We start from the raw sequence: 55,172 nt of genomic DNA, 5'->3' as shown, positions 1-55,172 counted from the left end.
GCACCGGGAGGAACGGTCATGGTGGCGGAATCGCCTAGCTCCATCAAGAATGAAGTTGTCGGCGGTCGCTATCGTTTGGGTGACGTAATAGGCCGTGGGGGGATGTCCTCGGTTTACTCTGCCCGGGATGAAAACCTGGGCCGCGACGTCGCGCTGAAGCTATTCGCGCCGCAGGCTCCGGATGCGGACGAACTGAAGCGGCAGGAAGCGGAGATCCAGCTCCTGGCCACCCTGAACCACCCCGGCCTGGTGACGCTCTTCGACGCCGGCATCGATGACCGCCTTCCGGATGAACCCCGTCCCTTCCTCACCATGGAACTCGTGGAGGGCCAGGACCTGCGCAGCCGTATTCGCCACAGCCGCGTGCCCTATGAAGAGCTGTCAGTGATCGGTGCAGGGATCGCCGACGCCCTGGCTTACGTCCACGGCCTCGGCATCATCCACCGCGACATCAAGCCGGGCAACATCCTCCTGGTGCAGATCCGGCCGGGCGAGCCGCTGCGGCCCAAACTCACGGACTTCGGCATCGCCAGGATCGTCGATTCCACCCGACTCACGGCCACGGGCACCATGGTGGGCACGGCTGCCTACCTCAGCCCCGAGCAGGCCCTCGGCAAACCCCTCTCATCGGCCACGGACATCTATTCCCTTGGCCTGGTGCTGCTGGAGTGCATCAAGGGCACGGTGGAGTACCCGGGCAGTGCCGTGGAATCAGCTGTTGCCCGGCTTCACCGCGCTCCGGAGATCCCCGACGACGTCCCCGCCGAATGGGCAGACCTCATCCGTTCCATGACGGCCATCGAGCCGCTGGAGCGGCCGACGGCTGCGGACATTGAGACGGCGCTGCGCCAGGCCCTGGTTTCCCCGGCGTCAACGCCCGGAGAACTGGCCCCCGAAACCACCCGGGTGCTTCCCGCGATGCCCTTCCACCCGCCCACCATCACTGCCGAAGAATCAGTGGACGAAGTCCGGGAGGCGGCAGGGGCCACCGGGGCTATTTCTCCCCGCTCATCCTCGCAGCCGTCTGAGCGGACCCCCGCCCCGCAAGCCACGACACCGTCTGCTTCCGGTGCGGCGGCAACCAGCCCAGCCGCCGCCAAGGCCTCCAGGAAGCCGCGCTTGTCCCGGACGCAGCGCATCTGGCTGGCCGTCGTACTCGGTATCCTGGTGATCGCCGCGGCCGCCGCAGCGGTGATGATGAGCATTTCCGCCCGACCGGCCGACGTCGTGCCCTACCCCACGGTGACCGGCGTCCTGGGTGACCATCTCCAGGAACTTCAAAAGAGCGTGGAACCGTGACCCTGCTGCAGGCACCTCCGAACCGGCTGTTGCTGGCGTGCTCAGCGGCACTGGTCGCGGCGGGCTTCCTTAGCGCGTGCGCGGCTCCCGGGAACGGTCTGCAGCGCGAAGCCGCCACCCAACTCCAGGCTCGGGTCCTGGAAGTGACCCAGGCGTCGTCCCAGAACAATCCCGAGTCCGCACTGCAGGCACTCGCGGGTCTTGAGGCGGACCTCTCGGCGGCCCAGGCAAAGGGCCAGGTTTCCGAGGAGCGGCGCCGCAGCATCACCACGGTGGCTACCGCTGTCCGCGCAGACCTCAACGACATCCTCGCGGCACAGAAAGCGGCGGCTGCGAAGGCAGCCGAAGATGCTCGCAATGCCGCCAGCCAGGGGACGCAAGCCCCCTCCCCCACGGCGGAAGCGCCCGCGTCACAGCCCGCACCTGCTCCGGCCCCCGCCGCGCCTGCAGACCAGGGCAACACGTCAAGCAACAGCGGAAACGCCAACAAGAACAACAACGACAAAGGCAAAGGCAAGAACTAAGCCCCTGCCGGACAGTAAGGCATTAACACTCCACAGAAAAAAGCGGGGCTCCGGAAGATTATCCGGAGCCCCGCTTCTTTATACGCACAGCTGCTGCAGCAGCCCGCCGCTAGCTCAGGCTGGCGATGACCTTGTTAAGGGTGGCGGAAGGACGCATAACTGCGGAAGCCTTGGCGTCCTCCGGGTGGTAGTAGCCTCCGATGTCCACGGGTGAGCCCTGGACCTCGGCCAGCTCGCCCACGATGGTTTCCTCCTTGGAGGAAAGCTCACTGGCGACCGTGCTGAACGCGGCGGCCAGCTCGGCGTCGTCCGTCTGCTTGGCCAGCTCTTCAGCCCAGTAGCGGGCCAGGAAGTAGTGGCTGCCTCGGTTGTCCAGCTCGCCCGCGCGGCGGCTCGGGGACTTGTTCTCCAGCAGGAACGTGCCGGTGGCGCGGTCCAGGGTGTCGGCCAGGACCTGGGCGCGGGCGTTGCCCGTGGTGGTGGCCAGGTGCTCGAAGCTGACGGCCAGGGCCAAGAACTCGCCCAGGCTGTCCCAGCGGAGGTGGTTTTCCTTCAGCAGCTGCTGGACGTGCTTGGGGGCGGAGCCGCCTGCACCGGTCTCGAACAGCCCGCCGCCGTTCATCAGCGGAACAACGGAGAGCATCTTGGCGCTGGTGCCCAGTTCCAGGATGGGGAACAGGTCCGTGAGGTAGTCGCGGAGCACGTTGCCCGTGACGGAGATGGTGTCCTCGCCCTTCCGGATACGCTCCAGGGTGAAGGCGATGGCCTTGACGGGGGCCATGATCTGGATGTCCAGGCCCTCGGTGTCGTGCTCCTTTAGGTACTCGTTGACCTTGGTGATGAGGTTGGCGTCGTGGGCGCGGTCCTCGTCCAGCCAGAACACGGCGGGGGTCTGGGAGGCGCGTGCCCGGGTGACGGCCAGCTTCACCCAGTCGCGGATGGGGAGGTCCTTGGTCTGGCAGGCGCGCCAGATGTCGCCCTCGGAAACTTCGTGTTCGATCAGGACGTTGCCGGAGCCGTCCACCACCTGCACCTTGCCGGCTTCCTGGATTTCGAAGGTCTTGTCGTGGCTGCCGTATTCCTCGGCTGCCTGCGCCATGAGGCCAACGTTGGGCACCGTGCCCATCGTGGTGGGATCGTAGGCGCCGTTGGCGCGGCAGTCGTCGATAACCACCTGGTAGATGCCGGCGTAGGAGCTGTCCGGCAGGACAGCCAGGGTGTCGGCTTCCTTGCCGTCCGGGCCCCACATGTGGCCGGAGCTGCGGATCATGGCAGGCATGGAGGCGTCCACGATGACGTCGCTGGGGACGTTCAGGGTGGTGATGCCCTTGTCCGAGTCCACCATGGCCAGGGCGGGGCCGTCTTCGAGGCCCTTCTTGATCAGGTTCTGGACGCCTTCGCGGACATCCGCGGGCAGGTCCTCGAGGCTGCTCAGGATGGCGGCAAGGCCGTTGTTGGGGCTGATGCCGGCGGCGGAGAGCTGCTTGCCGTAGGTCGCGAACAGTTCGGAGAAGTAGGCCTTCACCACGTGGCCGAAGATGATGGGGTCGGAGACCTTCATCATGGTGGCCTTCAGGTGGGCTGAGAACAGCACGCCTTCTTCCTTGGCGCGGGCCACCTGGGCCTTCAGGAACTCGTCCAGGGCGGCAGCGCGCATGACCGTGCCGTCGATGACCTCGCCGGCCAGGACCGGGAAGGCCTTCTTCAGGACCTTGACGGAGCCGTCCTCGCGGACCAGCTGGATGGAGATGGTGCCCTCATTCTCGATGACCACGGACTTCTCGTTGGAGCGGAAGTCGTCCTGGCCCATCGTGGCCACGTTGGTCTTGGAGTCCGGGGTCCAGGCACCCATGGAGTGCGGGTTCTGGCGGGCGTAGTTCTTGACGGACAACGGTGCACGGCGGTCCGAGTTGCCTTCACGCAGGACCGGGTTCACGGCGGAGCCCTTGATCTTGTCGTAGCGCGAGCGGATGGCAGTTTCCTCATCCGAAGACGGGTTGTCCGGGTAATCCGGCAGTGCGTAGCCCTGGCCCTGCAGCTCTGCAATGGCGGCCTTCAGCTGCGGGATGGAGGCGCTGATGTTGGGCAGCTTGATGATGTTGGCTTCCGGCGTCTTCGCCAGCTCACCGAGTTCAGCAAGGGCGTCACCGATCTGCTGCTCGGGGGTCAGGTAGTCACCGAAGACGGCGATGATGCGGCCGGCGAGCGAAATGTCGCGGGTCTCCACCTCCACACCTGCTGTCGAAGCGAATGCCTCGATGATGGGCAGGAACGAATAGGTAGCCAGCATCGGCGCTTCGTCGGTGTGGGTGTAGATAATCTTGGACATGCGCGGGCGTCTCCCTGTGGGTCGGCTTGGTTGTGAAAAATTCGGTCTATTTCACCATGTACAACTTACCCGAGGACGCCACTTCAAACCTTAACAGGGCCCCCGCATTACCCCGGTGAGAGCAGGATTACAGCGATAGAGAACGCACGACGGCGGGCTGGGCACCCGGGTGCCCAGCCCGCCGTCGGCCCTTCCCACCATCAGGAGCCGCCGGAAGGGCCCTAAGTCGCTTTTCTGATATCTCACTACTGTGTACAAAATTGTCTGGTAACGATAAGTTCGCTGAGTCACTCCCGATCCCGGGCCCAACCCCGTTCAGACAGGACATCAATGACACGCACCCGGTCTCTGGCCTCCGGCCTCCTCACTCTCTCGGCGGCCGCCGTACTGGCTCTCGCTTCCGCCGGCGGGGCCTCAGCCGCGCCGGCCCCCTCCGACGGGAAGGCAAACCCGTCCGTCGCCAGCGTCACTGTCGACGCTGGGGGCTCTGCAGACTACTGGACTCCCGAGCGCATGCGGAGTGCCGTCACCGGCGACACGCTGGCCGGCAAGGCACTTGAACGAGGCAACCGCTCCAGCGCGCTCCTCGTGGAAAAGGGCAAGCCCGCCACCACCAAGGGAACCAAGGGCAAGCCCACCATCGCCAAGAGCGAGGACCCCGTCTCGCACACCGGCAAGGTGTTCTTCACCCTGGGGGGCGCCAACTACGTGTGCTCCGGCAACGCCGTTACGTCAGCGAACAGAAGTACAGTGGCCACCGCCGGGCACTGCGTCAACGAAGGCCCTGGGGCTTACGCCACCAACTTCATCTTCGTCCCCGAATACGAGAACGGCAACGCGCCGTATGGCAAGTGGGCCGCCAAGGCCCTGTACGCCCCCACCCAGTGGGTCAACAACGGCGACATGACCTATGACACGGGCTTCGCCGTCGTAGCCCCGGACAGCAACGGCGACCTGCTGACCGACGTCGTCGGCGGCTCGGGCACCGCCTTCAACCAGGCCCGCGGCCTCACCTACACGTCCTACGGCTACCCCGCCGCCGCACCCTTCAACGGCGAAACGCTGTGGAGCTGCACCGGCAAGGCCACGGCTGACCCCAACAACCCGCAGTTCGCCACCCAGGGGATCCCCTGCGACATGACCGGCGGTTCCTCGGGCGGCCCGTGGTTCATCGGCGTCGGTTCCGATGGCGTCCAGAACTCCATCAACAGCTACGGCTACAACGGCTCCCCCGTGATGTACGGCCCCTACTGGGGCTCGGTTATCCAGGACACCTTCAAACGTGCAGCAAAATCCTAGGACGCCGGACGCGGACAAGGATCCCGTCAGCCACGTCGACCTGACCCAGTCGCCTGAGGAAGTCCTCGAGTACTGGACCAAGGAGCGGATGGCGGAAGCCAAGCCCCGGGAGATCCGCCTTCCCAAGCCCGCCCCACGCCCGGCTGACCAGGACTAAGCAGCAACAACCAAGACGACGGCGCCCGTCCCCTTCTGAAGGGGGCGGGCGCCGTCGTCTGTTTAATCACCATCCACTGCTCCGTAGTTGTCGTTTTCACGAGGGAAAACGACAACTACTCAGCAACCGATGGGTGGGTGGGCCCACGCCGCCCGGGTTCCCTGGCCGAGCGCCAGCGACGCTAGGGCGGCGGTGGGGATCAGTGGAAGAAGTGGCGGGCTCCGGTGAAGTACATGGTGATGCCGGCCGCGTTGGCGGCGGCGATTACCTCGTCGTCACGCACGGATCCGCCGGGCTGCACTACTGCCCGGACGCCGGCGTCGATCAGGATCTGCAGTCCGTCAGCGAACGGGAAGAACGCGTCCGAAGCTGCCACGGCGCCTCGGGCACGCTCCGGTGCGCCGGCAGCGTCGGCGTTGGAGGCACCGCCTGCACCGTCGACATCGGACTCCACCTTCACGCCCAGGGTGTTGGCCCGCTCCACGGCCAGCCGGCAGGAATCCAGGCGGTTGACCTGGCCCATGCCGATACCCACCGCGGCACCGTTCTCGGCGAGGAGGATCGCGTTCGACTTGGCTGCCCGGCAGGCGGTCCAGGCGAAGGCGAGGTCCGCGAGGGTCTTCTCATCCGCGGCCTCACCGGCGGCGAGGGTCCAGTTGGCGGGGTTGTCGCCCTCCGCGTCCACCTTGTCGGTGACCTGGACCAGCATGCCGCCGGAGACCTGGCGGAACTCCGTGGGGTAGCGGCCGTAGCCCTCGGGCAGGGCGAGGAGGCGGATGTTCTTCTTCTTGGACAGGATCTCCACGGCTTCGGGCTCGAAGCCTGGCGCGATGACCACTTCGGTGAAGATGTCCTTGACGGTGTCGGCCATGCCGGCGGTGACGGTGCGGTTGGCGGCGATGACGCCGCCGTATGCGGAGACGGGGTCGCAGGCGTGGGCCTTGGCATGTGCGTCGGCGATGGGGTCGGCGGCGTCGGCGGAGCCAACTGCCACGCCACACGGGTTGGCGTGCTTGATGATGGCGACGGCCGGCCCGCTGAAGTCGAAGGCGGCGCGCAGGGCGGCGTCAGCGTCAACGAAGTTGTTGTAGCTCATGGCCTTGCCGTGCAGCTGGTCTGCCTGCGCGATGCCCATCGGCGCAGCCTTGTCCACGTACAGTGCGGCCTGCTGGTGCGGGTTCTCGCCGTAGCGCAGCACCTCTGAGCGTTCCAGCGACAGCCCGGCGTAGGCGGGCCAGTCGATGACGCCGTCGCCGTCCTCGTCCAGGAACTGGCTGGCGGTCCAGGTGGCCACCGCGTTGTCGTAGGCGGCGGTATGCGCGAACGCCTTGGCGGCGAGGCGGCGGCGGGTCTTCAGGTCGAAGCCGCCGGCGGCAGCGGCCTCCACGACCTGGCCGTAGAAGGAGGGGTCGACCACAATGGCGACGGCGGCGTGGTTCTTGGCTGCCGAGCGCACCATGGCGGGGCCTCCGATGTCGATCTGCTCCACCACGTCGTCCTGGGCGGCGCCGGACTTGACCGTCTCGACGAACGGGTAGAGGTTCACCACCACCAGGTCGAAAGCCTCGATCTCCATGCTGGCGAGGGTTTCCATGTGGGCCGGGACGCGGCGGTCCGCCAGGATACCGCCGTGGACGCGCGGGTGCAGCGTCTTGACGCGGCCGTCCAGCATTTCGGGTGAACCGGTGACCTCCTCCACCTCCTGCACGGGAATGCCCGCGGCGGCGATCTTCTTGGCCGTGGAGCCGGTGGAGACGAGCTTTACACCGGCGGCGTGCAGGCCCTTGGCGAGCTCCTCCAGACCGGTTTTGTCGTAGACCGAGATCAGGGCCCGGCGGATGGGTACACGGTCAATGGATACGCGTTCATGCTGCGTGAAGCTCACAAATGTCTCCGTCTTATCTCGCGGAACAAGGCCGCGGTTGGTGGGGATAGGGCCAGTTTATCGCGATGGGCGCGGTTGCCCCGCGTGTCAGCCGGAGTGTGAACGCGCTGGGGCCGGGCTAAAGTTTTCAGCAGGAGGCGGCGATGAATACTTACACCACTGTGCCCAGCGGCGAACAGGTGGTACAGGAACTGCCCTGGCGATGGAAAGTCCAGGGCAGGATCTTCCTTGTGGGCGGCCTCGGCTTCATGTTCGATGCCTGGGATGTGACCCTGAACGGCATCCTGATTCCGTTGCTTTCGAAGCACTGGTCCCTCTCCGCCGGCGAGACCGCGTGGGTGGGCACGTCCAACCTGATCGGCATGGCCCTGGGCGCGTTCGTCTGGGGAACCATCGCGGACACGGTGGGGCGGAAGAAGGCCTTCACGGCCACGCTGCTGCTGTTCTCGGTGTTTACGGTGCTGGGCGCGTTCGCCCCCGACTTCATCTGGTTCTGCGTCTTCCGGTTCATGGCAGGCTTTGGCCTGGGCGGTTGCATTCCAGTGGATTACGCCCTGGTGGGTGAGTTCACCCCGCGGAAGCAGCGCGGGAAGGTGCTGACCGCAATGGATGGCTGGTGGCCGGTAGGTGCTGCCCTGGCCGGCTTCGTCTCGGCAGGGCTGGTGGCCCTCGCCGGCGACTGGCGCCTGACCATGCTGGTGATGGTCCTGCCTGCACTCCTGGTGTTCTGGGTCCGGAGGAGTGTGCCGGAGTCCCCGCTGTTCCTCATCCGGAAAGGCCGCCGGGAGGAAGCGGCCCGGATCATCGACGGGCTGGTGGAAGCCACCGGCGCCGAACCCCGGGCGTACAGCCTCCCCGATGCCAAAGACGTGCCACGGCTCTCCGCCGGCAGCGCCTGGACCCAACTGCGCTCTGTGTGGCAGTTCAATTGGAAGATCACCACGGCCGCCTGGGCCCTGTTCTTCAGCATCCTGCTGGTCTACTACCTGTCCCTGACGTGGATGCCCCGGATTCTGATCGGCGCCGGCTTCGCCGAGTACAAGGCCTTCGTCACCACTGCCTCCATGGCCGCCGTCGGATTCCTGGGCGTGGTGGTGGCCGCCCTCCTGGTGGAGCGGGTGGGCCGCAAATGGATCCTTGCCATCACGGGTCCCCTCTCGGCGCTGACCCTGGTGATCGTGGCGTTCGTGGTGGACATCCCCACCGCCGCGGTGTTCTGGCTGCTGGTGTTCGGGTTCGTGGTGCAGGTGGCCATCCCGGTCCTGTACGCGTACGTCTCTGAGCTCTACCCCACCGAACTGCGGGGCACCGGCTTCGGCTGGGCCTCCACGTTCTCCCGGCTGGGCGCAGGCTTTGGGCCGCTGATTTTCGCCAACTACTTTTGGCCCGAACTCGGGTTGGCCACGTCCTTTGCGCTGGCAGGGGCCCTGGTCCTGGCAGCAGTGCTGTGGATGGCGTTCTTCTCCCCCGAAACCCGCCAGCGCCGCCTGCAGTAGCGGCTTCCCTTCCCAACTGACTCGCAGTTGTTGTCGTTTAGGACCCCGAAAACGACAACAAATGCGAGCTACTTGGTCAACTGTCCTGGAGCTAGTCGGGCGACCAGCCTCTGCTGAGAAGCGCGCGGCGTACTTTGGAGACGGCCGCCCTGCCCGCGTCTTCCATATGCCGTTTGGAGATCCTGACTAGGAGCCAGCCCGCCCTCAGGAAGTCCTCCTCACGGGCGATGTCACGGACGACCTGTTCCGGGGAAGAATGCACTTCTCCGTCATACTCCACAGCAACGCGGTGACGCGGGTAGCCCAGGTCAGGCTGGCGCACGACGCCGCCGCCCAGCTCTGTGAGCACGTTCAGTTGCGGTTCGGGAAGGCCTGCGAATTCCAACGCCAGCCTCAAGCGCGTCTCAGGTGCAGAGTCGGCGCCAACCCGCGCCTGCTCCAGTGCCAACCGGGCCTTCCTGATCCCAGGCGTACCCTTGTGCCGGTCCAGCATGTCAGCCAGCTCCTCCATTGTGCAGTGCGGCTCTGCCCGTGTTTCAAACACAGCCCGTGGAACCCGCAGGAGGTGGTCAGCAACGACCGTCAACTCCTCGATGCTCATCTTCCGGGCATTGTCCAGCCAAGTCCTCGGCCTACTGGTTACCAGCACCCCCGCTACGCACACGATCTCGTCGTCGAAGAACTGTCCCACGTGCCCCACGACCCCCCTCCGCCGGGGAATAGCCATCGTGTCCGGACGGGAAATGTGGACGAGCGGGTCCCTTTGACCGGGTAGAAAACCCGGAAAATCCCAGAAGCTGAAGGCTGTGGCATGGGAAGCAGCCGAGAACGCAGTAATCGTCGTAAACGGCCTCAAAGCCTCAGGCCCGAGTGTTTCCATTGGCCCGGGCGAGGAGCCGCAATGCGGCACCCTGATTCCGCGGCTGGGTGAGTCCAGCGCTGCGTGACGGAGGCGCCTAAGGGTTACTCCGGCGTCGACCGCTTCCTGAAACGTAAAGGGTGTCCGGGCAATCTCGGCGGGAAGGGGACGAGGCGTCTTCACGCGACCATAATCGCAAACCCTCTCGCGTGCCGCCGCGGTTATCCACAGGCAGCAACACCGAAGACCAAGTGGCTGGCAGTTGTTGTCGTTTTGAGTGCTCAAAACGACAACAACTGCGAGCTAGTTGGGAGAGGACGCGGAGTAGGCGGGGTCCGCTGCGAGCGCGGCCAGGGTGGAGACCAGGAGCCGGCGCTCCACCACCTTGATGCGCTCGTGCAGGGTCTCCTCGGTGTCGGAGTCCTCAACAGCCACCGCTTCCTGGGCGATGATGGGGCCAGTGTCTACGCCGGCGTCGGCCCAATGCACGGTGCAGCCGGTGACTTTCACCCCATACGCCATCGCGTCGCGCACGCCGTGGGCCCCGGGGAATGCCGGGAGCAGTGCGGGGTGGGTGTTGAGGTACCTGCCGTTGAAGGCGTCGATGAAGCTTGGGCTGACGATCCGCATGAACCCGGAGGAGACCACGACGTCCGGCTTGTAAGCGGCCACGGCGTCGGTGAGCGCTGCGTTCCAGTCGGCGCGTTCCGGGTAGGCCTTGAAGTCCACCACAAAGGTGGGGATGCCGGCGGCAGCAGAGCGTTCGACGCCGAGAGTCCCCTCACGGTCGGCGCCCACCGCTGCGATTTCCACGTCGAGCTCCCCCGCCTTGACGGCGTCAATAACGGCCTGGAGGTTGGACCCGGTTCCGGAAACGAGGACGACGATACGCATTGGTCCAGCTTAGGTGCACGCTCGCGTACGCTGGAAAACATGAACAGCGAACCGGGCCGGGGCGGGCAGCAGGTCAAACCCCCGCTCAGCGAGGCAGCCAAGGCCTCCCTCGCCAAGACCCGCACCCTGTTCCGGATGTTTGTCGTCTCGGTCCTGGGCGCCTTCTTCGTGTACCAGTTGGATGTCGGCTACCTATGGCTGACAACAGTGCTCACCGCCGTTGGCCTGGTCCTGGGCGTTGTCCTGCTGGTGCGGGCCATCCGGTTGAGGGAATCCAAGTTGGTCCTCTTTGGGACCATTTCCGGCCTGGTGGTTGCAGCTGTCATGGTGCTGCTGATTGTCACCACCTTGGTCCTGTACGACCAGGTGCGCGAATACCAGGCCTGCCTTGGCCGGGCGCTGACGGACCGGGCCACCCATGCCTGCATGGTCCAGTTCCAGGACGTCCTGCCGACAAAGATGCGCTAGCGGGGCCAGGGTCCTAGTGGACCAACTCCGCGTCCCGTTCCGCGGTGCTGCCCTTCTCCCGCTCCAGCCACGGTCCGGCCGCATAGCCAATAACGACGCCGATGCCCACCTCGGCGGCCACCCAAAGTCCCGTCCACAGCGGGTCGGGCCCGATGGCGGTCAGCCGGCCGAGGCCGGCTGAGCCCCTGGCGATCCACGCCAAGCCCGCGGTCAGCACTCCGGCGCCCAGCCCGGCCAGGACTGCGAGCACCAGGGTGGAAGCGCTGGCTGTGAACCAGCGGGCGTGGATCTTGATGGCGAGCCATTCGTCGAAGTGGTTTTCGCCCTCCCGCAGGAACCACCATCCGGCCATGACTCCTGCCAGCACCGGAACCACCAGGGCCACCAAAGCGTAGTCCAGGGGTCCTGAGGGGATGGCGGCCAGGACGGGGATGGAAGGGAGCGGTCCGACGGCGGTGGCCAGCGGACCCACCTGGGAGCCGGCTCCCATGGCGAAACCGGCGCCGGACGTCCAGGCGAGGGCAAAGACGACGAGGTTGGGCAGGAAGCCAAGCTGTGCGACGGTGAGGGCCGCGCCTCCCACCGGGCCGGCGTCGAGCGCTTCGTAGACGGAGACCACGAGGTTCCAGTGGATGAACAGGTCGATTGCCAGGAGCGCGGCCGCCAGGGTGAGGGCGGACATCACAGCCACGAATCCGGCTTTCGCCACAGATGCGAAGTACGAGCCGGCCCAGCGGGAATGCTGGCTGGTGCGCGAAATCCAGTCCACGGCATCGACGCCGATGAGCCGGCTCCATGAACCCGCTTCCCGCCGTGCACCGATCACCATGCCCAGTGCGTATGGAATCAGGGGAATCAGCAGGGCGTACCAAAGATTGATGATGACGTCGGCAGTGCGGCAAACAAACCCGGTGGCCGCGCCGAAGGCCGCATAGACCAACCATGACCCCAACAGCGCCTGCCACAGCTGGTCCGTGTAGGAGGCGCGGGCCAGCCTGCGGCCGGCGCGCCACGCCAGCAGGAACGGGATAAGGGTCAGGCCCAGGGGAACCAGGCTCAGCGTGCCGGACCCGCCGTGGGTGGCTGCCTCGGGACCGGCGCCGGCAAGCCCCAACGGCACGCCGTGGACCAGGAGCCAGGACTGTCCGGCAAGCCTGGCCAGGACCTCGAACTGTCCGTTCTGGAAGCCGGCGGTGGCCCACACGGCAACGATGGGCGCCACCACCACCAGCGCGGAGATTATCGCCGCCTGCGCCGTTTCAAGGGCACCTTGCAGCCACAACGGCATGGGAAGGCCACGGTTTCCGGTCTGATCAGCGCGCAGTTTCATCGTGTTCCATGGTGTCACGGAGGGCGTGCCGTGCCGGCGAACGACAGGCTCGCCGGCAGCACTGATCATCCGGCAAATGCGACGCGGGGCGGCGCTTTTTAGGGGGCGCGGCCGTAAAATTGGTAGAAACCAACACCTGCCGCCCTGCCGAGGGGGTACTGCGATTTCTGCTGGCCGCCGCGCTTGGTAGTGCCGGCAATGGACCCGGATTGTCGTAAGCCGGGAAAACAGGAGCCGCGAATGAGAGATGAACCGTAAGTTCTGAAGATATTCGTCCTACTGGCTGGTGCAGTCAACGCTAGCAGCGCGGCTGCACCAGCACCTTAAAACGATACGGCGCCGGGAGCCTCCAAGTAGGCTCCCGGCGCCGTTCACCGTGTCAGGGCTGCTGCTCAATGAGCCTGCCCAGGGGAACAAGGGACCAGGTCCCCCGCTTTTATCAGCGGCGGTTGTCGCCGTCGGTGTCGATGTGTTCCTTGCGGACTTCCTCGTTCACCGTGACGTCGTCGCGGACGGTTTCCTTGTCCAGCCGGACGCGCTCCACGGGGACGGCTTCCTTCTCCACCACCGGGCGCTCCTCGTGGAGGACCACTTCGTGCTCTTCTTCGCTGATGGCAGGGCCGTCGAGGGCGGCACCCCGGTTGGCGTCCGTGATGGGCTCACGCTCGATCCGGACCTCTTCGCGCTCCACCGGGATGGTCTTGGTGACGTTCTCGGTGGTGACGTACTTCCGCAGCCGTGCCCGGCCCGTGGCTTCACGTTCCGTGCCCACGTGCAGCTGTTCCTCGGACCGCGTCATGGCGTCGTCCGTTGTGGGGCCCGAGGTGTCGTGGCCAACGGCTCCGCGGGACTCGGTATCGCGCTCGGAGCGGATGCCTGCCGTGGGGGTGCCTGCGTTCAGGTCGGCATCGCCCTGCAGGTCGGCGTCGGTCCTGGTTCCGGAGCTGGCAACGTCGGAAGCCGAGTAACCGGAGGTTGCCTCGGTGTAGGTCCGTGCACCGTTGCGGTCGTAGTAGGTGTAGAGCCGGTCCTCTTCCTCGGGGCTGAGGTGGCCGTCGGCGTCCACGCGGGGAGCATCCTTGACGTGTTCCTTGCTGTAGGGAACCACCAGGTCCTCACCCTGTTCGTGTGCGCCCTCAACCGGCACGAAGGACTCGGACGTGCCGAAAAGGCCCGTCTTCACAGTGACCCATGTGGGCTCACCCGTGTCGTCATCTGCGTACAGCTGGCCGAGCGATCCGATTTTCGAACCGTCGGAACCGACGACGTTGCCGCCCTTAGTGAGCAGGTTTTCAAGGTTTTCCCTGTTAAGCATGACGTCTCCTTGGATTGTCGTTGCACTGGGTCTGCCAGCAGTGGATATCCCGGACCGGGGCAATCTCCCGACGTCTGGCTTCCGGCCCCGGCTGCTTGAGGCTCTGCGCTGACTGCCCCACTACCGTAAGCATGCTTAGCATCAAATGCCAAGCCTACTTAGTAATTTTTTTAGGACCCGGGTGTATCTGTTCACCCGTCCTTCTCCTCCGGGTCATGCTTTCTCCCCCGTCATTTCAAGGGAGGAGCCCACGGTTGAGGGGTGAGGATCGCAATCGTCGCCGAATCATTTTTGCCGTTGATGAACGGTGTCACGCACTCAATTTTGCGGGTCCTGGACCATCTGCAGGAGCGGGGTGACGATGTCCTGGTCATCGCCCCGTCCGCCCATGACGGTGGGGCAGCCAGCCATGTCAATGGTGCTGAGGTGCACAGGCTTCCGGCGGTTCCGCTGGCCGGCTACACGAATGTCAGGGTGGCGTTGGGTGGTGTGTACCGGGTCAAGCGAATCCTTGCCGAGTACGCGCCTGACGTTGTGCATCTTGCCTCTCCCTTCGTGCTGGGATGGCGTGCGGCACAGGCTGCGAGCCAGTTGGGGATTCCCACTGTGGCCGTGTACCAGACAGAGGTCCCCGGCTACGCCGCGCGCTACGGCGTCCCCTTCCTCGAGAACTGGGCCTGGGCCAGGGTGGAGCACATCCACCTGCTGGCCACGCGCACCCTGGCGCCCTCCACGTTCGCGCTGAACCAGTTGCGCGGGCGGGGCATCCCGCGGGTGCGGATGTGGCGCCGTGGTGTGGATACCGCGCGGTTCTCGCCCGAAAAGCGCGACGACGGCTGGCGGGCTTCGGTGGCCCCCAACGGTGAACGGATCATCGGGTACGTGGGCAGGCTTGCCGCGGAAAAGCAGGTGGAAGACCTCGCGGCCCTCGCCGGCATGTCCAATACACGGCTGGTGATTGTAGGGGACGGACCCCAGCGCAACGCTCTTGAAGCGGCACTGCCCGACGCACTGTTCACCGGCTTCCTGGGCGGTGAGGAACTGGCCCGGGCGGTGGCATCCTTCGACCTGTTCGTCCATCCGGGCGAGTTTGAGACCTTCTGCCAGACCATCCAGGAGGCCATGGCATCGGGCGTGCCGGTGGTGGCCACGGGCCGGGGCGGCCCGCTGGACCTGGTGGAAAATTCCCGGACAGGGTGGCTCTATGAACCGGGTGACCTCTCAGGCATGCGCGCCCGGGTGCAGGACCTGGTGGGCGATGACGCCAAGCGCCGGGCCTTTGCCACAGCCGCACACGCCTCAGTGCAGGACAGGACCTGGCCGGCCCTGTGCTCAGAACTGATCCACCACTACGAAGAGGCCATCGCTGCCGTTCCAATGGCGGCAAGCTCGATCAACTCCAAGGGAGCCAACTGGTGAAGATATCTGTGATCGGCTGCGGCTACCTGGGCGCGGTCCACGCGGCAACACTGGCATCCATGGGCCACACTGTGGTGGGCATCGACGTGGATCCCGGCAAAGTGCGCCAGCTGGCGCAGGGCAGCGCGCCGTTCCACGAGCCCGGGCTGGACGAACTCCTCGAGGACGGCCGCACCACCGGGAGGCTGCGGTTCTCCACCGACCCGGCGGACGCCAAGGATGCACAGGTGCACTTCCTCTGCGTGGGGACGCCGCAGGAAAAGACGTCCGACGCCGCCGACCTCACCTTCCTGGTCTCCGCAACGGAAGCACTGCTGCCGCACCTGGCCGCGGGCGCCGTCGTCGTGGGCAAATCCACTGTCCCCGTTGGCACGGTGGGCCTGCTGGGCGCCATCCTGGCGCCGCGGCCGGACGTGCTGCTCGGGTGGAACCCGGAATTCCTGCGGCAGGGCACGGCCGTGAAGGACTCGTTGGTGCCGGACCGGCTGGTGTACGGCGTCGAGGGCGGCCGGTCCGGCGCCTTCAATCCCGCCACCGGTAGCCCGATGGGGGTGACGGCTGTACTGGATGCCGTCTACGAACCGCTGCTGGCCGCCGGAATCCCCCGCCTGGTGTGCAGTTCCGCCACGGCCGAACTCATCAAGTCCGCCGCCAACGCGTACCTGGCCACCAAAGTCAGCTTCATCAACGCGGTGGCGGAACTGTGCGATGCCGTCGGCGCGGACGTGGGCGAACTCAGCGCAGCTATGGGGCTGGACCCCAGGATCGGGGGCCGGTACCTGCATGCCGGCCTGGGCTTCGGCGGTGGCTGCCTGCCCAAGGACATCCGCAGCTTCCGCACACAGGCGGCAACGCTGGGCGTATCCGCCGTGGAGGAGTGGATGCGCCTGGTGGACAACGTGAACCTTGGCCAGCGGGAGCGGACGGTCAGGCTCGCGGCGGAGCTGTGCGGCGGAGCGTTATCTGGCCGCTCAGTCACCGTCCTGGGCGCCTCCTTCAAGCCCGACACCGATGACATCCGCGACTCCCCCGCCCTGGACGTGGCGGACCGGCTGGCCGCTGCCGGGGCCCACGTGACGGTCACGGACCCCAAAGCGGTGAACCTTGCATGGCGGCGCTACCCGCGCCTCCGTTTCGAGGCCTCCACCGAGAAGGCGCTCCAGGACGCCGAGTTGGTGCTGCTGCTCACCGAATGGGACGAATACCGGCGGCTGAGCCCCGCCCTCGCCGGGCAGCTGGTACGACGGCGGGTGGTCCTGGACGCGCGGAACGTGCTGGATGCAGGGGCCTGGCAGGAGGAGGGCTGGATGGTGCGCGGCCTGGGCACCTCCGTTGGAGCCCTGGGCACTGTGGCCACGGGCGCCCTGGGCGCGGGCACTGTGGGCACCGGTACGTTGAACTCCGCGCCCGGGGGACGCTGAGGGCTAGCCCAGGAGCCCCAACTCCGCGAAGGCCAGCGCCACACCGTTGCCGGCAGGCGGCGCGGTGACCCTGTCCGCCACTGCCAGAACGGCCGGGTGGCCGCCCTCCACGGCAATGCCCACGCCCGCGTATTCCAGCATTTCGATGTCGTTGGCGCTGTCGCCGATGGCAACGATGTCCGCTCGGTCCAACCTGAGCCGGGCCTGCACTACCTGGATGCCTACGGCCTTGTGCGTGCCGGCCATGAAGATCTCCCCCGCCCGCTCGCCCAGTGCCGATAGGGAGCTGGGAATCAGCCCCACTTCCGGGCCAAAGGTTTCCAGCAGGCGGGTCAGCGGGACCGGTGAGTCGAAGCACGAAATTTTGGCGTAGGACGTGGCCCGGAGATCGTCGCTGTACCGCATCGGGCCCAAGATGTCCTCAAGTGGATCCACGTCGGTACTGAGGACCCCGTCGTGCTGTGGACGTCCGGCGAAGATGGGGCCGAGCACCTCCCGCAGCCGCCGGTCCACTCCCGTGCGGCCGTGCAGGGCCTCTGGAGCTTCCAGGATGTACGCGGCGTTGTGGGAGTCCAGAATTTCCACAATGCGCGCGGCGAGATCCGGCTCGAACCGCGCGTCCTTGAGGACTTCACCGTTGACCTCCACCCTGGCGCCGGCACCAGTGATGGTGCCGTCAAAGCCGGCATCCAGGATGTGGCCCGGGACCATCGACAAGGGGCGCCCGGTGCAGACAAAGACCAGATGGCCCAGTTTCCGCGCCGCCCGCACGGCGTCCACATGCGCTTCCGGCGCGAGACCGTGGTCTGCATAGGTGCCGTCGATGTCGAGGAAAATGGCACGGGGCCTGGCGGTGGGGCTGGACATGCCTGCGCTCCTTGGTCTGTTGCGGGACTTGCCATCTTATCGGCGGCTACAGAGCAGGCAGCACGTCCCACCATCGCCGGACGGCAACGGAAATGTGCGTCTCATGGGCCTCGGCGGCAGACCCGGGGAGTGCAGGAGCAGGACCTGCACGGGCGTCTCCGCAGGTAAGGTGCGCATTTCCGCCGGAAACTGACAGCCATCCTGTGATATTCAAAGCCTTGCAGAATAGTAAGCCTGCTGATTGAATGTTCACACCGGAAATGGGGGCCCGGCACAATTCACTGACAAGGAGTGGCAACATGGGCATTATCGGTTTTCTCATTTTGGGCCTGATTGCTGGAGCCATTGCAAAGGCCATCCTGCCGGGCCGCCAAGGTGGCGGCTGGCTTGTGACCATGGTCCTGGGCGTTGTCGGGGCCATCCTGGGCGGCTGGATCGGCTCGCTGATCTTTGGCGGCGGCCTGGCGGAATTCTTCGACATCAGGACCTGGCTGCTGGCCATTCTCGGCTCGATCATCGTGCTGCTGATCTACGGCGCCGTCACCAACCGCAGCGGCCGCCGGGCGTAGCCGCTTCACCAGAATCCATTAGAAAAGAAGCGCCGGACTCCTAAAGGGAGTCCGGCGCTTCTCACGTCCCCCGCCGGGCCGGGTGCAGAACCAATTTTGCGCAGCGCCAATTTGCAGTCCCGCTTTCACGCCTCATTTCCGCCTTGGCCTTTATGATGGCGAAGGGGTGGTGTAATGGCCGGTTTTCCAAACCGTGGCAACAATGTGGCATTACAAACTTTCGGCGTGGTCATGGACGCGAGTCCGGACGCGCTGCTGGCTTTGAGCGCGGACGGCACTGTCCTGGCGGCCAACGTTGCGGCAGCAAGGCTGTTTGGCCTTCAGCAGGAATCCTTCACGGGCCTGGACCACCGGATGCTTTTCGCGGCCGGCTCCCGGGACCAGGTTGCCCACCTTTTGCACCAGATCCTCACACAGCCAGGGGAACAAGCACCGCCCAGGGAAATCGCCGGGCTGCGCGGAGACGGGACAGAATTTCCCCTGGAACTGGCCGCGGCACTCCTTCCCGGACAGGAAACGACTGCCGCCGATGCCAACCCAGGCGGGGCAGATGCCGGACGGGCGCAGTGCACACGACTCCTGCTGTCAGCACGCGGAACAGCACACCGCAAAGCAGCGGATGCAAACCTGCGCGATGCGATGTCGCTGCTGACCGCCACCCTTGAGTCAACCGCCGACGGCATCCTGGTTATGGGCATCGACGGGCGGGTGGCCGGCTTCAACGAGCAGTTCCTGTCCATGTGGAGCCTTCCGCCGGAAATTATGGAAGCGGACAGCGAGGCGCCTGCGCTGCGGCTGGTCATGGAGCAGGTGGCAGATCCCGTGCCGTTCACCGCGCGGCTGGGCGAACTCCAGGACAATCCGGCCGCTGAGAGCCACGACGTGGTGGAACTGCGTGACGGGCGTACCTTCGAACGCTATTCCCGCCCTCAGCGGGTGGGCGAAAAGATCGTGGGCCGGGTGTGGAGCTTCCGCGATGTGACGCCTCGCCGGAAAGCGCAGGAGCAGGCACACCGGGCCATGATGGACCTCGCAGTCCAGGCCGAGAAGCTCCGGGCCATGGCGTTCCAGGATCCGCTGACGGGGCTCGCGAACAGGGCTGTGTTCAACGACGCCCTGGCCGAGGCGCTGCAGGAACCCCGGTTGAAAACAGTGGATGTCCTGCTCCTTGACCTGGACGATTTCAAGGAAGTCAATGACATCCTTGGCCACCAGGCCGGGGACGACATGCTTATCGAAGTGGCCCGCCGGCTCCGCGGCTGCGTCCCCACAGCGGATGTGGTGGCCAGGCTGGGCGGCGACGAATTCGTGGTGCTCCTGACCGCCTGTCCCGATGCGGATGCGATCGCCGCCTGCATCGTGCGCTGCCTGCATGTCCCCGTTACGATCGGCGGCACCGTCCTCCGGCCCAGCCTCAGTTTGGGGATCGCCTCGCTGGGGCAGGACAGCGTGGGGCCCTCTGAACTGCTGCGGCACGCCGACATTGCCATGTACGCGGCCAAAGCTGCAGGCAAGAACCGGTTCCTGCGCTTCCATCCGGACATGATGCAGGCGCTGGTGCAGCGCACGCACATGGAGAGCGGGCTGCAGCTCGCCGTGCCGCGCGGCGAGATCACTGTGGACTTCCAGCCGATCGTTTCCCCTCGCATGGGGCAGGTGGTCCAGCTGGAGGCCCTGGCCAGGTGGGACCGCGGCGGCGAGCGGGTGCCGCCGTCGATCTTCATTCCACTGGCCGAGCGCGCCGGGCTGATCGGGGAGATCGGGGCCGAAGTGATGGCAACCGGCATGGTGCAACTGGCACGGTGGCTCAGCGAAGATCCCTCGCGCTCCCTTGCCGTCAACGTATCAGGCGTCCAGTTGCAGGAACAGGACTTCGCCGAAACTGTGCTGCGGCTGGCGGAGGCGAGCGGCGTGGCGCCGTACCAGCTGGTCATGGAAGTCACCGAGAGTGTCTTTTTCGACGCCGACTGCAACCTGATCCAGCAGCTGAGCACCCTGCGGGACGCCGGCGCCCGGGTGGCGCTGGACGATTTCGGCACCGGCTATTCCTCCCTGGGCCGGCTGCAGGACCTGCCCGTGGACACGGTCAAGATCGACAAGACGTTCGTGTCCATGGTCCGGACGGGCAACGAACGGCTGCCCATCCTCAGCTCCATGATCAACATGGCGCACAGCCTGGGCTTGACCGTCACCGCCGAAGGAATAGAGACGCCGGTGCAGGCTGACTACCTGACGGCGCTGGAATGCGATTCGCTGCAGGGCTACCTGTTTTCCCTACCGGAACCGGGCGAACGGCTGGGCCAGGCGCTCCATCATGCCGAAGAGGCCCTCAACGCCCTGAAGGGGCGGTAAAGCAGGACTGCTCCGGGGACTGCTGGGGAGTTAGGCTGCTTCCTTGCGGCCGGGCCGCCGCTTGGTGGGCGCAGGTGCGGAAGCCTTGGGCTGTGCCGGTTCAACGGGTTCGGGAGCACCGGAAGTGACAGGGTCCGATGGCAGCGCGTCGTCAAGGTGGTCCGCGGCAGGTTCGGTGCTGCCTGCCGCATAAGCCACGGGCACCGTGGCGGCGGCGCGGTTCCGGCGCCAGCGGCGGATGAGGTCGGCGGCGGCGAACAGCCCCGCGAGAGGGGTCAGCACGGCGGACGCGTAGACGAAGAGCATCCAGGTCAGCGTGGTCAGCGGCGGCTGGTTGTTGTTGAGCAGGGACAGTCCGCCAAGCAGACCGACGATCCAGAACAGCAGGACCGCTGTCAGTACGGCACCGGCGGGGAAATACTGGTTGGTCACGACTTTTTTCAGGGTTTCCATGCACTTCCTCCTGCCTGGCCGGGGGGATCGGCAAAAGCCGCTCAAAAACAAGTATGGGGCCCAGCCGGCGCGAAACCGGGTAAGACGACACGGCGAGTGATGAACCTAACGCAGCCACCCGCCGTCGTGCTGATCCCTGGTCCGAAAAGGCGGGCCGGAACCCCTTCCCCGGGACGAAACCGCCGAATACCGTAATGCCTGTCAACTCAATTTTTGGAGGCTTCATGCGCAATGTCACTGCCGGCCTGTTCCACTCAGTGGACGGTGTGGTGTCCGAACCGTTCAAGTTCCAGTTCGACAGCTTCGATGACGAGCTGGGCGAAGGATTGACCCGGATGATGAACAACGTGGACACCGTGGTGCTGGGCCGCGTCAGCTACCAGGAGTGGGCCGAGTACTGGCCGAACGCCTCAGTGGACCAGGACTTTGCGGCGTTCATCAACCCCGTGGAGAAGTTCGTTGCGTCGCGCACCCTAACGGAACCGCTGGAGTGGCAGAACTCCCGGCTGATGGATGCTCCGCTTGAGGAGTTCGTGGCTGGTTTGAAGGAGCGCGACGGCGGGGAAATCGCCGTGTGCGGAAGCATCTCCGTGGTGCGTCAGCTGCTGTTCGCCGGGCTGTTGGACTCGCTGCAGCTAATGACCCACCCGGTCATCGCCGGCAGCGGCCGCCGGCTTTTCGAGGACGGCGACCCGCTCACCCGCCTGGTGCTGCAGGACCAGAAGACCACCAGCAAGGGCAACGTGCTCAGCACCTACGGCGTACGCGGCGACTAGCCGGGCAGGCCTAGGCGGCCAGCGGCGACCCGAACAGTTCCTCGGCGAGCCGGGCCAGGTGCTCCGGGATGTCCGCTTCCGCCCCGTGTTCACCACGGCCAAGGAAGACGGCGGTGCCGCGGATGCCGTCAAGGTCCAGGCCGCATTCATGCATCAATTGCCCGGCGCGGAAGTTGACCGGCAAGAGCATGGTGACGCTTTCGGCGTTCAGGTAAACGTGCCAGTCGCCGCGGATCACCGACTCCAGCGGTCCGCCCACCAAGGCTTCCAGGGCCTGCAGGTCCGCTGCCACCTGCTCGATGCGCATGGGTTCTGAATTGCCGGCCGGTACTACAAGTGCTGTGTAAGTTCTGTTGTCCATCGTTCTGTCTCCAATGGGTTTAACACTTGACGGGACGGCAGTGTTCCCGGACGGTCCGGCACCCCTCAGTAAGGTACGACGACGGCGCTCCCCCGGCACCGTCGTCGTACCTTCACCGTGGGGCGCGTAAAATGGACCAGTCATGCACTGTTCCTACTTTGATGCCGGTACCTGCCGCTCCTGCACCCAGATGGGCAGGCCCTACGGCGAACAGCTGGCCGGCAAGCAGCTGCACTGCCAAACCCTCCTCTCCGACCACACCGGACTTGAATGGCTCCCGCCCGTCGCCAGCCAGGAGTCAGGCTTCCGCAACAAGGCCAAGATGGTGATCGGCGGGACAGCGCAGAACCCCACCATCGGGATCCTGGACGCCGACGGGCACGGCGTGGACCTGCGCAAATGCGGCGTCTGCTCCCCCGGCCTGCGGGCCGTGTTCCCGGTCCTTGCCGGCTTCATCCGCCGGCTGCGCCTCACCCCTTATGACGTTCCGAAGCGCACCGGCGAGCTCAAGCACGTCATCCTCACCGAATCCCCGGACGGCGGGGTCATGCTCCGGCTGGTGCTGCGCTCCGAACAGGTGGTGCCACGGATCCGGAAGCACCTCCCGGAGCTGCTGGAAGCCCTGCCACAGGTGAAGGTGGTCTCGGTCAATCTGCTCCCCGAGCACAAGGCAGTCCTGGAGGGCGAACGCGAAATCCTGCTGACGGAGCAGTCCACCCTGAACATGCGGGTCAACGACATCAACCTGCATCTCCGCCCGCAAAGCTTCTTCCAGACCAACACGGAGATGGCCGGAGCGCTGTACCGGCAGGGGCGTGAATGGGTCAACGAACTGGCACCAGCCTCGGTATGGGACCTCTACTGCGGCGTGGGCGGTTTCGCCCTGCACAGCGCCGCTCCGTCCCGTACGGTCACCGGGATTGAGGCCAGCAGCGAGGCGATAGTTTCCGCCCGGCTCAGCAGCGGTGAAGCCGGGCTGGAGGGAATGGAGTTCCAGGCCGGTGATGCCACCGCGTTCGCCCTCGCGGCGGAGCAGTCGCCGGAGCTGGTGATCGTGAACCCGCCCCGGCGCGGCATCGGCAAGGAGCTGTGCGGCTGGCTGGAATCATCGGACGTGCAGCACGTGGTGTACTCCAGCTGCAACGCCCAGTCCCTGGCCCGCGACCTTGCCACCCTCCCCTCCTTTACCGCCCGGCGGGCCCGGGTGCTGGACATGTTCCCGCAGACCACGCACTACGAAGTGATGGTGCTGCTGGAACGGACAGCTTAGGCAGCGTCAGGGTCACCGGCCGGCTCAGGGGCGGACGCGTTCGACGGCGGCCGCGCTGGCTTCCCGTCCGGCGGCACGGAGCCCGGCCGCCACCCCTTCAGCGTCGGCGGCCGAGCGGTTTTGGCTCAGTTTCTCCTTCGCGTCGATCCGGGTAATCACCAGCTCCACGCCCACAATGGCCCGCAGCTGCCCGGCGATGTACTTCTCAGGGGCATCGTCCACAGCCCACGGATCCTCCCGCCCGCCCTCGTGCAGCCCGGTCAGGTGCCGGACGTGCCGTCCCAGCCAGGCGGCGTCGTCATGGACCACCAGTTCGCCGTACACGTGCGCGGTGCTGTAGTTCCAGGTGGGCACCACCCGGCCGTTCCCGGCCTTCGAGGCGTACCAGGACGGCGAGATGTAGTCGTCCGGCCCCTGAAGGATGGCGAGCGCCTCGCCCACTGGCGCGAGGGACCATTGCGGGTTGTTCCGCGCCATGTGGGCCTGCAGCGCCCCGTACTTCCCTACCGCGGGGTTGAAGGCGAAGGGCAGCAGCGTTGCGAGCAGGCCCTGGTCCGTCATGGTCACCAAGTTGGCTGCGCCGGGACTTGCCAGGAGATTCTGGACGGTTTGCGGCTTGCGGCAAAGTGGGCAGGAATGTACACGTCTAAGTCCTTTCGGTGGTCAGGAGATCGGTTTGAGCCGGACGCGGACGGCTGCGGCCGCGCAGAGGATGACGGCAACGGCGCCGATGATAGTGGTCCAGGTAAGGGCCTCGCCCAGCAGGAGGGCCGCCCAGCAGATGCTCATCACGGGCTGGAGCAGCTGGATCTGGCTCACCTGCGCCATGGGGCCGATGGCCAGTCCGCGGTACCACGCGAAGAAGCCCAGGAACATGCTCACCACGGCCAGATAGCCGAAGGCGGCCCACTGCACGGGAGTGGCCGATGGCGGTTGGTCCAGGGCCGAGACCACGGCCAGCACGATCATGGCTGGCGCGGCGAGGACCAGCGCCCACGCGATGGTCTGCCATGATCCCAGTTCGCGGGCCAGCAAGCCGCCTTCCGCATACCCCAGCGACGCACAGGCCACGGCGCCGAGCAGCAGGAGATCGGCCCAGTGCAGGTGCCCCACACCGCCGGACTGCAGGAACGCGAAGGACACCGCTGCCAGCGAGCCGAGCAGCATCACCGCCCAGAAGGCCGGTCGCGGTCGCTCACCGGTGCGCAGGATGGCCGCCGTTGCAGTGGCGGCCGGCAAGAGGGCGATGACCACCGCCCCGTGACCCGCAGGGACGGCGGTAAGTGCATAGGAGGTGAGCAGCGGGAAGCCGACGACGACGCCCGCGGCCACGAGCGCGAGGCGCAGCCAGGTGCGGGGTTGCGGCAGCCGTTGGCGGGTGATGGCCAGGGCTGCGGCGGCGAGGATTGCGGCCACCACGGCACGGCCGGAACCGATGAACAGCGGCGGGATTCCGGCGACCGCTACCCGTGTGAAGGGAATGGTGAAGGAGAAGGCCGCAACACCCAGGAGGCCCCACCAGATTCCGGGGGCTCTGCGGACTGCAGCGGAACTGTTGAGTCCACCGCTGTCGAGCGGCAGTACCACTGGGTCATTCAGGGCAGTAGCGCTACTATGTTCTTTCATGAATAACGATAGCAGCTCGCGGATCGTTGCGGCACTCCGCGGCTGGATCTCGAACGCCGCCCCGGGAGCCCGGCTGCCGTCCACGCGGCAACTGGTGGCCGAGTACCAGGTCAGCCCCGTAACGGTGCAAAAGGCGCTCCAAGCGCTGACCACGCAGGGGCTGATCGACAGTCGGCCGGGGGTGGGAACGTTCGTCCGGGCCGTGCGCACCGCAAGGCCGTCGGACTATGGCTGGCAAACCGCTGCGCTGCGGCCGCCGTCGGCCCCGCTGCCGTCGTCGTCAAGCACCATGCGCAACGTTCCCGGCGACGCCATCTGGTTCCACTCCGGCTACCCGGACCGCGAACTGCTGCCGGAACGGCTGGTCCGCTCCGCCCTGGCCCGGGCCGCGCGCGGCGACGCTGCCCTGTCCAGGCCGCCTGCCGCCGGCATGCCCGAACTGCAGCAATGGTTCGCCCAGGAACTGGGATCGGCAACCCCGGTGGGCATCACTCCCCCGACACCGAATGACGTCATTGTGCTGCCGGGAAGCCAAAGCGGGCTCAGTTCCATCTTCCGCGCGCTGGTGGGTGCCGGCCAGCCGCTGCTCATCGAGTCACCGTCCTACTGGGGTGCCATCCTGGCTGCGGCCCAGACCGGGGTGCGGCTGGTTCCGGTGCCCAGCGGACCGGAGGGGCCGGACCCGGCGGACGTGGAGCGCGCCTTTGCCGAGACCGGAGCGCGGGCCTTCTACGTGCAGCCCAACTATTCGAATCCCGCCGGTACCCAGTGGTCCCGGGGCCGTGGCGACGAGGTGCTGGAGGTGGCACGCCGGCACGGCGCGTTCCTGGTGGAGGACGACTGGGCGCACGACTTCGGCATTACCTCGGACCCGATGCCGCTGGCCATCAGGGATGATGCCGGCCATGTGGTGTACATCCGGTCCCTGACCAAGAGCGTTTCCCCGGCCATCCGCGTTGCTGCGGTGATCGCGCGCGGACCGGCCCGGGAACGGATCCTGGGCCACCGGGCCGCAGAGTCAATGTACGTGAGCGGGTTGCTGCAGGCGGCGGCGTTGGATGTGGTGACCCAGCCCGGCTGGCAAACACACCTGCGCAGCCTCCGCCAGCAGCTCCAGTCGCGCCGGGACCTGCTGGCCACCAGCCTCCGCGAGCACGTGCCGCAGGCCCACATCGACAACCTGCCCAAGGGTGGGCTCAATTTGTGGGTGCGCCTGCCGGACGGCACGGATCTTCCCCGGCTGGTGCGGGACTGCGACGACGCGGGGGTGATTATCGCCGCCGGCACTGAGTGGTTCCCTGCCGAACCGGCGGGAGCCTTCATCCGGCTCAACTACTCTGGCCCGAACCCTGGCGCCTACCCGGAGGGAGCCCGGATCATCGGCGAGGCACTGGCACGGCAGGGCTGAGTTGGTGCGTTTCGGCCCGGTGCATCCATGGCCGGTGCATCCATGGCGGAAGGGACTACTGTCTTTGGTAAAGGTACCCGGGGGAAGGCGTGCGGCTCCAGCCTGTCTTAGGAAGACAGCGGCCAACACATGCGGCAGCCCCGCTACCGGGAACAGCAAAGGTGACTGACGATGGACAACTCCCAACCGCTGGCCAGATTAACTGGACAGGCGGCCGGCGGCTTTCTCACTGAGGAGAATGCGTCCAAGGCCGCACAGTCCCTGTCCTACGTGCTCCGGGACTCCATCCCGAGCGCTGCTGGAGCCGGCGCTTCCATCATCAACGCGCGCGGGCGGAGGGAAAGCGCCGGGGCCACCGATCCCGTGGTGCTCCGGGCCGACAGGCTGCAGTACGAGCTGGGCCAGGGTCCGTGCCTGAGTGCATGGGCCGAACAGCGCGCCATCATCATCCAGGACACCAGGCAGGAGACCCGCTGGCCCAAATGGATAGCAGCCATCGCGGACCTCCCGCTGCGGTCGGTCCTCAGCGTCCCGCTGACGACAGAGGGAAGGCGCATCGGCGCCATCAAGGTGTATTCGCCGTCGCCGCTGGTGTTCGACGACCATTCGGTTTTCCTGATCGAACGGCTCGCAAACCCGGCCGCCGTCCTGCTCGGAAATGTGCGTGACCGTGAAGCAACGCAGCGGCTGGGTTTGCAGCTCGGCGAGGCCCTGGCGAACAGGGACATGATCTCCCAAGCACAGGGAATCCTGATCGAACGGATGCACCTGGGCTCCCGCGCAGCCCTGGACGTGATGCTGGCTTCGTCCCGCGAAGAGGGCAAGCCGTTGCAGGAGGTAGCACGCGGCATCGTTAACGGGCTGGCCGACGGGTAGGAGCCTTTTGTGGACGAATTCGCTCAGCCCCTGGAACAGGCGCAGGCGACGCGGGAAGCAATGGAAGAAGCCGGGATTACGCTCAGTGCCGTGTGGATGCGCTACTTCAGCTTCACCGGTGCCGCCGGTGAGTACGAGATTGACGCCTACCTGAATGGTTCACTCGAACTGCCGACCCACGAACGGGACCTCGTGTCACACGCGGTCAACGAGCTCATCAAAGAGCTCCCTCCGCGGCGGATGGACCCCTACAGCCCCAACGGCAAGAGCCGCGGGTCTGTCCCGAACCCGAGGCATGACGGGGCGCGCGGCGGGTCGCAGGACGGCAAGTGACCTTGACGTCCCTCCCTAGGGTTCCCCAAGGAATAAATCAAGATTTGCGCTTAACCCGTTCTCCCCCGGCGGACGAGGCTACGCTGGCCGTGCCAACGCATCCAGCACACGCATTTGGGGGACAACTATGCCCGGCTTCCACAACTTTTCCCTGCCATATTCCCGCCGTCACCCACACCGATTCGTAGCCGGCTCCTCGCTGCGGAAGGTCCCCAACAAGGCGCTGGGCGCCGGGGCTGCTGCCGCCGTCGTGCTTCTCCTGGCTGGCTGCGGCGCACCCCAGGCCTCGCTGACCTCCGCTGCCGGGCCGGCCAGCGACGCTGCCTCCGCAACTCCCACGGCAACACCCACCCATACCCCCGTTGCCAATACACCGTGCACGGCTGTCAATGCCCAGCAGGTCAGTGCAAGCACCAGCTATGTGTGCACAAGGGACGAGACCGGCGTGCTCGTGTGGCTTGAGGCCGAGGAGTCGAAGCGCATCACCGACAAAATCGCCGCTGCGGAGGCGGCGAAGAAGGCCGCAGCGGAGAAGGCCGCGGCAGACAAAGCGGCCGCCGACAAAGCTGCCGCTGATAAAGCCGCGGCGGACAAGGCCGCTGCCGACGCCGCAGCTGCAGCAGCCCAGCAGGCCGCCGAGGCGAAGGCGGCCCAGGAGGCGGCAGCAAAGGCAGCCGCGGAGGCGGCTGCGAAGGCCGCCACCCCTCCGGCTCCCGTGGCACCAGCCGTTCCGGGGACCAATCCGGGCTGCGACCCGAACTATTCAGGTTGCGTCCCCATTGCCTCGGACGTGGACTGCGCCGGCGGAGGCGGCAACGGACCAGCCTACGTCCGCGGTCCGGTCCAGGTCATCGGCCAGGATATCTACGGGCTGGACAGGGACCACGACGGTGTGGGCTGCGAATAAAAGCCTGCTCAGGCGAACGCCTTGACCAGTTCCTCGCTCTTCTCCCACAGCCCGCGCGCCAGCACGGCGTCGTACGCCTGGGGGTTGGCCTTGGCCAGGGCACGCTTGGCGTAGTAGGCGCCGGAGATCCAGTCGGTTCCGGCGGTGCCGTTGATGAGCCACAGCATCGTGTCGGCACCCTGGTCAGGGCTGAGCATGAAGCGGTTCAGGAGCGTGGTGTACACGTGCCGGAAGGGGCTTGAAGACTCCGCCGCGAAGTTGGTGCGGACCACGCCGGGGTGGAACGCCGCCGTCGTTATCCCCTCTTCGTGGAAGCGGCGGTGCAGCTCGGAGGTGAACAGGATGTTGGCCAGCTTGCCGGTGCCGTAGGCCCGGTTGGTGCTGTAGCCGTGTTCGGCCGTGAGGTCGAAGAGGTCCAGCTTACCGAAGTTGTTGGCGGCGCTGGAGGTGTTGATCACCTTCGCGTTGCTGGCAGTGAGCGTGTCCATGAGGAGGCTGGTGAGCAGGAACGGCGCCAGGTGGTTGACCTGGAACGTGGACTCGTTGCCGTCCACGGTGAGGGTCCGCTTGCCCATGATGCCGCCGGCGTTGTTGGCCAGGACGTCGATGCGCGGGTAGTTGGCCTTCAGCTTCTCCGCGAGGTCGCGCACCTGTGCGAGGTCGGAAAAGTCGGCCAGGTAATGGTCCGCGCCGATGTCTCCGGCCAGGGCCCGGGTCTTCTCTGCGGAACGGCCCACGACGACCACTTGTTCCCCTGCCTTGGCCAGCGTCCGTGCGGCTGCCGCTCCGATGCCGTCGCTGGCGCCGGTGATCACGATGGTGCGAGGAGTCAAGGGGTGTCCTTTGGTCGGCGTGCGGCGCACCGGCGTGGCGCACCAACGGGCATAACGACGGCGGGGCGGCCGGTGTTCCCACCAGCCGCCCCGCCGTCGCTTTGCTTTGTCGGGGTCAGCCCGCCGCGCCGGCCACCAGGAAGATGACTGCGGCAACCGCGAAGCCCATCACGCCGATCAGGGTTTCCATCACGGTCCAGGTCTTCAGGGTGGTCTTGACGTCCATGCCGAAGAAGCGGCCCACCAGCCAGAAGCCGGAGTCGTTGACGTGGGACACCACCACGGAGCCGGCGGCCACGGCGATGACCATGGCGGCGACCTGCATTCCGTTCAGGCCACCGGCAGCAACCGCCGGGGCAATCAGGCCGGCAGTGGTGGTCAGTGCGACGGTTGCCGAGCCCTGGGCGATGCGCAGGATGGCGGAGATCAGGAAGCCGGCCAGGATCAGCGGGATGCCCACGTTGCCCAGCACGTCCGCCAGGGCCTTGCCGATGCCCGAGGTGCGCAGGACGCCGCCGAACATGCCGCCGGCGCCGGTGATCAGGATGACGGAGCAGACCGGGCCCAAAGAGGATTCGAGCAGCTTCTCCATGCTGGCGGTGTCGCGTCCGCGGCGCGTGCCCAGCACCACCAGCGCAGCGAGCACTGCGATCAGCAGCGCCACCGGGGTCTCGCCAAGGGTCCGCAGGACCTGGAACCACTGTTGCTTCTTGACGGACTCGTCCAGGACACCGGAGGAAGCAAGGGTGTTCAGGCCGGTGTTGAGGAAGATCAGCACCAGCGGCAGGAGCAGCAGGCCGATGATGGTGCGGAACTTCGGCGGGTGGGCCTCGGCCTCGGCACTGGCGTGGCCCAGGATCTCAGGGACCGGAAGGACCAGCTTCCTGCCGGTGTACAGGCCGTAGAGATAGGCGGTGACGTACCAGGTGGGGATGGCGGTGATGAGGCCGGCGATGAGGACCAGGCCGATGTTGGCGTCGAAGAAGGCAGCGGCGGAGACCGGGCCCGGATGCGGCGGCAGGAAGATGTGCATCACCGAGAAGGCGCCGGCGGCGGGCAGGCCGTACCGCAGCACTCCCCCGCCCAGGCGGTGGGCGACGGCGAAGACCACGGGCAGCATGACCACCAGGCCGGCGTCGAAGAAGATGGGGAAGCCGAAGATCAGCGAGGCCAGGCCCAGTGCGAACGGTGCACGCTTTTCGCCGAAGACGCCAATAAGGTAATCCGCCAGGACCTTGGCACCGCCGCTGGTCTCCACGATCCGGCCGAGCATCGCGCCCAGGCCCACCAGCAGCGCCACCGTCCCCAGGGTGGTGCCGAAGCCGTCCACCAGCACCGGGACCACCTTGTTGGCGGGGATCCCGGTGGCGAAGGCCGTGGCGAGGCTGATGAGGATCAGGGCGATCAGGGCGTGCATCCGCAGCCGGATGATCAGGAACAGCAGCACAAGAATCGCTGCCGCGGCGATGAGCAGCAGCGGACCTGCGCCCAGCGTCTGGGTCCATCCTTCGATGGTCATGGTTCTCCTTTGAAACAGGGTTGGGGATTGGGGGGGGTCAGGACGCCTGGGGCGCCTGGCCGGAAGGGAGATTGAGGGCGTTGACGACGGCGGCGACCAGCTCTTCGGGTGAGCGTGCGATGTCGAGGCGGAGGCTGCCTGACTCGAGCTCTTCCTGGGTGAGCGGCTCAAGGGTGGCCAGCTGGCTGGGCAGGAGCGTGGGCGGCATGAAGTGCCCTTCCCTGCCCTGCATGCGCTGGCTGATCAGGTCGGCACCGCCGTCGAGGTGGAGGAAGACAACGCGGCCTTCGGCCTGGGACAGCAGGTGCCGGTAGCTCCGTTTGAGGGCGGAGCAAGTGAGGACCGTGCTCGTGCCGGCGGCAGCCTGGGCGGACATCCAGTCGCGGATCTCCTGCAGCCAGGGCCAGCGGTCCTCGTCCTGGAGGGGAATGCCCTGCGTCATTTTGGCGATGTTCGATTCCGGGTGGAACTCGTCCGCTTCGGCGCAGGCCCAGCCCAACTGCTGGGACAGCGCTGCCGCCAGGGTGGATTTGCCGGATCCGGCAACGCCCATGACCACAAGATGCGTGGCTGGATACTGCATGTCATACCTCCGGAGAAGACGTCTTTGGCTTTCGAAGAAGCTCGCTGCTGGCCTGCTTTGAACAAGGCCAAGCGATAAGGTATCACCTTTTCTTCCAATAGATAGTATCTATTCGTGTCACAAGTCATACCTTTACTCCTTCGGCGGGTACTCTTGGAGGGCGCAGTGGCGCGTGACGAGAGCGGGGAAGAATGTCGACGGCGACAATCCAGGACGGCGATGGGATGCACGACGGCGGGCCCGTGCCTGCCGCGCAGGGCCGGGTTATCGAGGCAGTCGGTGTGGCCATCGCCTCCGGGGACCTTGCCCCCGGCAGCCGGCTTACCCTTGAGGGGCTGCAGCAGGAGTACGGGATCTCCCGGACTGTTGCACGGGACACGATGAAGGTTCTGGAATCGATAAACCTGGTCTACTCGCGGCGGCGCGTGGGCATCGTGGTGCAGGAGCCGTCGCTGTGGAATGTGTTCGATCCCAAGCTGGTCCGCTGGCGCCTGGCTTCGGACCGGCGGGACCTGCAGTACAGCAGCCTGACCGAGCTGCGCATCGCCGTCGAACCCATCGCCGCCGCCGGAGCGGCGCGCCGGGCCAGCGCGGCCGAGCGCGCCCAGCTGGTATCACTGGCGGCCGACCTCCGCCGGCTGGGTGAAGCTGGCGACCTGCAGTCCTTCCTGGCCGCCGACATCGCCTTCCATCAACTGCTGCTGCGCAGCTGTGGCAACGAGATGTTCCGCGCGCTCGAGGGCATGGTGGCCGAGGTACTGACCAGCCGTACCAAGCAGGGCCTCATGCCGTTCAAGCCACGGAGCGAAGCACTGAAGGCCCACGAGGATGTTGCCGCGGCCGTGGCAGGCGGGGACACTGCGGCGGCGGAACAGGCCATGCACCACATCCTCGACGAGGTCCGCGAGGCGATGGGGCTGCGCTGACGCGCCACTACTCCCTGGCCAAACAAATCCCTGGCTAAACAAAAAATGGCCCGCCCAGGACAACCGCCCGGGCGGGCCGCAGTAATACCAGGCGTCAGTCGACGACTTTCACCTTGCCCACCATGCCCATGTAGTCATGGAGTGCGCAGATGTACTTAAAGGTGCCCTTCGCCTGGAACTTCACGGTGAATTCACCACCGGGCGGGATGATCCCGGAGTTCAGGTCCCCACCCGTGAAATTCGCCGGGGTTCCTGAAGGCGCAAAAACATTCGCCGGTTCAGTGCCAAAGGTCACGGTATGGGGAGCTCCCATTCCTGTATTGGCGAACACGACCGTATCGCCAACGTGCACCGTCACGATGGGCCGAACAAAGCGCATGACCATGGCCACGCCGTCGTCACTGCCTGCCAGCACGCGATGGTTGCTGGCTTGGTCCGCCAGCTCCTGGTCGAGTTCGTGTCCGTCCCGGAGGATGGACCGCGCCTCCGCCCGTGAAGAGCGGTTGTAGTCAGCCTGGCTGTACGGGTACTCCGTGCCCTGTTCACGGACGTGGACGGTCCCCTTCATCACGTCGCCGTGGACCAGGCAGTAGTAGGTGAAGTCGCCTTCACGCGGGAACGCCAAGCTGTAGCTGGTGGCGTCAGGGAAGCCGGGCACGTCCACATTGGCCAGGATGCCGGAGTTGTAGTAGGAATGCCCGTCGTAGCTGTCGCCTCCGCGCTTCAGCAGCTCATTTTCGTCGAACGGGTTAAATGGTTCCAGCGGCTGTCCCGACGCAAGGAATGTCACCGTGTGGATTTCTGCGGCGTTAGCCTCCCATTTGATGGTGTCCCCCTCATTGATGAAGATCTCGGAGGGAAGGAAAGCCATGCCCTGGATCTCCTGGTCATGGGACTCAGAGCCCACCAGGACCTCCCAGGTTCTGTGCCCCCATCCGCTGGCAGACGCCGGGCCTGCGGCAGCCATCGATGCCAGCAGGGCAACGGCGAACGCGACAATAAACGCCAGTTTCTTGAATCTCGGATTGTTTCCCCGAATGTGCTTCATAGCGACGCTCTCTTGAACGGCAATCAGCCAAAGGCCGATGTGCAAGTGCAGCCGATCCAATCCATCGCATGACTGGCCGAACCGGCCACTGATTGTGAAGTGAAGGTGCCGGGTGCCAACGCCGGGGAGCGCGGGCAGCCGGTGCCGGCCGACTTTCGTGCCGGACATGCACCACCCCAACTGGTGCCGCGCAGGTTGGATTTTTCTCCGGACGCCGCGGGCGTGGGTTTGGCACGCTGCAAACGTACGCACTTACAAGATTGCTCCTTCAACTGAATTATGTCGAGAGCGTCGAAAGGGGCACCGCCTTGCCATAAGCGGCCGTCGACCGCACAACCGTTGTTGCCCAGCGCCGCTTATGCGGTCACGGGCCGGTCAGGCAGTACTGGACCGGGCAGAACTGCCACACGTGGGTTAACAAAAAGCAGGGCCTGCCGATGAACGGCAAGCCCTGCTCGGAAACCTAACGGTCCCGGATCCCTAGGAAATTAGAGAGCCTGGATGTTGGTGGCCTGGGGACCCTTGGGGCCCTGCTCGGTGTCGAAGGAAACCTTCTGGTTCTCTTCGAGGGAGCGGAAGCCGGAGGAGTTGATCGCGGAGTAGTGCGCGAACACGTCCTGCGAGGAGTCGTCCGGGGAGATGAAGCCGAAGCCCTTTTCAGCGTTAAACCATTTGACGGTACCAGTAGCCATTTATTTTGTCCTTCGTGAAGGTGGAGGGAAAGTCCCGACTTTCGGGCCCTCCGGCGTGGGGTGTTCAAAAACCGCTACTTCAGAAGAACACGGACTTTCGACCGCGCGTACTGCCTGAACTACCAACTGCATAAACACAACAACAGGTTCAACACTACAGGAATTTGGGCCCATACCTAATCGCTCCCCTGTTCAGGCCCGGATTACGCCTGCTCGCCGCCCTCCAGGGCAGTGCTGTAACGGGTGAACCCCGGACGGAGGCGGACGGAGCGGGCGCCCACCATGGCGATGTCCTCCCACAGCACCAGGAACGATCCGCGGTGCCGCCACCGAAGGATCCGGGCAATGGTGCGCGGCTGGGTGAGGCCGTTGCGTTCGTACCCCAGGAAGGAAGCCGCGCTGTGCGGGCCGACCACCAGCCCCAGCAGCCGCGGTTCGGCCATCAGCTGGTGCGGCGTCCCGTCCAGCACGAACCGGACGTCGGCCACCCGGCCCAGCCGCCCGCCGTCGGCGTCCAGGACGGGCGTGCCCAGCAGGTCACCGAGGATCATGGCGGCCTCCCGGGATGCGCGCGATGATCTTGTCCCGCACCCACCGTTCCACCCAGCTGGCGTCCAGCGGCTCACCCTTGACGCCAAGCCGCACCACCACGCCGACTTCAGCCACGTCCTTCCACGGGATGCGGACCAGGCGGGACGACGGCGGCCTGCCGCCAAAGATGCGCGTCCCCAGCACCGACCCCGTCAGCAGCGCAGTGATGACCGGCGCCGGGGTCCCCGCCGGGATGTCCTCGTCCAAAGCAGGCCCGCTCACCTCGAGGTCATCGACGGTGGTGACCGGGACGCCGTCGTAGTCCAGCACCTGCCGGTCCATGAGGTGCAGCTGGGCATCCAGGATGCGCCCGGCGACCTGGGGGGCGGGAGTCAGCGGGCCGGGAGTGGATGTCATGAGCCGGCTCCTGTGGCGATCATGAGGGGAATGGCGGCAATGGAGGCGACCAGGATAATCACCAGGTAGACCATGCCCAGCGCGTTCACCACCCGCCCGTTCACATGCTCGTGCATGTACTGGGGGTCATTGGCCACGATGAGGATGGGCAGGTACGTCAGGGGCAGGGCAATCGCGGAGAACACCACCGAGTATTCGGTCACCAGCACGGGGTCCACGCCGGTGGCCAGCACGGCCATCCCCACCAGCAGGCACACAATCATGGCCAGGTGGAAGCGGGCGGCCTCGGCCGGGCGGCGGAACTTGCCCCAGGACCAGCCGAAGAACTGCGCCAGTGTGTACCCACTGGAAAGGGTGGTTTCCAGGGCGGCACCGAAGGTTGCCGCGACGATCCCCACCAGGACGAACGCCAGTCCAAGCTTCCCGGCCCCTTCGGCGACGGGCAGGATGACCTGGGACAGCGACGTCACCGAGATGCCGGCCGGAAGGAGGACCACAGTGGCGCACGCGGCGATGGCCACGGACAGCAAACCACCCAGCGGGAACCCCACCAGGACGTTGATCCGCTCCTGCATCAGATCCTTAACCGTCCATCCTTCCTCCACGGCACCGGAGGAGAAGAAAAAGACCTCGTACGGGGTCATGGCCGCACCGAAGAGGGCGATGGCGTAGTAGCTGTACGTCCACACCGTTTCCTGCTGCGGCACGGCCGGCGCCAGCTGCCCGGCAAGGGACGCCCAGTCGGGCTTGAGCAGGAACAGTGCCACCGCGAACACCATCAGGGTCAGCCCCAGCAGGCCTGTGACGTTTTCCATGATGGAGAACCGGACCCGCCAGATCACCAGCCACACCGCCACGGCGGCCACGGGAATCCACAGCAGGTAGTAGACGCTGCTGGCCAGCTGCAGGGCCAGGGCCACGCCGCCGATCTCCGCGGTGACGGTCATCAGGTTGATCAGGAACGACGCCGAGAGATTGGCCAGCCCGGCCCGTGGCCCCAGCCGCTCGCGGATCACCTCGAAGGTGGCCCGGCCTGACACCGCTGCAACCCTGCCGGACATGTTCGCGAACAGGATGATTCCCACGACGCCCACAGCCACCACCCACACCAGGGACAGGCCAAAGCGGGAACCGACGACGGCGTTGGTCACCAGGTCCCCGATGTCCACGAACCCGCCAATGGCGGTCAGGATCCCGAGCGCGACGCCGAGCAGCCGTTTCACTTGTCCCCCACCTTGCCTTCGAGCTGCTTGAGGGCGTCCTGCGCGTCCGCAAGCGCCTTGTCACCGTCGGGGAGGGAGGGGGTGCCGCCGTCGTTTGCTGCCAATGCGGCGCGGGCGGTGGCGAACCCCGCCGCGCACTTGTCCAGCACCTCCAATGCCTGCTTCTGCGTTTCGCGGTCTCCCTGGGTGGCCGGGGAGAGCTTCAGGATTGCGCTCCGGCTGGTCTGGATCTCCTTGAGCTCATCGTCAAGGGTGGTCGATGCTGCTGCGCGGGTCAGTTTGCCGTCCATGTCCTGCCGCAGGGCGATCCCGGCGGTGGCAACGGCGGAGGAGCTGTCCTTCACTGCGCCGGAGACCGTCTGGCTGGTGCCGCCGCTGCAGCCGGCGACGAAAGCGAGGCTGAGGACGGCGAGCGCGGCGAGGGCCAGGAGCCCAGGCTTTTCGCCGCGCCGGACCGGAATGTCTGCGGCCGGGGCCCGGGCCGGCGTGTTCAGCACTCTTGCCTCCAGCCCCCCGGGGACGTCCCGGATCCTAGCCAATCCGCCCTGCGCAGGCAGCCAAAAGATTTAGTTGCCTACGGTCAGGTATAGCACTCGCTGGGGAAGTTTGACCTGCTCAAAGGCCGATCAATTACCGACTGCGCCCTGGCACCGGCCGACCCTATCCCCCGCCGGCAAACAGGCATATCCTGCATCGAGATCCTGCGGAACAGACCCCTGCCACCGGAAGGTGAAGCCATGGAAATGCCCAAGGCAACAGAGGAAGAGAAAGAGCGGTTCCGGCGCGTGGTCCCCGACCACCCGGGCGTGGTGGTGAAGCCGATGTTCGGCAACCTGGGGGCGTTCGTCAACGGCAACATGTTCGCCGGGCTGTTCGGCGCCACCATCGGGGTCAAGCTCTCCCGGGAGGACAAGGAGCTGCTGGAGTCCTCTGAGCGGACCGTGCCGTTCGGCCCTGCGGACCGGCCGATGGGCGGGTACACCGGGCTGCCGGAAGTGTGGAATGAAGAGGGCGACGGCGACGAGACCCGGGCGCGGGCATGGGCTGAGAAGGCACTGGCCTACGTCGCGTCCCTGCCGCCAAAAGAGCCCAAGGAGCCCAGGGGGCGCAAGGTCCTGCCGTGACGCCATTCCGCGTGATCCTGCTACCGGGTGGCATTACCCGCGCAAGGACCTTCTCCTCTTTTTCCGCACCTGCCCCCGGGACTGGACTGGAAGGCAGGGCAGGACCCAGGCTCCTGCCGGAAAAGGAGACAGGACATGACCAGGAACGTTATTCGGAGCACCAGGATCAACGCCCCGGTGGACAGGGTGTTCTCATTTCTCAGTGACCCTACGAACTGGATGAAGGCTTTCCCCGGGGACAGCGACGTCACCCAACTGGACCTCAAACCCGGGGGCGAAGGCACCTCCGCGCGCTGGTCGCCAAGACATGGGGCATTCCCATGCACGTGACCCACCAGTACCGGGAAGTGGTTCCCAACAAGCGCATTGTTTCCGGCACATCGGTAGGGCCCACGCTCACCTTCACGCTGGAGCCGGTGGAGGCCGGGACCGAGTTGACCGTCGAGGAAACCCTGGACATCCCCGCACCCCTGGTCCGGGTACCCGCTCAGGCCCTGTTCGCACGGTGGGCGGAAACGGATATCCAAGGCATGGTTGCCAACGTCAAGAGCCTGGTGGAGGCCGGGATGAAGGCGTCACCCGAAAGCGAAGCGAAGTTTACGCAGAACCTGACATGGTCCGGCTCCGTCACCATCGACGCCCCGCTGCCGCAGGTCTTCGACCTGGTCAGGGATCCCCGCGTCTGGCTGGGCCCGGACGTGCAGATCTCGGAGTTGAAGACCACCCCCGAAGGTGTGGGCACCACCTTTCAGGCCGCGTGGAAAGTCCTGGGGATCCCGCTGAAGACAACGCACGAGTACACCGAGTTCACCCGAAATGAGCGCTTCACCTCCAAGGCGGCCCTTGGCCCGGTGTTCACGGTGGAAGTGGCACCGGCGAACGGCTGGACCAGGCTGAGCATGCGCTCGGACGTCGTACCCCGGAACATGGCAGAGGCCGCGGTTGACGCGCTGGTCATGAAAATCTCCGAGCGCAGCCAGACCGAGCTCCTGGCCAGCATCAAGGCGACAGCGGAGGCACAGGCCCGCTGAGGGCCCGCTCGCGAGAGGGCATGTGAGGGCAATGCCCCACCGGCGAACTGCCGGGAAGTGCCATCTCGCGGCGGTGGTTCGGAGTGCCGGTCCTAAGCTTGGTCCATGGACACCGCCAGCCACGCCCGGCATTCCTTCGGCTCACGGGCCCTGGAGGCGGTGCGGACGCTCACCCCTGGCTACTTCGCCATCACCATGGCCAGCGGCATCATCTCCGTGGGGCTTGAGCTGGAAGGATTCCATGCACTGTCGCTGGCCCTGCTGGTGGTGTGTGCGCTCTCCTACCTGGTGATCCTTGGGCTCAGCCTGCTCCGCCTGGCCAGATTCGCCGCCGACATCCGGGGCGACTTCCTGGATCCCGCCCGGGCCTTCGGTTTCTTCACGTTCATCGCCGGAACCAACGTGCTGGGCACCCGCCTTGGGATGGCCGGGTGGCAAGGCACGACGGCGGCACTCCTGGCGGTTGCGGTGCTCGCCTGGGTGGTGCTCGGCTACGTCGTGCCATGGACGGCAGTGCTGGGCAGGTCCGAGCGGCCGGTGGTCAAGGATGCCAACGGCTCGTGGTTCATCTGGTGCGTTGCCAGCCAGTCCGTGGCAGTAGCTGCGGCCTCGATCGAGCCCCTCGCCGCACCGGACTGGCGCGCCGCCCTGGCACTCGTCGCCGTCGTGGCCTGGTCGGTGGGGCTCATCCTGTATGCCGCAGTGGGAATCTTCGTCTCACTCCGGCTGATGACCTACCCCATCCGGCCGCAGGACCTGCGCCCACAGTACTTCGTTGCCATGGGCGCCATGGCCATCAGCGTCCTGGCGGGGGCCCGGATCGTTGAGATGGCCGGCGCACCGATGGTGGATGCAACCCGCGGGCTGGTGGCCGGAGCCTCCGTGGTGTTCTGGTCCTTCGCCTCATGGCTCTTCCCCGTGCTGCTCGCCGCCGGCTGGTGGCGGCACGTGGTCCACCGGGTGCCGCTGTCCTACGAGCCGGGCCTGTGGAGCGTCATATTTCCGCTTGGCATGTATGCCGTGGCCGGGATCTACCTTGGCCGCGCCGACGGGCTGCCGCTGGTGGCCGCGATTGGCCGGGCCGAACTGTGGCTGGCGTTTGCGGCGTTCCTGGCCACGCTCGCCGGCATGCTCTGGCACTTGTGGGCGACGCTGCTCGCTCCATCTGGGCCGCGAACTGGCACTTAACGGCAATACCTCCGCCGGGCATTGCCGTTATCTGCCACTTCGCGGGAGGTGAGGGCTAGCCTGCCCGGGGTCCGGGCCCGTGCGTCTTTTGCCGCCCGTCGCGGTGGGCGAGGTAGGCGTACACCACCAGGGCCGCGCCAGCGACGATCATCACGGCCGGGAAGGCGAAGTCCGCCGGGATCAGGAGGGCCGTGGCCTGGAGAACGAAGATCAGTCCCATCACGGTCAGGATCGCGGCCGGGATTAAGGGCCACTTCATCCGTTCCGTGTGGTCGCTGGCCTCATCGATGCGGACGGGGATCAGGGATAGCACCCCAAAGGTGGCCGCCAGGCCCAGGAAGAGGATGGCAGCGGTGGGCGTGCCCTGAAGCTCCGGCGGGAGGGCGACGATGACCGTCAGGGTGAACATGACACCGGACGGGATCAGGGCCCACCAGTTACCCGGCTCCCGCAGGTAGACAGCGGCAAATCCAGCGCCCATGAAGAGGAACAGGAAGGCTGCCCCCCAGGCGCCGCCCGTGAGCTGCGTGGTAGTGATGACTGCCGCCAGGCCCAGGAACACGGACCCGGGGATGGCCGCCCACCAGTTCTCCCGGCGCCGGACATAAAGGGACAGGAACAAAACCCCGACGGCCGCGAAGATCAGCGGCGCCACGAAGGCCGCAGTATCCATGACGCCAAGTCTGTCCAGCAGCAACAGCACGCCCAACGCAATGAGGACGATGCCTGCGGTGATGCTAGCGTTTGCCGATTTCACCCTGTGCCTCCCGGGTCCGGCACGCGGCCGTACGCCGCGCTCTCCTGTTCAGGCTAGGACGGGGGTCCGGACCGGAAACAGGGCCCAAAGCCCCCGCCTCTCCATAGGCTACGCAGGGCCTGGTTCGAGGACAGGACTTTCAGCCCTATAGCCGGCCCCGGGGCGCTTGGCATTCTGTTAAAGGCGCCGTCCGGGTCCTCACATTGCGAGGCCGGAGCGGCATTCCCCATGAACCCAGTGACATTGCGCCGGAGGCACCGTCAAGGATGCCGCCGGCGTGCAGGCGCACCCTGCAGACTGGCTGGATTTTGAAAGGACCGGCATGTCCGCTGATATCCTCACGCTTCGCCCCGCCCAAGTATCGCAGGCGGAAGCGGCGCGCCGAAGGGCGATGCTGCTTCATCCTTCCAACTTCACCCCGACACCGTCAGCCGCGGGTGAAACGGATGAAACAGCGAAAAAAGTCGAAGAGCTTGCGAACCGGTTTGGCTGCCTCCAGAAGGAACTCATGGAGGGCGGAATGCCTGCCGACCAGGCACGGACCGAGGTGGCGCGGTCGGCGGCCCGGGACATTTGGGACGGGTTCGCGTCCCAGCTCCGCCGGCACCGGGCCGCCGGGCAGCAGATGGATGCCAACGTCCTGGCAGTCGCGCTGGCCTCGATCCAGTGCATGACCCAGGCCCTGCCCCGGCATCCGGGTGACCTGGGCTACGCCTTCCGCACGGTCAGCACCGCCCGGCGCCGCCTCCAGTACAACGGCGGGCTGCTGCACCGCCTGCACCCGCACCGCAATCCGGCCTTCCACGACGCCGTCGTCACCCTTCAGTCCCTGGAGCTCTTCCTCACCGGCCCGCAGCAGAAGGCTGCCTGAACGGGCGGGGAGATGACGACCATGGCCACAGCCGATGAGTACAAGGCAGTACACGGCGGTGATGAGCCGCCGGGCTGGCAGGACAGGGATCACGAGCTGGGGGACGGCGGGTGCAATGTCATCTCGAAGGACAAAGGCGGGGTGGTCGGCCGCTGGAGTTCGTGGGAAACTGCCAGCGTGGCGCTGAACCGGCTGCAGGAGCTTGGCGGGCGGTATGAGTACCGGCTGGAAGAGTCCCACCAGTGGGTGAAGGGACCGGACCACAGCACCACGTGTTCGGTTTGCGGCATTACGCGGGATCTTCCCGCTTCGGCCGGCACGGCGCTTGGAATCGAGTGGCCGTGAGTGCCGGATGGCTCACTGACGTTCCTTTCGGAGGGGCGGTTGCGCGAAGAGTGCAGCCGGGGAGGACATCGGTCCTACGAGAGCGTCTTGATGGATACACCAGCAGCACCCCATGAGCATGCCCAGTCCCCTGCGCCAATTCGGGTTTTCATCCTGAATGACCACAGGATGGTCCGGCAGGGACTTGGCGACATGCTCGAACATCTCGGCTTCGAAGTGGTCGGCGACAGCGGATCAGCAGCAGAGGCCATCCGGCTCATCCACATCCTGCAGCCGGACATCGCGGTCCTGGACGACAGGCTTCCGGACGGCACGGGCATTGAGGTTTGCCGTGACCTCCGCTCCGCCGCCCCCGGGGTGAAATGCCTGATCCTCACCAGCTGGGATGAACAGCATGCTGTTCGCGCAACGGTCCTGGCGGGCGCGTCAGGGTATGTCCTCAAGCGGATCGGCGACCACGACGCCCTGGTCAACAGCATCCGCGGCACTGCCGCAGGCACCCCGGTTATCCGGCCGGCTGTCAGGGAACGGGTGGCCGAAAGCCTTTACGCCACGGCATCCGCTCCCTGGCTGACAGGCATGACGGAAACGGAGCGGAACGTACTTGCCCTCATGGCCCGGGGACTGACAAACCGGCAGATCGGGCAGGACTTGATGCTGCCCGATGCCACCGTCGCCGGCCATGTGTCGTCGGTACTCCAGAAGCTGGGTTTCAGGCGGCGCGGCCAGCTGATCCCGGCGCCAATTCCCCGCGCGTGGGATCTCATGCCGCGTGGGATCTAACACACTGACACCTCGCCTCCCGAACGCCATGCCATACGCCGCCGTGGCGCACTGCACGGCCGGCCCTCACCCGGCGGCCGGCGCCGTCCACGTCACGCTGGTGCCCTCTCCGGGTGCGCTGTCGATGACGAAACTGCCGCCCAAACGCTCAGCGCGCCTTTTCATATTGTTCAATCCGCTGACCCGTTCGGGATCCTTGAAGCCGCGGCCGTGGTCGCGCACTGTGAGGACCACTTCATCCTCCTGAGCGGCAAGCAGGATGGAGATGTCCTCCGACCCCGAGTGCCGCACCGCGTTGCTGACACTTTCATGAAGTACGCGCAGGAGCTGTTCTGCAACGTCATCGCCCACAACGTCATCAACCGGCCCCGAGAGCTGGATCCTGGGGAGGAAGCCGGCAGCGTTGGCGGCTTCCTGGACTGCGCGCAGCACCCGGCCGCTGAGGAGTTCCTTGTCTGACTCCCGTGCCTGCAGGGAGTAGATGGTGTCACGAAGCTGGTGGATGCAGTCGTCCAGCTCCGCGGTGATACCGGCGATGCGGCGCTCATGCGCAGCCGGGTCGGAGGTGTAGCGGCGCAGGCCCTGGATGCTCAGCCCTGCTGCAAAGAGCCGTTGGATCACCAGGTCGTGCAGGTCCGCGGCAATGCGTTCCCGGTCAATGAACAACGCATGCTCTTCACGCAGTTGGTTTGCCTTGAGAAGGTCCAGCGTCAGGCCGATGCGTGACGCGAACACCGCGCTTTGTTCAACATCAACATCCGCGTACCGGGCTCCCCCAGGCCCCCTGGCCAGGATCAACACGCTGTCCCGGTGACCGTCACTGTTGCTGCCCAGGGCGGCCACCAGCACCGGCCCGAGCTTCTCTGCCGACGCCGGATCGAACACCTGGAGCGGATCGCCCAAGGCCTTGGACTCACCTGACTCCAGCACTTCGGACAGGACGGCGGCCGCGGGCAGGTCCTGTCCGCCCGGGACTGACTGGGCGCCCACCGAGGTGCGGCACTTGATGGTTCCATCCGGACCGACCGAAGCGATCACCCCCAGCACCGAGGAGGAGGCATTCAGCGCCCGCTCCGCGATCATGTCCAGGTTCTCGGTATCGGACCGCGGCTGGTCCTTGAGTCGGTCGCTGACTTCCATTCCCGCTTCAAGCCACCGCTGGCGGCGCCTGCTGTCATCGAACAGTTTCGCGTTTTGGATGGCCACACCGGCGGCGGCGGCCAGGGCAACAGCCAGGTCTTCGTCCTCCCCGGTGAATTCCTGGCCGCTGTTCTTTTCCGTCAGGTACAGGTTTCCAAAGACCTCGTTCCGCACCCGCACCGGGACGCCCAGGAAGGTGCCCATGGGCGGGTGGTTGGGAGGAAAGCCCACCGCGATGGGATGTTCGCCCAGGTCATGGAGCCGCAGCGGTTTGGGTTCGCGGATCAGCTCGCCAAGCACGCCGTGACCTGTGGGCAGATCGCCGATCACCCGTGCGCCGTCTTCATCAATACCCACCGTGATGAAGTGGCTGAGCTGCTGATCGTCTCCAATGACGCCCAGGGCCCCGTAGCGGGCCCCCACAAGTTCGCATGCAGACTGGACCAAGCGGTCCAGAACTGCTTCCAGGCTCAGGTCCTCGGTCATGGAGACCACCGCGCCGAGCAGGCCCTCGATGTGTTCCTGGGCCCGTACTAAATCATCCGCCCGCTCCACGAATTCCCGCAGGAGTTCCCGGGTACGCCGCCTGATGGGTTCACGCCACATGAAAAACGCTCCAAACTGAACGCATTCACGGCGGACTGCATCACCTTCGAATACATAAAGACGAGCCCCAGCGTCTCTTCCACCATGCTAACAACCCAGAGCCCTGCATGGGCTAAAGATTACGGAGGGGCCACCTCCGCCGGACTCTCCGCCCGGTGGCGGGCGCCCTGAGCGGAGGCACCCTGACGGGAATGCTGAACCGGAACGCCCGCCGGGAGATGTGGTGGGTGGCGCGCCGGCGCTGCACGGGCGGCGGCGGGGCGGGCAGCTGCTGCGCGCCGCGGGAGAAGAACCACTGCTTGGCGAATTCCACCAGCACCAGGTACACCACCACCATGCCCAGCAGGGCCAGGAAGAACGGCACCGGCAACGGGTCGAAGCCAAGAACCCCCGCCAGGGGTGACAGCGGCAGGAACACACCAAGGGCCACCACACCCAGGGACGCGGCGATCAGCCCGTTGGACGGCCGGCTGCGCAGGAACGGAACGCGCCGGGTGCGGATGGCAAAAATGATTAGGGTCTGGGTGGCGATGGATTCGATGAACCAACCGGCCCGGAACTCTCCCGGCGCTGCGTCGAAGACGAACAACATCAGGGCGAACGTGGCGAAGTCGAACAGCGAGCTGATGGGCCCAAAGAGCAGCATGAACCGCCGGATGAACGCGATGTTCCAATGGGAGGGCGCGCGCAGCTGCTCCTTGTCCACGCGGTCGCCGGGGATGGCCAGCTGGCCCGAGTCGTAGAGCAGGTTGTTCAGCAGGATCTGGCCGGGCAGCATGGGCAGGAAACTCAGCACCACGGAGGCCACGGCGGCGCTGAACATGTTGCCGAAGTTACTGGACGTGCCCATCAGCACGTACTTGATGGTGTTGGCGAAGATCCGCCGGCCCTCCATGACGCCGTCCGCCAGGACGCCCAGATCCTTGTCCAGGAGGACGACGTCGGCCGCGTCCTTGGCAACGTCCGTTGCGGTGTCGACGGAAATGCCGATGTCCGCCTTGTGCAGTGCCAGGGCATCGTTGACGCCGTCTCCCATGAAGCCCACCGCGCCGCCGCTTTGCCGCAGGAGGGTGATGATGCGCGCCTTCTGCTCCGGCGAGACGCGGGCGAAGATGGTGGCCGTGCGCGCGGCGGCGGCAAGGTCGGCGTCGGACATCCCCTCCACCTGGGCGCCCGTAAGCGTGCCGCCGGAAATGACGTCCAGGTCCGCGCAAACCTTCTCCGCCACCTTGGCGTTGTCCCCGGTGGCCAGCTTCACTGAGATGCCCAGGGCCTCCAGCCGGTCCAGCGACTGGCGGGCGTTGGCCTTGGGACGGTCCAGAAACACCAGGAAGCCGGCCAGGGTGAGGCCGGTTTCGTCGGCCGGGGTGAGCTTTGCCAGCCCCGCGGCAGGTCGGGTGGCCACCGCCACCACCCGGGCGCCGGCGTCGAACTGTTCATCCAGCATGGCCCGCACGGCCGCCGTCGTGGGGCCGCACAGGGCCAGCACATCCTCCGGCGCGCCCTTGGTCACGAGCTGCGCGGGGCCGTCCGCCTCACGGACCAGCACTGTGGTGCGGCGGCGCTGGTGGTCGAAACCGATCAGGTCCAGGCGCTCGAACCGCCCCGGCTGGAACGCGGCTGCGCCTGGGCTCTCCCACAGCGCCGCGTCCAGCGGGTTCTGGCCCGCGGAGGAAACCCGGGCGCCGGCGTAGTCCGCCTCGGTGGCCAGCAGGCCCAAAGTGAGCAGGCCGGCGTCAGACGTTCCAGCACTGGCGGGAAGCGCGTGCGTGAAGCTGATCTTCCCTTCGGTGAGGGTGCCGGTCTTGTCCGTGACCAGAATGTCCATGTCCCCCAGGTCCTCGATGCACACCAGCCGCTTGACCAGCACCTTCCGCTTTGCCAGCTGGCGGGTGCCGGTGGCCAGGCTGGTGCTGACGACGGCGGGAAGCAGCTGGGGCGTGATGCCCACCGCGATGGCCAGGGAAAACAGCAGCGATTCCAGCAGCGGGCGGTCCAGCAGCAGGTTGGCCACGAAAATCAGCGAGGTCAGGACCACGGCAACCTGCAGCAGGAGGAAGGAGAACCGCTTAAGGCCCAACTGGAACTCGGTCTGCGGCTGCCGTTCACCCAGGCCCAGCGCGATGCGGCCGAACTCCGCGCGGCCGCCGGTGGCAACCACCACGCCACTGCAGCCGCCGGACTGGACCACTGTGCCCATGAACACGCAGGAGGCGAGGTCCGCCAGGGAGGCACCGCCCGGAACCGGTGCGGGGTCCTTGGCCGCCGGCTGGGACTCGCCCGTGAGGATGCTTTCGTCGCAGTGCAGGTTGTTGGTGGTGAGGAGGCGGAGGTCCGCCGGAATAATGGCGCCCAGGGAGAGGTGCACGACGTCGCCCGGCACCAGGGCGGTCACGTCCACTTCCCGGGTGGTTCCGCCGCGCTGGACGGCAGCCTTGTGGGTGACGCGGGAGTGCAGCGCCTCGGAGGCGCGCTCGGCCCGGTATTCGTTGGCGAAGCCCAGCCCCACACTGGCCAGCAGGATTACCCCGATAACGATGGAGTTGGTGGCATCACCCAGAAACAGGGACAGGCCGGCGGTGACGATCAGGAGGATAAGGATGGGGCTGGCGAACTGCCGGCCCAGGACCGCCCAGGCATTGGCGCGGTGCGTACGGACGGCGTTGGGGCCCAGCTGCTCCAACCGGGCGGCCGCTTCCTCCTCGGTGAGGCCGCCCGGCCCGGAGCCCAGGCGTGCCAGCGCCTCTTCCGCGGTCAAGCCCGCGGCCTCGGTGATGGGCAGCTGGAGGGGGCTGCGCTCCCGGACGTTCAGGTCTGTCATGCCGGATCCGCTTTATTCCCGGGCGGCCCGGGGCTGTAGGCCGTTCCCAGGATGTGGGCCAGGGGCGGGTTGAACCGCCCTACAGCGAAGCCGAAGCGCTGGTTGTCGCGGACGCTGAACCCAGCCGCGGTGATAGCGGCGAGGGTGTCCCGGTTGAGGTGGCAGCCGCCCATGAACCGGCCCCACAGCGGGGTCAGCGCATCTTCGGCCCTGGCCAGGAACGGGTGCTCTGAGCGGACGTGCTCGTAGTAGGCCAGCGTCCCGCCGGGCTTCAGGACGCGCTGGATCTCCGCGAGCACGGTGGCCTGGTCCTTGACGCTGCAGAGAACCAGGCTGGCCACCACTGCGTCGGCGCTGCCGGTCTCCGCGGGGATGTGCTCGGCGGCCGCAGCGACCACGGTCACCGGAACGCTGGCGTCGGCTGCCGCCTGCTGCGCCACCCGGCGCAGATAGTCATCAGGTTCCAGGGCCAGGACGTGGGTGACGCTGGAGGGGTAGAGCGGGAAGGACGATCCCGCCCCCGCTCCAATCTCGATCACGGATCCGTGCAGCCCGGCGAGGATGCGGCGGCGGTGCTCCCCTGCCCCGCGGCGGTCCAGGCCGGCCACGGCGCGGGCGAACGCGCGGGCGAACAGCGGGTGTTGCAAGCGTTCCCGCCCGTCGTTGCTCGTCACCCTGCCCCGCCAAGCCCGCCGGAAAAAAACTGCCGTCACTGCTGAAGGCTGCTTGCAGCGACTTCGAATTCCTCCACCGACACAATCTCCGTCCTGTCCGCCTCACTGCTTTCTTCGCGGATCCTCGTGGCGTCCTGCCTGCTGGCCACCATCGCTTCTTCCGTGTCCCACAAGGTGATGGAGAGGGCTTTGTCCGTGCCTGTCCCGTTCAAGTAGTAGACACCTTTGCAACCCGGGATTTGCAGCACCCTGTCCACCACATTCCCCGTGTTGTCGGGCCGCGTTTCCGGTCCGGTCCTGTAAGTGCTGATTCTGGCGAACATGGCGGCTTCCTTCCTGGTTGCTGAATCGGTTTCATTTCAGGCTGAGCACCTCGTCAATCGGCCGGCCGTTGACGTACACCTGGGCGCTGGTGGCTCCGGACGCGGCCATGGCGGTGTACTCGAGCTGCGCCTTGGCCCGCGGGATGTCGCAGACGCCGCCGAGCATGAAGTTCCCGGAGAGCCAGATGCTGATGGTGCTGCCGTTAAGCTCCCCGCCCAGATACGTCAGGTTGGACTGGTACAGCACGTTGATCAGTCCGGACATACCCACATCGCGCTTCTTGTTGGCCAGCAGGGTCTCCACGCTTGGCCGCACCTGATCCGTGAACCTAACCGGGCCCGTGGTGGTGGCCACCAGGCTGTCACCGCAGCCTATCCGTGGGCCTGACACTCCGTTGTCATCCACCGCCACGTAGTAAATCGTCAGAGGGGCGGTTTGTTCGGGCAGGCCGGTGGGTTGGGGTTCCTGGGTGGGTTGGGGCTGGGGAGCAGGCGGCGGACCGGCGGGAGCGGACGACGGCGGCGGGGCAGCCGGGCTGGTGGGCGCGGCTGACGTGCTGGGCGGGGACGTCGGGCTCGCCGTCGTGCTGCCACCCGCCGTCGTGCTTGGACTGGTGCTGGGGCTCGCGCTGCCGGTGGGGCTCGCCGATGGGGCCGCGGAGCTGCTGGTCGGGGACGGGCTGGGCGGGCCAAAGCAGCCTGTGAGGAGCATCAGGCCGCTGAGTCCGAGAACGCCGAGTGCGGTAAGCCTGGGCTTTGTCATGATGCCCCCTTGAATGTGGGCCCCGCGGTTGCGGGACCCACATTCAAGCTACGCCTGAGGGTTACGGGGAAACAGGGACTTAAGTCCGAGCACCGCCGGCTAGGGATGCACCAGCACCTTCACCGCGGTGTCCTTGTGGTTGATCAGGGTGTCAAAGCCCTGCTCCACCAGGTCCTCCAGCGCGATGCGGCCGGTAATGAACGGTTTGAGGTCCACCTTGCCCTCCTGCACCATCTTGATCACGGCCGGGTGGTCGCGGACGTAGGCGATGGTGCCGCGCAGGTCGATCTCCTTGAGCACGATCTTCTGCATGTCCACGGTGGCCGGGGCGCCCCAGATGGACACGTTGACCACCACGGCGCCGGGCCGGACGGCATCGAGCATGGTGTCCAGCACCGCGTTCACCCCGGCGCATTCGAACGCGACGTCGGCCCCCGTCCCGCCGGTCAATTCGCGCACCCGCGCCGGAACGTCCTCCTGGCTGGGATCCAGGACGTGGTCGGCCACGCCGCTGGAGGTGGCCTTCTCCTTCCGGGCCTGGGTGAGTTCGCTGATGATGGTGGTCACGCCCATGCCCTTCAGGACGGCAGCGGTCAGCAGCCCGATGGGCCCGGACCCGCCCACCAGGGCAACATCGCCTTCCTTGACGCCGCTCCGGGCCACCGCGTGGTGGGCCACGGACAGCGGCTCGATCAGGGCGGCCTCATCCAGCGGGATGCCCCCAATCGGATGTACCCAGCGCTGGTCCACCACGATCTTTTCACTCAGCCCTCCCCCGCCGCCGGAAAGCCCGATGAACCCCATCTGCCGGCACAGGTGGTAGCTGCCCGCCTGGCACATGTCGCAGTCCCCGTCCACAAAGTAGGGTTCGACGACGACGTTGTCACCCACTGCCAGCCCCTCCACACCTTCGCCGATCCCAGAGACGGTCCCGGAGAACTCGTGCCCCAGGGTCACCGGGGATTCCTCGTGGGACAGCGGGTGCGGATGCCCCGGCGCCGGACAGAAGATGGGCCCCTCCAGGTACTCGTGCAGGTCTGTTCCGCAGATGCCGCACCAGGCGACGTCGATCTTCACTGCCCCCGCCCGCAGCTCCGGCTCCGGGATGTCCTCGATCCGGATGTCCTTGCGGGCGTGGAATCGTGCTGCCTTCATGATGGTCCTCCAATTGGGTTTCGACGGGCACAACCACCGGCTCAGCGGGTGTGGTGGCTGGGCTGCAGTTCGTAGACGGGTGTTTCCAGTCCTTCCATCCGTGCCTTGAGCTGCAGCGCGAGGTAGGCGGAGTAGTGCCGGCTCTGGTGCAGGTTGCCGCCGTGGATCCAGAGGTTGGGCACGTTGGTGGGCTTCCACATATTGCGCAGTTCCCCTTCCCACGGACCAGGGTCTTTTGGCGTGTCTGACCCGTATCCCCAGCACTTGCCCACCTGATCGGCGACTTCGGGCGAGACCAGGTCGGCCAGCCATCCGTTCATGGAACCGTAGCCGGTGGCATAGACAATCAGGTCCGCCTCCAGCTCGGTGCCGTCGTCCATGACCACGGCGTTGCCCGTGATCTTGGCGACCTGCCCGGACTTGAGCTTCACCCGGCCGTCGATGATCAGCTGGGAGGCGCCTACGTCGATGTAGTAGCCGGAGCCCCGCCGCAGGTACTTCACAAACAGGCCGGATCCGTCCACGCCGAAGTCCAGGTCGAACCCTGCTGCTTCCAACTGGGAGTAGAACTCCGCATCCCGCGACGCCATCTCCTGGTACACCGGCACCTGCGCATCGGGGAGGATGCGCATGGGCAGCGAGGCGAACAGCAGGTCCGCCTTCTCCGTGGTGACGCCGGCCGCGAGCGCCCGCTCCGAGTACAGGTCCCCCAGCGCCAGGTCCATGAGGGATTCACTGCGGGCGATGTGGGTGGAGGAGCGCTGGACCATGGTGACGTCGGCGCCGTGCTCCCACAGGTCGGCGCAGATATCGTGGGCCGAATTGTTGGAGCCGATCACCACGGCCTTCTTCCCGGTCCAGTCCCCGCCGCCGGGGTGCTGGGAGGAGTGCCGCTGCTCGCCCAGGAAGGTCTCCGCGCCGTCGAACGTGGGGATGTTCGGGTAACCGGAGACGCCCAGGGCGAAGATGAGCTGCTTGGGCCGGAGCGTCACCGGTTCGCCGTTGCGAAGGACGCTGACCTCCCATTCCTGCGTGCCGTCGTCGTACGCTGCCTTGACGCACTCGGTGCCGGACCAGTAGTTCAGCTCCATGATGCGGGTGTAGTGCTCCAGCCAGTCGCCGATCTTGTCCTTGGCGGCGAAGACGGGCCAGTCATCCGGGAACTTCAGGTAGGGCAGGTGGTCGTACCAGACGGGGTCGTGCAGGTGCAGGGACTTGTAGCGGTTGCGCCAGGAGTCGCCGGGGTTCTGGTTCTTCTCGATGATGATGGTGGGCACCCCCAGCCGCTTCAGCCGGGCAGCAAGCCCAATCCCGCCCTGGCCGCCGCCGATGATTACGCAGTACGGCTGCTCCTCGTAGCCCAGCCGGGCCTCCTGCTCCTCCTTGAGCTCTTTCCAGGATTTGCGCCCGCGGACGATCTGGTGCGCCACGCCCTGCTCGCGCCGAGGGCCCTTCTTCTCCTCGAAGCCCTTGAGCTCCTGCATGGTGGTCAGCAGGGTCCAGCACCTGCCGTTCCGGAGCCGGAGGTGGCCGTAGCCGCGGGCCGCGCCCGTCTCGAACGTGATCCAGGCTTCCACGTTCTCCGCGTCACCCGTGGCGTCCTCTGAGAGCGCCCAGTTGGACGGCTGGACCCGGTATAGCGTGGCCTCGAGCATCCGGCGGATGTCCGCCTTGCCTTCCAGGGTTTTCAGGTTCCACGTGAATGCCACGAAGTCCCGCCAGTAGGTGTCGTCCTCGAAGAGTTCCAGCGCGGCGTCCACGTCGCGCCGCTGCAGCGCGTCATCCAGGCCGGATAGCCATGCCTGCGCGGCAGCGGTGGGTGTTTGGGTCATCTCCACTCCTTTGTGCTGTTCCTTGGGCTCCGCCTGCCCTGCGATATGCTGGACCGGGCGTGAGCTGCATCACTAGTGGAACTCGGCGGGGGTAACAGCGGCGTTACACGGATCCGGCAAGGGCGCCGGCTGTGAGGAGGAAACAGTGGACCACGGCCTGAGGTTTTCGGACCCGGCAACGTATGCACGGACGCTGCGCCGCGCGCATGAGCTGGTCATTTCCGGCGTCCCGCGGCCGGAGATTCCCACCAGCCTGGTCGATTCCTGGCACCGGTCCATGGCCTTGGGCATCAGCCCGGACCAGCACAGTCCGCGGCACCTGCATGAGGTGGCCGAGGTGTTGGAGCTGCGCCGGGAGCACCGGCTGCAACAGGTGATGCCCGCGCTGCACGACCTGCTGGCCGATGATTCCCGCACCGGCCGCCACCTCCTGGTGCTCACCGATGCCAGCGGCGAGATCCTCTGGCGTGTGGGCAGCCCAACCGTCCTCCGCCGGGCCGACCACCTGGAATTCCTTGAGGGCGCCGACTGGTCCGAGGCCGGTATCGGCACCAACGCCATCAGCGAGGCCTTGGTCACCGGCGGTCCGGTGCAGCTGTTCTCCGCCGAACACCTGGTCCGGACGCACCACGAGTGGGCCTGCACTGCCGCGCCCATCACGGACCCGGGCACGGGGCGGGTCCTGGGGGTACTGGACGTGTCCGGACCCTTGGACACCCTCAGCGCGGACACGCTGCGGATGGTGCGGTGCGCCGTGCGCGTGGCGGAGGCTTTGCTGGGAACGTCCGACGCCGGCACCTCCTTGGGAGCCTCGTCTTCCGTCCGTGCGCCTCGGCGGGCTGCGGCCCCCATTGTCCGGCCGGCTGCCGCCGTCGAGTCGCTGGAACTGCTCGGTGACAAGCCGGCGGCGGTGTTTGCCGATGGGAGCCGGAGTCCCCTGACGCTGCGCCGGGCGGAGATCCTGGCGCTGCTGGACTCCCGGTCGCACGGCTGGTCAGCGGAGGAGCTGGCCTACGAGCTCTATGGCGACGCCGGAACGCCCCAAGCCATCCGGACCGAAATTTTCCGGGTGCGCTCGATGCTCGGCGGGGCCGTGGAGTCGAACCCCTACCGGCTGGCTCCGGGGCTGGCCGGACGTTCCGATGCGGGGCAGGTGCTGCGGCTGCTGCGCGAAGGCCGGGTTGCCGAGGCGCTGGCGCAGTACCGCGCTCCCCTGCTCAGCCGCTCCGTCGCCCTCGCTGTCCAGCTGCTCCGGGACCAGCTGGACATGGCGGTGGGATCTGCGGTGCGGGCCAGCCAGGACGCCGGGCTGGTGGTGCGCTGGCTGTCCACGGACATGGGTTCAGCCGATCCGCTGGCCGTCGAGGCACTGGGCCGGCTGGTGGGCCGCAGCGATCCCCGGTACCTGACGTTCCACGCCCGGGCCGCGTGTTAAGCCCAGTCTTACTGCCGCCCCGGCTTGGTGGCGGCCGCGCTACTTCTTCTTGGTGACCTTGATATCGATGCTCAAGCCGTGGTTCCAACTGATGTGGATCGAAACGCTCGTGGTGCGCGCGATGGCCTGGTCCGTAACCTGCCCTTCGTCCGGCCCCGGCCCCACTTCCACGGCCAGGTCGGTGTGCACTTCCCGGAGGGCGGCCCGCACCAGCTCATTGTTCTGCGTGTGGATGCCTTCGGCGAATTTGGCAGCCGCGGCGGGATTTGCCGCAAGGGATGACATGGCGCTGATCATGGGCAGCAGGATGCGGCGGGCATCCTCGGCTCCGGCCAGTTCCTTCGCCGAAACGTGCGCTGCCCCGGTCGATGCCGCCGGCGTTTGGTGCCCTGCTTCTTCGGATTCCATGGCTTTCTTCCTTTGAACACAGCCTCCGCCACCGTGGCGGATGGTGGGTGCATTCTGGACCCGGCCCCTGCCCGGACTCAACAATCACTTATTGCAGACGGCCGATTCAGCACGACAGTTCTTGTCATGCCATTAACGCGTTGTTCATATCCTCCTCAAAGCCTGTACAGAAGCTGGAAATAGCTTGGGAGCCATGGACAACATCTCCCGTAGAACCCTCATCTCCGCCGGCCTCGGCGCCGGCCTGGTCGCCGCACTGCCGGGTGCCGCCGTCGCCGTTTCCACCGCTGACGACGCCGGCCTCCGCGCCGATCCCTTCATGCTCGGCATCGCGTCCGGCGAGCCGTGGCCGGACGGCTTCGTGCTGTGGACCCGCCTGGCCCTGAACCCGGTGGCGGAGGACGGGCTGGGCGGCATGCCGGCCCGGCCCGTGGCCGTGCAGTGGGAGGTGGCCGAGGACCAGGGCATGCGGAAGGTGGTGGCCCGCGGCGTTGAGCAGGCGCGTCCCGAGTCCGCACACTCGGTGCACGTGGAGCTGCGCGGATTGAAGGCGGGCCGCGAGTACTTCTACCGGTTCCGCGCCGGCAAGCACCTCAGCGCGGTGGGCCGCACCCTGACCAGCCCGGCACTCCATGAGACGCCCGCGGCCCTGGCCATGGCGTTCGCCAGCTGCGCGCAGTACGAGCACGGCTACTTCACCGCGTACCGGCGCCTGGCCGAGGACCACCCCGACCTGGTGCTGCACCTGGGCGACTACCTGTACGAATACAAGAAGGACAGCTACGTGATCGGCGGCGGCAACCCGCGCGACCACGAGGGCCCGGAGACCGTCACGCTGGAGACCTACCGGCAGCGGCACGCCCAGTACAAGGCCGACGCCGACCTGCAGGCTGCGCACGCAACGGCACCCTGGGCAGTGGTGTGGGATGACCACGAGGTGGACAACAACTGGGCGGACGACGTCCCGGAGAACCAGGACGCCGGCCAGCTCAACGACAGCGTGGAGCACTTCCGGCAGCGCCGGGCTGCAGCATTCCAGGCCTACTACGAGAACATGCCGCTGCGCCCGTCGTCGCTGCCGGCCGGTCCGGACATGAAGATTTACCGCAGGATCCAGTGGGGCCAGCTGGCCAACTTCCACATGATGGATACGCGGCAATACCGGGACGACCAGCTGGCCGGCGACGGCTGGAAGAAGAACGTCACCGAGCGGCTCGCGGAGGACCGCACCATCACCGGCGCGGAGCAGGAAAAGTGGCTGCTGGATGGCTTCAGGAACTCCACCCAGCGCTGGGACATCCTGGGCCAGCAGGTCTTCTTCGCCGAGCGGGACCGGAACAAGGCGCCGGAGATCGACGACGTCTCCATGGACGGCTGGGACGGCTACGCGGCCTCCCGCCGCCGCATCACCCAGGGCTGGGTGGACGCAAACGTCCGCAACGCCGTCGTGCTCACCGGTGATGTGCACCGGCACTGGGCCAACGACGTCAAGGTGGATTACAAGGACCCGGCCGCCCCAGTGGTCGGCGCGGAGCTGGTCTGCACCTCCATCACCTCCACGGGTGACGGCAGCGGCTCCACCACGGACGCCACCATGGCCTGGAACCCGCACCTGAAGTTCTACAACGACAACCGCGGCTACGTGAACACC

The 55,172-nt window shown here is 66.5% G+C and carries 55 protein-coding genes and 1 pseudogene (1 of these 56 only partly in view); 27 read left to right on the top strand and 29 right to left on the bottom strand.

All coding sequences use genetic code 11. From position 1 onward, the window contains the following. Positions 1–18 precede the first annotated feature (18 nt). The gene (locus tag LFT44_RS05325; protein ID WP_236801496.1) at positions 19–1,299 is read left to right on the top strand and encodes a serine/threonine-protein kinase; all 1,281 of its coding nucleotides are present in this window, start codon (positions 19–21) and stop codon (positions 1,297–1,299) included. After that, entirely contained in the window at positions 1,296–1,823 is a 528-nt protein-coding gene (locus LFT44_RS05320; protein WP_236801495.1) for a hypothetical protein, read from the top strand. The genes LFT44_RS05325 and LFT44_RS05320 overlap by 4 nt, the downstream gene beginning before the upstream one ends. A gap of 109 nt (positions 1,824–1,932) precedes the next feature. On the opposite strand, the gene LFT44_RS05315 is transcribed toward LFT44_RS05320, so the two are convergent. Further along, complete coding sequence (locus tag LFT44_RS05315) at positions 1,933–4,152, bottom strand: NADP-dependent isocitrate dehydrogenase (protein WP_236801494.1); 2,220 nt, start codon at positions 4,150–4,152, stop codon at positions 1,933–1,935. A gap of 330 nt (positions 4,153–4,482) precedes the next feature. On the opposite strand from LFT44_RS05315, the gene LFT44_RS05310 reads away from it, so the two are divergent. Continuing rightward, positions 4,483–5,451, top strand: coding sequence for a trypsin-like serine peptidase (locus LFT44_RS05310; protein ID WP_236801493.1), 969 nt, complete (start codon positions 4,483–4,485; stop codon positions 5,449–5,451). After that, positions 5,435–5,608: a hypothetical protein gene (locus tag LFT44_RS05305; RefSeq protein WP_236801491.1), complete on the top strand. Its 174-nt coding sequence runs from the start codon at positions 5,435–5,437 to the stop codon at positions 5,606–5,608. The genes LFT44_RS05310 and LFT44_RS05305 overlap by 17 nt, the downstream gene beginning before the upstream one ends. 199 nt (positions 5,609–5,807) lie before the next feature. Here LFT44_RS05305 and purH read toward each other — a convergent pair whose 3' ends face one another. Then, the gene (gene purH, locus LFT44_RS05300) at positions 5,808–7,493 is read right to left on the bottom strand and encodes a bifunctional phosphoribosylaminoimidazolecarboxamide formyltransferase/IMP cyclohydrolase (protein WP_236801490.1); all 1,686 of its coding nucleotides are present in this window, start codon (positions 7,491–7,493) and stop codon (positions 5,808–5,810) included. 143 nt (positions 7,494–7,636) lie between these two features. On the opposite strand from purH, the gene LFT44_RS05295 reads away from it, so the two are divergent. Next, on the top strand, positions 7,637–8,989 hold the full coding sequence (locus tag LFT44_RS05295) for an MFS transporter (protein ID WP_236801489.1): 1,353 nt from the start codon (positions 7,637–7,639) through the stop codon (positions 8,987–8,989). A 91-nt stretch (positions 8,990–9,080) separates the two neighbouring features. Here LFT44_RS05295 and LFT44_RS05290 read toward each other — a convergent pair whose 3' ends face one another. Then, positions 9,081–9,680, bottom strand: coding sequence for an endonuclease domain-containing protein (locus LFT44_RS05290; RefSeq protein ID WP_236801488.1), 600 nt, complete (start codon positions 9,678–9,680; stop codon positions 9,081–9,083). 115 nt (positions 9,681–9,795) lie between these two features. On the opposite strand from LFT44_RS05290, the gene LFT44_RS05285 reads away from it, so the two are divergent. Then, entirely contained in the window at positions 9,796–9,936 is a 141-nt protein-coding gene (locus LFT44_RS05285; RefSeq protein WP_236801487.1) for a hypothetical protein, read from the top strand. A gap of 215 nt (positions 9,937–10,151) precedes the next feature. Here LFT44_RS05285 and purN read toward each other — a convergent pair whose 3' ends face one another. Further along, entirely contained in the window at positions 10,152–10,742 is a 591-nt protein-coding gene (gene purN, locus LFT44_RS05280; RefSeq protein WP_236801486.1) for a phosphoribosylglycinamide formyltransferase, read from the bottom strand. Positions 10,743–10,781: 39 nt separating this feature from the next. Here purN and LFT44_RS05275 point away from each other — a divergent pair, with 39 nt between their 5' ends. Further along, the gene (locus LFT44_RS05275) at positions 10,782–11,210 is read left to right on the top strand and encodes a hypothetical protein (RefSeq protein ID WP_236801485.1); all 429 of its coding nucleotides are present in this window, start codon (positions 10,782–10,784) and stop codon (positions 11,208–11,210) included. A 13-nt stretch (positions 11,211–11,223) separates the two neighbouring features. Here LFT44_RS05275 and LFT44_RS05270 read toward each other — a convergent pair whose 3' ends face one another. After that, complete coding sequence (locus tag LFT44_RS05270; protein WP_236801484.1) at positions 11,224–12,540, bottom strand: cell division protein PerM; 1,317 nt, start codon at positions 12,538–12,540, stop codon at positions 11,224–11,226. A gap of 439 nt (positions 12,541–12,979) precedes the next feature. Next, a complete protein-coding gene (locus LFT44_RS05265; protein ID WP_236801483.1) occupies positions 12,980–13,855 on the bottom strand; it encodes a YsnF/AvaK domain-containing protein in 876 nt (291 codons plus the stop codon). Positions 13,856–14,116: 261 nt separating this feature from the next. Between LFT44_RS05265 and LFT44_RS05260 the strand changes: the two genes are divergently transcribed. Both LFT44_RS05260 and LFT44_RS05255 read left to right on the top strand, forming a co-directional pair. Then, entirely contained in the window at positions 14,117–15,274 is a 1,158-nt protein-coding gene (locus LFT44_RS05260) for a glycosyltransferase family 4 protein (protein WP_236801482.1), read from the top strand. Next, entirely contained in the window at positions 15,271–16,695 is a 1,425-nt protein-coding gene (locus tag LFT44_RS05255) for a UDP-glucose dehydrogenase family protein (RefSeq protein WP_236801479.1), read from the top strand. Before LFT44_RS05260 ends, LFT44_RS05255 begins: the two co-directional genes overlap by 4 nt. A 3-nt stretch (positions 16,696–16,698) precedes the next feature. On the opposite strand, the gene LFT44_RS05250 is transcribed toward LFT44_RS05255, so the two are convergent. Further along, positions 16,699–17,562: an HAD hydrolase family protein gene (locus tag LFT44_RS05250; RefSeq protein ID WP_236801478.1), complete on the bottom strand. Its 864-nt coding sequence runs from the start codon at positions 17,560–17,562 to the stop codon at positions 16,699–16,701. A gap of 299 nt (positions 17,563–17,861) precedes the next feature. On the opposite strand from LFT44_RS05250, the gene LFT44_RS05245 reads away from it, so the two are divergent. Continuing rightward, on the top strand, positions 17,862–18,131 hold the full coding sequence (locus LFT44_RS05245; RefSeq protein WP_236801477.1) for a GlsB/YeaQ/YmgE family stress response membrane protein: 270 nt from the start codon (positions 17,862–17,864) through the stop codon (positions 18,129–18,131). Positions 18,132–18,362: 231 nt separating this feature from the next. Then, positions 18,363–20,483: a putative bifunctional diguanylate cyclase/phosphodiesterase gene (locus tag LFT44_RS05240; RefSeq protein WP_236801476.1), complete on the top strand. Its 2,121-nt coding sequence runs from the start codon at positions 18,363–18,365 to the stop codon at positions 20,481–20,483. A gap of 30 nt (positions 20,484–20,513) precedes the next feature. On the opposite strand, the gene LFT44_RS05235 is transcribed toward LFT44_RS05240, so the two are convergent. Continuing rightward, positions 20,514–20,936: a hypothetical protein gene (locus LFT44_RS05235; RefSeq protein WP_236801475.1), complete on the bottom strand. Its 423-nt coding sequence runs from the start codon at positions 20,934–20,936 to the stop codon at positions 20,514–20,516. 224 nt (positions 20,937–21,160) lie between these two features. Here LFT44_RS05235 and LFT44_RS05230 point away from each other — a divergent pair, with 224 nt between their 5' ends. Continuing rightward, positions 21,161–21,712: a dihydrofolate reductase family protein gene (locus LFT44_RS05230; RefSeq protein WP_236801473.1), complete on the top strand. Its 552-nt coding sequence runs from the start codon at positions 21,161–21,163 to the stop codon at positions 21,710–21,712. Positions 21,713–21,722: 10 nt separating this feature from the next. Here LFT44_RS05230 and LFT44_RS05225 read toward each other — a convergent pair whose 3' ends face one another. Next, positions 21,723–22,019, bottom strand: coding sequence for a DUF3846 domain-containing protein (locus LFT44_RS05225; RefSeq protein WP_236801471.1), 297 nt, complete (start codon positions 22,017–22,019; stop codon positions 21,723–21,725). Positions 22,020–22,215: 196 nt separating this feature from the next. Here LFT44_RS05225 and rlmC point away from each other — a divergent pair, with 196 nt between their 5' ends. After that, complete coding sequence (gene rlmC / locus LFT44_RS05220) at positions 22,216–23,343, top strand: 23S rRNA (uracil(747)-C(5))-methyltransferase RlmC (protein WP_236801469.1); 1,128 nt, start codon at positions 22,216–22,218, stop codon at positions 23,341–23,343. A 24-nt stretch (positions 23,344–23,367) separates the two neighbouring features. Here rlmC and LFT44_RS05215 read toward each other — a convergent pair. Together LFT44_RS05215 and LFT44_RS05210 are read right to left on the bottom strand one after the other, a co-directional pair. After that, positions 23,368–23,987 (bottom strand): annotated as a pseudogene (locus LFT44_RS05215) (FMN-binding negative transcriptional regulator). A gap of 19 nt (positions 23,988–24,006) precedes the next feature. Continuing rightward, positions 24,007–24,969: a DMT family transporter gene (locus LFT44_RS05210; RefSeq protein ID WP_236801467.1), complete on the bottom strand. Its 963-nt coding sequence runs from the start codon at positions 24,967–24,969 to the stop codon at positions 24,007–24,009. On the opposite strand from LFT44_RS05210, the gene LFT44_RS05205 reads away from it, so the two are divergent. The 4 genes from LFT44_RS05205 to LFT44_RS05190 all read left to right on the top strand — a co-directional run bounded on the left by LFT44_RS05205 (position 24,968) and on the right by LFT44_RS05190 (position 28,493). Then, complete coding sequence (locus tag LFT44_RS05205; RefSeq protein WP_236801465.1) at positions 24,968–26,377, top strand: aminotransferase-like domain-containing protein; 1,410 nt, start codon at positions 24,968–24,970, stop codon at positions 26,375–26,377. The genes LFT44_RS05210 and LFT44_RS05205 overlap by 2 nt on opposite strands. A 171-nt stretch (positions 26,378–26,548) precedes the next feature. Continuing rightward, positions 26,549–27,253 carry a GAF and ANTAR domain-containing protein gene (locus LFT44_RS05200; RefSeq protein ID WP_236801463.1) on the top strand — a complete coding sequence of 235 codons (705 nt, stop codon included), beginning with the start codon at positions 26,549–26,551 and terminating at the stop codon, positions 27,251–27,253. A gap of 9 nt (positions 27,254–27,262) precedes the next feature. After that, a complete protein-coding gene (locus LFT44_RS05195) occupies positions 27,263–27,586 on the top strand; it encodes a hypothetical protein (RefSeq protein WP_236801461.1) in 324 nt (107 codons plus the stop codon). 127 nt (positions 27,587–27,713) lie between these two features. Next, positions 27,714–28,493, top strand: a complete 780-nt coding sequence (locus LFT44_RS05190) for a hypothetical protein (protein ID WP_236801460.1) — start codon at positions 27,714–27,716, stop codon at positions 28,491–28,493. Positions 28,494–28,501: 8 nt separating this feature from the next. Here LFT44_RS05190 and LFT44_RS05185 read toward each other — a convergent pair whose 3' ends face one another. From LFT44_RS05185 to LFT44_RS05175, 3 genes are all read right to left on the bottom strand, one after another. Beyond that, positions 28,502–29,326 carry an SDR family NAD(P)-dependent oxidoreductase gene (locus LFT44_RS05185; protein WP_236801459.1) on the bottom strand — a complete coding sequence of 275 codons (825 nt, stop codon included), beginning with the start codon at positions 29,324–29,326 and terminating at the stop codon, positions 28,502–28,504. Between the two features lie 115 nt (positions 29,327–29,441). Then, positions 29,442–30,845, bottom strand: coding sequence for a GntP family permease (locus tag LFT44_RS05180; RefSeq protein WP_236801458.1), 1,404 nt, complete (start codon positions 30,843–30,845; stop codon positions 29,442–29,444). A 37-nt stretch (positions 30,846–30,882) separates the two neighbouring features. Further along, on the bottom strand, positions 30,883–31,428 hold the full coding sequence (locus LFT44_RS05175; RefSeq protein WP_236801457.1) for a gluconokinase: 546 nt from the start codon (positions 31,426–31,428) through the stop codon (positions 30,883–30,885). Positions 31,429–31,619: 191 nt separating this feature from the next. Here LFT44_RS05175 and LFT44_RS05170 point away from each other — a divergent pair, with 191 nt between their 5' ends. Then, positions 31,620–32,354, top strand: coding sequence for a FadR/GntR family transcriptional regulator (locus LFT44_RS05170; RefSeq protein ID WP_236801456.1), 735 nt, complete (start codon positions 31,620–31,622; stop codon positions 32,352–32,354). 94 nt (positions 32,355–32,448) lie between these two features. Here the strand turns inward: LFT44_RS05170 and LFT44_RS05165 are convergent, their stop codons facing one another. The 6 genes from LFT44_RS05165 to LFT44_RS05140 form a co-directional block, all read right to left on the bottom strand. Continuing rightward, on the bottom strand, positions 32,449–33,402 hold the full coding sequence (locus tag LFT44_RS05165; RefSeq protein WP_236801455.1) for a plastocyanin/azurin family copper-binding protein: 954 nt from the start codon (positions 33,400–33,402) through the stop codon (positions 32,449–32,451). A gap of 488 nt (positions 33,403–33,890) precedes the next feature. After that, entirely contained in the window at positions 33,891–34,094 is a 204-nt protein-coding gene (locus tag LFT44_RS05160; RefSeq protein WP_015936345.1) for a cold-shock protein, read from the bottom strand. Between the two features lie 203 nt (positions 34,095–34,297). After that, positions 34,298–34,645 carry a PRC-barrel domain-containing protein gene (locus tag LFT44_RS05155; protein WP_236801452.1) on the bottom strand — a complete coding sequence of 116 codons (348 nt, stop codon included), beginning with the start codon at positions 34,643–34,645 and terminating at the stop codon, positions 34,298–34,300. Beyond that, positions 34,632–35,042: a hypothetical protein gene (locus tag LFT44_RS05150; protein WP_236801450.1), complete on the bottom strand. Its 411-nt coding sequence runs from the start codon at positions 35,040–35,042 to the stop codon at positions 34,632–34,634. The genes LFT44_RS05155 and LFT44_RS05150 overlap by 14 nt, the downstream gene beginning before the upstream one ends. Next, a complete protein-coding gene (locus LFT44_RS05145; protein ID WP_236801449.1) occupies positions 35,039–36,265 on the bottom strand; it encodes an Nramp family divalent metal transporter in 1,227 nt (408 codons plus the stop codon). The genes LFT44_RS05150 and LFT44_RS05145 overlap by 4 nt, the downstream gene beginning before the upstream one ends. Beyond that, positions 36,262–36,762, bottom strand: coding sequence for a hypothetical protein (locus tag LFT44_RS05140; RefSeq protein WP_236801448.1), 501 nt, complete (start codon positions 36,760–36,762; stop codon positions 36,262–36,264). Before LFT44_RS05140 ends, LFT44_RS05145 begins: the two co-directional genes overlap by 4 nt. A gap of 240 nt (positions 36,763–37,002) precedes the next feature. Between LFT44_RS05140 and LFT44_RS05135 the strand changes: the two genes are divergently transcribed. From LFT44_RS05135 to LFT44_RS05125, 3 genes are all read left to right on the top strand, one after another. Continuing rightward, positions 37,003–37,389, top strand: coding sequence for a TfoX/Sxy family protein (locus LFT44_RS05135; RefSeq protein WP_236801447.1), 387 nt, complete (start codon positions 37,003–37,005; stop codon positions 37,387–37,389). Between the two features lie 320 nt (positions 37,390–37,709). After that, the gene (locus LFT44_RS05130) at positions 37,710–38,420 is read left to right on the top strand and encodes an SRPBCC family protein (RefSeq protein ID WP_236801446.1); all 711 of its coding nucleotides are present in this window, start codon (positions 37,710–37,712) and stop codon (positions 38,418–38,420) included. A gap of 105 nt (positions 38,421–38,525) precedes the next feature. Further along, positions 38,526–39,608, top strand: coding sequence for a tellurite resistance/C4-dicarboxylate transporter family protein (locus LFT44_RS05125; RefSeq protein ID WP_236801444.1), 1,083 nt, complete (start codon positions 38,526–38,528; stop codon positions 39,606–39,608). A gap of 55 nt (positions 39,609–39,663) precedes the next feature. On the opposite strand, the gene LFT44_RS05120 is transcribed toward LFT44_RS05125, so the two are convergent. Next, a complete protein-coding gene (locus LFT44_RS05120) occupies positions 39,664–40,365 on the bottom strand; it encodes a hypothetical protein (RefSeq protein WP_236801442.1) in 702 nt (233 codons plus the stop codon). Positions 40,366–40,687: 322 nt separating this feature from the next. On the opposite strand from LFT44_RS05120, the gene LFT44_RS05115 reads away from it, so the two are divergent. From LFT44_RS05115 to LFT44_RS05105, 3 genes are all read left to right on the top strand, one after another. Further along, a complete protein-coding gene (locus LFT44_RS05115; RefSeq protein WP_236801441.1) occupies positions 40,688–41,236 on the top strand; it encodes a hypothetical protein in 549 nt (182 codons plus the stop codon). Between the two features lie 21 nt (positions 41,237–41,257). Continuing rightward, positions 41,258–41,581: a hypothetical protein gene (locus LFT44_RS05110; protein ID WP_236801440.1), complete on the top strand. Its 324-nt coding sequence runs from the start codon at positions 41,258–41,260 to the stop codon at positions 41,579–41,581. A 90-nt stretch (positions 41,582–41,671) separates the two neighbouring features. After that, positions 41,672–42,364, top strand: a complete 693-nt coding sequence (locus tag LFT44_RS05105; RefSeq protein WP_236801439.1) for a response regulator — start codon at positions 41,672–41,674, stop codon at positions 42,362–42,364. A 66-nt stretch (positions 42,365–42,430) separates the two neighbouring features. Here the strand turns inward: LFT44_RS05105 and LFT44_RS05100 are convergent, their stop codons facing one another. From LFT44_RS05100 to LFT44_RS05080, 5 genes are all read right to left on the bottom strand, one after another. Further along, positions 42,431–44,110: a GAF domain-containing sensor histidine kinase gene (locus LFT44_RS05100; protein WP_236801437.1), complete on the bottom strand. Its 1,680-nt coding sequence runs from the start codon at positions 44,108–44,110 to the stop codon at positions 42,431–42,433. A gap of 112 nt (positions 44,111–44,222) precedes the next feature. Beyond that, positions 44,223–46,931, bottom strand: coding sequence for a magnesium-translocating P-type ATPase (gene mgtA / locus LFT44_RS05095; RefSeq protein ID WP_236801436.1), 2,709 nt, complete (start codon positions 46,929–46,931; stop codon positions 44,223–44,225). Beyond that, on the bottom strand, positions 46,928–47,644 hold the full coding sequence (locus LFT44_RS05090) for a class I SAM-dependent methyltransferase (protein WP_236801435.1): 717 nt from the start codon (positions 47,642–47,644) through the stop codon (positions 46,928–46,930). The genes mgtA and LFT44_RS05090 overlap by 4 nt, the downstream gene beginning before the upstream one ends. Next, complete coding sequence (locus LFT44_RS05085; RefSeq protein WP_236801434.1) at positions 47,641–47,928, bottom strand: hypothetical protein; 288 nt, start codon at positions 47,926–47,928, stop codon at positions 47,641–47,643. The genes LFT44_RS05090 and LFT44_RS05085 overlap by 4 nt, the downstream gene beginning before the upstream one ends. A 31-nt stretch (positions 47,929–47,959) precedes the next feature. Continuing rightward, positions 47,960–48,340: a hypothetical protein gene (locus LFT44_RS05080; RefSeq protein WP_236801433.1), complete on the bottom strand. Its 381-nt coding sequence runs from the start codon at positions 48,338–48,340 to the stop codon at positions 47,960–47,962. A gap of 40 nt (positions 48,341–48,380) precedes the next feature. Between LFT44_RS05080 and LFT44_RS05075 the strand changes: the two genes are divergently transcribed. After that, positions 48,381–48,704, top strand: coding sequence for a hypothetical protein (locus LFT44_RS05075; RefSeq protein WP_236801432.1), 324 nt, complete (start codon positions 48,381–48,383; stop codon positions 48,702–48,704). Between the two features lie 86 nt (positions 48,705–48,790). On the opposite strand, the gene LFT44_RS05070 is transcribed toward LFT44_RS05075, so the two are convergent. Both LFT44_RS05070 and LFT44_RS05065 read right to left on the bottom strand, forming a co-directional pair. Continuing rightward, the gene (locus LFT44_RS05070; protein WP_236801430.1) at positions 48,791–49,846 is read right to left on the bottom strand and encodes a 2,3-butanediol dehydrogenase; all 1,056 of its coding nucleotides are present in this window, start codon (positions 49,844–49,846) and stop codon (positions 48,791–48,793) included. Positions 49,847–49,887: 41 nt separating this feature from the next. Next, complete coding sequence (locus tag LFT44_RS05065) at positions 49,888–51,678, bottom strand: NAD(P)/FAD-dependent oxidoreductase (RefSeq protein WP_236801429.1); 1,791 nt, start codon at positions 51,676–51,678, stop codon at positions 49,888–49,890. Between the two features lie 145 nt (positions 51,679–51,823). Here LFT44_RS05065 and LFT44_RS05060 point away from each other — a divergent pair, with 145 nt between their 5' ends. Continuing rightward, on the top strand, positions 51,824–53,113 hold the full coding sequence (locus LFT44_RS05060) for a GAF domain-containing protein (RefSeq protein ID WP_236801428.1): 1,290 nt from the start codon (positions 51,824–51,826) through the stop codon (positions 53,111–53,113). A gap of 39 nt (positions 53,114–53,152) precedes the next feature. On the opposite strand, the gene LFT44_RS05055 is transcribed toward LFT44_RS05060, so the two are convergent. Further along, complete coding sequence (locus LFT44_RS05055) at positions 53,153–53,521, bottom strand: hypothetical protein (protein ID WP_236801427.1); 369 nt, start codon at positions 53,519–53,521, stop codon at positions 53,153–53,155. A gap of 193 nt (positions 53,522–53,714) precedes the next feature. Between LFT44_RS05055 and LFT44_RS05050 the strand changes: the two genes are divergently transcribed. Beyond that, positions 53,715–55,172: the 5' portion of an alkaline phosphatase D family protein gene (locus tag LFT44_RS05050; RefSeq protein WP_236801426.1), read on the top strand. The gene runs 132 nt beyond the window's last position; 1,458 of the gene's 1,590 nt are visible here — the first part of the coding sequence; its start codon is at positions 53,715–53,717; the stop codon falls past the right edge of the window.

The organism is Arthrobacter sp. FW306-05-C, from assembly GCF_021801725.1.
GTDB lineage: Bacteria > Actinomycetota > Actinomycetes > Actinomycetales > Micrococcaceae > Arthrobacter.
Note: the sequence above shows the minus strand (reverse complement) of the source record. Positions and strands in the feature narration are given on the sequence as shown.

What these genes read in the sequence shown, in the direction of transcription:
- LFT44_RS05325 (WP_236801496.1), top strand. Translation starts at nt 19, where the DNA reads ATGGTGGCGGAATCGCCTAGCTCCATCAAGAATGAAGTTGTCGGCGGT.
- LFT44_RS05315 (WP_236801494.1), bottom strand. Translation starts at nt 4,152, where the DNA reads ATGTCCAAGATTATCTACACCCACACCGACGAAGCGCCGATGCTGGCT.
- LFT44_RS05310 (WP_236801493.1), top strand. Translation starts at nt 4,483, where the DNA reads ATGACACGCACCCGGTCTCTGGCCTCCGGCCTCCTCACTCTCTCGGCG.
- LFT44_RS05295 (WP_236801489.1), top strand. Translation starts at nt 7,637, where the DNA reads ATGAATACTTACACCACTGTGCCCAGCGGCGAACAGGTGGTACAGGAA.
- purN (WP_236801486.1), bottom strand. Translation starts at nt 10,742, where the DNA reads ATGCGTATCGTCGTCCTCGTTTCCGGAACCGGGTCCAACCTCCAGGCC.
- LFT44_RS05275 (WP_236801485.1), top strand. Translation starts at nt 10,782, where the DNA reads ATGAACAGCGAACCGGGCCGGGGCGGGCAGCAGGTCAAACCCCCGCTC.
- LFT44_RS05270 (WP_236801484.1), bottom strand. Translation starts at nt 12,540, where the DNA reads ATGAAACTGCGCGCTGATCAGACCGGAAACCGTGGCCTTCCCATGCCG.
- LFT44_RS05265 (WP_236801483.1), bottom strand. Translation starts at nt 13,855, where the DNA reads ATGCTTAACAGGGAAAACCTTGAAAACCTGCTCACTAAGGGCGGCAAC.
- LFT44_RS05250 (WP_236801478.1), bottom strand. Translation starts at nt 17,562, where the DNA reads ATGTCCAGCCCCACCGCCAGGCCCCGTGCCATTTTCCTCGACATCGAC.
- LFT44_RS05245 (WP_236801477.1), top strand. Translation starts at nt 17,862, where the DNA reads ATGGGCATTATCGGTTTTCTCATTTTGGGCCTGATTGCTGGAGCCATT.
- LFT44_RS05240 (WP_236801476.1), top strand. Translation starts at nt 18,363, where the DNA reads ATGGACGCGAGTCCGGACGCGCTGCTGGCTTTGAGCGCGGACGGCACT.
- LFT44_RS05235 (WP_236801475.1), bottom strand. Translation starts at nt 20,936, where the DNA reads ATGGAAACCCTGAAAAAAGTCGTGACCAACCAGTATTTCCCCGCCGGT.
- LFT44_RS05230 (WP_236801473.1), top strand. Translation starts at nt 21,161, where the DNA reads ATGCGCAATGTCACTGCCGGCCTGTTCCACTCAGTGGACGGTGTGGTG.
- LFT44_RS05225 (WP_236801471.1), bottom strand. Translation starts at nt 22,019, where the DNA reads ATGCGCATCGAGCAGGTGGCAGCGGACCTGCAGGCCCTGGAAGCCTTG.
- rlmC (WP_236801469.1), top strand. Translation starts at nt 22,216, where the DNA reads ATGCACTGTTCCTACTTTGATGCCGGTACCTGCCGCTCCTGCACCCAG.
- LFT44_RS05205 (WP_236801465.1), top strand. Translation starts at nt 24,968, where the DNA reads ATGAATAACGATAGCAGCTCGCGGATCGTTGCGGCACTCCGCGGCTGG.
- LFT44_RS05210 (WP_236801467.1), bottom strand. Translation starts at nt 24,969, where the DNA reads ATGAAAGAACATAGTAGCGCTACTGCCCTGAATGACCCAGTGGTACTG.
- LFT44_RS05200 (WP_236801463.1), top strand. Translation starts at nt 26,549, where the DNA reads ATGGACAACTCCCAACCGCTGGCCAGATTAACTGGACAGGCGGCCGGC.
- LFT44_RS05190 (WP_236801460.1), top strand. Translation starts at nt 27,714, where the DNA reads ATGCCCGGCTTCCACAACTTTTCCCTGCCATATTCCCGCCGTCACCCA.
- LFT44_RS05180 (WP_236801458.1), bottom strand. Translation starts at nt 30,845, where the DNA reads ATGACCATCGAAGGATGGACCCAGACGCTGGGCGCAGGTCCGCTGCTG.
- LFT44_RS05175 (WP_236801457.1), bottom strand. Translation starts at nt 31,428, where the DNA reads ATGCAGTATCCAGCCACGCATCTTGTGGTCATGGGCGTTGCCGGATCC.
- LFT44_RS05170 (WP_236801456.1), top strand. Translation starts at nt 31,620, where the DNA reads ATGTCGACGGCGACAATCCAGGACGGCGATGGGATGCACGACGGCGGG.
- LFT44_RS05165 (WP_236801455.1), bottom strand. Translation starts at nt 33,402, where the DNA reads ATGAAGCACATTCGGGGAAACAATCCGAGATTCAAGAAACTGGCGTTT.
- LFT44_RS05160 (WP_015936345.1), bottom strand. Translation starts at nt 34,094, where the DNA reads ATGGCTACTGGTACCGTCAAATGGTTTAACGCTGAAAAGGGCTTCGGC.
- LFT44_RS05155 (WP_236801452.1), bottom strand. Translation starts at nt 34,645, where the DNA reads ATGATCCTCGGTGACCTGCTGGGCACGCCCGTCCTGGACGCCGACGGC.
- LFT44_RS05150 (WP_236801450.1), bottom strand. Translation starts at nt 35,042, where the DNA reads ATGACATCCACTCCCGGCCCGCTGACTCCCGCCCCCCAGGTCGCCGGG.
- LFT44_RS05135 (WP_236801447.1), top strand. Translation starts at nt 37,003, where the DNA reads ATGGAAATGCCCAAGGCAACAGAGGAAGAGAAAGAGCGGTTCCGGCGC.
- LFT44_RS05130 (WP_236801446.1), top strand. Translation starts at nt 37,710, where the DNA reads ATGCACGTGACCCACCAGTACCGGGAAGTGGTTCCCAACAAGCGCATT.
- LFT44_RS05125 (WP_236801444.1), top strand. Translation starts at nt 38,526, where the DNA reads ATGGACACCGCCAGCCACGCCCGGCATTCCTTCGGCTCACGGGCCCTG.
- LFT44_RS05115 (WP_236801441.1), top strand. Translation starts at nt 40,688, where the DNA reads ATGTCCGCTGATATCCTCACGCTTCGCCCCGCCCAAGTATCGCAGGCG.
- LFT44_RS05110 (WP_236801440.1), top strand. Translation starts at nt 41,258, where the DNA reads ATGGCCACAGCCGATGAGTACAAGGCAGTACACGGCGGTGATGAGCCG.
- LFT44_RS05105 (WP_236801439.1), top strand. Translation starts at nt 41,672, where the DNA reads ATGGATACACCAGCAGCACCCCATGAGCATGCCCAGTCCCCTGCGCCA.
- LFT44_RS05100 (WP_236801437.1), bottom strand. Translation starts at nt 44,110, where the DNA reads ATGTGGCGTGAACCCATCAGGCGGCGTACCCGGGAACTCCTGCGGGAA.
- mgtA (WP_236801436.1), bottom strand. Translation starts at nt 46,931, where the DNA reads ATGACAGACCTGAACGTCCGGGAGCGCAGCCCCCTCCAGCTGCCCATC.
- LFT44_RS05085 (WP_236801434.1), bottom strand. Translation starts at nt 47,928, where the DNA reads ATGTTCGCCAGAATCAGCACTTACAGGACCGGACCGGAAACGCGGCCC.
- LFT44_RS05070 (WP_236801430.1), bottom strand. Translation starts at nt 49,846, where the DNA reads ATGAAGGCAGCACGATTCCACGCCCGCAAGGACATCCGGATCGAGGAC.
- LFT44_RS05065 (WP_236801429.1), bottom strand. Translation starts at nt 51,678, where the DNA reads ATGACCCAAACACCCACCGCTGCCGCGCAGGCATGGCTATCCGGCCTG.
- LFT44_RS05055 (WP_236801427.1), bottom strand. Translation starts at nt 53,521, where the DNA reads ATGGAATCCGAAGAAGCAGGGCACCAAACGCCGGCGGCATCGACCGGG.